This window comes from Microbacterium sp. ARD31 (genome assembly GCF_031844425.1).
The window spans coordinates 1-41,547 of record NZ_JAUZVE010000058.1 but is presented as its reverse complement, the minus strand read 5'-3'; the positions used below and the strand labels follow the sequence as shown (position 1 = coordinate 41,547).

36 protein-coding genes, 1 tRNA gene and 1 riboswitch are annotated in these 41,547 nt (G+C 72.6%); of the genes, 14 read left to right on the top strand and 23 right to left on the bottom strand.

Annotated features, from left to right (window positions below):
* Positions 1–45: 45 nt before the first annotated feature.
* The 5 genes from Q9S36_RS45510 to Q9S36_RS45490 all read right to left on the bottom strand — a co-directional run bounded on the left by Q9S36_RS45510 (position 46) and on the right by Q9S36_RS45490 (position 5,232).
* Positions 46–1,848, bottom strand: a complete 1,803-nt coding sequence (locus tag Q9S36_RS45510; RefSeq protein ID WP_311291369.1) for a pilus assembly protein TadG-related protein — start codon at positions 1,846–1,848, stop codon at positions 46–48.
* A gap of 13 nt (positions 1,849–1,861) precedes the next feature.
* Complete coding sequence (locus Q9S36_RS45505; RefSeq protein WP_311291368.1) at positions 1,862–2,512, bottom strand: TadE/TadG family type IV pilus assembly protein; 651 nt, start codon at positions 2,510–2,512, stop codon at positions 1,862–1,864.
* A 167-nt stretch (positions 2,513–2,679) separates the two neighbouring features.
* Positions 2,680–3,534 carry a hypothetical protein gene (locus tag Q9S36_RS45500; protein WP_311291366.1) on the bottom strand — a complete coding sequence of 285 codons (855 nt, stop codon included), beginning with the start codon at positions 3,532–3,534 and terminating at the stop codon, positions 2,680–2,682.
* The gene (locus Q9S36_RS45495; protein WP_311291365.1) at positions 3,531–4,379 is read right to left on the bottom strand and encodes a class I SAM-dependent methyltransferase; all 849 of its coding nucleotides are present in this window, start codon (positions 4,377–4,379) and stop codon (positions 3,531–3,533) included. Before Q9S36_RS45495 ends, Q9S36_RS45500 begins: the two co-directional genes overlap by 4 nt.
* Positions 4,380–4,389: 10 nt before the next feature.
* A complete protein-coding gene (locus Q9S36_RS45490; RefSeq protein WP_396653972.1) occupies positions 4,390–5,232 on the bottom strand; it encodes an SGNH/GDSL hydrolase family protein in 843 nt (280 codons plus the stop codon).
* 147 nt (positions 5,233–5,379) lie between these two features.
* On the opposite strand from Q9S36_RS45490, the gene Q9S36_RS45485 reads away from it, so the two are divergent.
* Both Q9S36_RS45485 and Q9S36_RS45480 read left to right on the top strand, forming a co-directional pair.
* Positions 5,380–6,603, top strand: a complete 1,224-nt coding sequence (locus tag Q9S36_RS45485; protein ID WP_311291364.1) for a DUF2157 domain-containing protein — start codon at positions 5,380–5,382, stop codon at positions 6,601–6,603.
* Entirely contained in the window at positions 6,600–7,097 is a 498-nt protein-coding gene (locus Q9S36_RS45480; protein ID WP_311291363.1) for a GDYXXLXY domain-containing protein, read from the top strand. The genes Q9S36_RS45485 and Q9S36_RS45480 overlap by 4 nt, the downstream gene beginning before the upstream one ends.
* Before the next feature lie 3 nt (positions 7,098–7,100).
* Here the strand turns inward: Q9S36_RS45480 and Q9S36_RS45475 are convergent, their stop codons facing one another.
* From Q9S36_RS45475 to Q9S36_RS45450, 6 genes are all read right to left on the bottom strand, one after another.
* On the bottom strand, positions 7,101–7,562 hold the full coding sequence (locus Q9S36_RS45475; RefSeq protein ID WP_311291362.1) for a DUF6174 domain-containing protein: 462 nt from the start codon (positions 7,560–7,562) through the stop codon (positions 7,101–7,103).
* 52 nt (positions 7,563–7,614) lie between these two features.
* The gene (locus Q9S36_RS45470) at positions 7,615–7,890 is read right to left on the bottom strand and encodes a MoaD/ThiS family protein (RefSeq protein ID WP_311291361.1); all 276 of its coding nucleotides are present in this window, start codon (positions 7,888–7,890) and stop codon (positions 7,615–7,617) included.
* Between the two features lie 16 nt (positions 7,891–7,906).
* Entirely contained in the window at positions 7,907–9,190 is a 1,284-nt protein-coding gene (gene thrC, locus Q9S36_RS45465; RefSeq protein WP_311291360.1) for a threonine synthase, read from the bottom strand.
* A gap of 10 nt (positions 9,191–9,200) precedes the next feature.
* Positions 9,201–9,339: riboswitch (SAM riboswitch) on the bottom strand.
* Positions 9,340–9,397: 58 nt separating this feature from the next.
* Positions 9,398–10,228 carry a trehalose-phosphatase gene (gene otsB, locus Q9S36_RS45460; protein WP_311291359.1) on the bottom strand — a complete coding sequence of 277 codons (831 nt, stop codon included), beginning with the start codon at positions 10,226–10,228 and terminating at the stop codon, positions 9,398–9,400.
* A 59-nt stretch (positions 10,229–10,287) separates the two neighbouring features.
* A complete protein-coding gene (locus tag Q9S36_RS45455; protein WP_311291358.1) occupies positions 10,288–10,818 on the bottom strand; it encodes a LytR C-terminal domain-containing protein in 531 nt (176 codons plus the stop codon).
* A gap of 30 nt (positions 10,819–10,848) precedes the next feature.
* A complete protein-coding gene (locus Q9S36_RS45450; protein WP_311291357.1) occupies positions 10,849–11,142 on the bottom strand; it encodes a DUF3263 domain-containing protein in 294 nt (97 codons plus the stop codon).
* Positions 11,143–11,352: 210 nt separating this feature from the next.
* Between Q9S36_RS45450 and Q9S36_RS45445 the strand changes: the two genes are divergently transcribed.
* The gene (locus Q9S36_RS45445; protein WP_311291356.1) at positions 11,353–12,792 is read left to right on the top strand and encodes a trehalose-6-phosphate synthase; all 1,440 of its coding nucleotides are present in this window, start codon (positions 11,353–11,355) and stop codon (positions 12,790–12,792) included.
* A 21-nt stretch (positions 12,793–12,813) separates the two neighbouring features.
* Here the strand turns inward: Q9S36_RS45445 and Q9S36_RS45440 are convergent, their stop codons facing one another.
* The 4 genes from Q9S36_RS45440 to Q9S36_RS45425 all read right to left on the bottom strand — a co-directional run bounded on the left by Q9S36_RS45440 (position 12,814) and on the right by Q9S36_RS45425 (position 16,484).
* Positions 12,814–14,373, bottom strand: a complete 1,560-nt coding sequence (locus Q9S36_RS45440) for an FMN-binding glutamate synthase family protein (protein ID WP_311291355.1) — start codon at positions 14,371–14,373, stop codon at positions 12,814–12,816.
* 47 nt (positions 14,374–14,420) lie between these two features.
* Positions 14,421–15,164 (bottom strand): anti-sigma factor, encoded by a 744-nt coding sequence (locus tag Q9S36_RS45435; protein WP_311291354.1) that lies wholly within the window; start codon positions 15,162–15,164, stop codon positions 14,421–14,423.
* Positions 15,151–15,741: an RNA polymerase sigma factor gene (locus tag Q9S36_RS45430; protein WP_311291353.1), complete on the bottom strand. Its 591-nt coding sequence runs from the start codon at positions 15,739–15,741 to the stop codon at positions 15,151–15,153. Before Q9S36_RS45430 ends, Q9S36_RS45435 begins: the two co-directional genes overlap by 14 nt.
* A 104-nt stretch (positions 15,742–15,845) precedes the next feature.
* A complete protein-coding gene (locus tag Q9S36_RS45425) occupies positions 15,846–16,484 on the bottom strand; it encodes a fasciclin domain-containing protein (RefSeq protein WP_311291352.1) in 639 nt (212 codons plus the stop codon).
* A gap of 97 nt (positions 16,485–16,581) precedes the next feature.
* Between Q9S36_RS45425 and Q9S36_RS45420 the strand changes: the two genes are divergently transcribed.
* From Q9S36_RS45420 to pdxY, 6 genes are all read left to right on the top strand, one after another.
* Complete coding sequence (locus Q9S36_RS45420) at positions 16,582–17,847, top strand: alpha/beta fold hydrolase (RefSeq protein WP_311291351.1); 1,266 nt, start codon at positions 16,582–16,584, stop codon at positions 17,845–17,847.
* On the top strand, positions 17,844–19,202 hold the full coding sequence (locus Q9S36_RS45415) for an MFS transporter (RefSeq protein ID WP_311291350.1): 1,359 nt from the start codon (positions 17,844–17,846) through the stop codon (positions 19,200–19,202). Before Q9S36_RS45420 ends, Q9S36_RS45415 begins: the two co-directional genes overlap by 4 nt.
* Complete coding sequence (locus Q9S36_RS45410; protein WP_311291349.1) at positions 19,199–20,647, top strand: aminotransferase class V-fold PLP-dependent enzyme; 1,449 nt, start codon at positions 19,199–19,201, stop codon at positions 20,645–20,647. Before Q9S36_RS45415 ends, Q9S36_RS45410 begins: the two co-directional genes overlap by 4 nt.
* Positions 20,644–21,366 carry a uracil-DNA glycosylase gene (locus Q9S36_RS45405; RefSeq protein ID WP_311291348.1) on the top strand — a complete coding sequence of 241 codons (723 nt, stop codon included), beginning with the start codon at positions 20,644–20,646 and terminating at the stop codon, positions 21,364–21,366. Before Q9S36_RS45410 ends, Q9S36_RS45405 begins: the two co-directional genes overlap by 4 nt.
* A 63-nt stretch (positions 21,367–21,429) precedes the next feature.
* The gene (locus tag Q9S36_RS45400; RefSeq protein ID WP_311291347.1) at positions 21,430–22,191 is read left to right on the top strand and encodes a class III extradiol ring-cleavage dioxygenase; all 762 of its coding nucleotides are present in this window, start codon (positions 21,430–21,432) and stop codon (positions 22,189–22,191) included.
* Positions 22,192–22,200: 9 nt separating this feature from the next.
* Positions 22,201–23,064, top strand: a complete 864-nt coding sequence (gene pdxY, locus Q9S36_RS45395; RefSeq protein WP_311291346.1) for a pyridoxal kinase PdxY — start codon at positions 22,201–22,203, stop codon at positions 23,062–23,064.
* Here pdxY and Q9S36_RS45390 read toward each other — a convergent pair.
* Both Q9S36_RS45390 and Q9S36_RS45385 read right to left on the bottom strand, forming a co-directional pair.
* Positions 23,061–23,462 (bottom strand): HNH endonuclease, encoded by a 402-nt coding sequence (locus Q9S36_RS45390; RefSeq protein ID WP_311291345.1) that lies wholly within the window; start codon positions 23,460–23,462, stop codon positions 23,061–23,063. The two genes, pdxY and Q9S36_RS45390, sit on opposite strands and share 4 nt — an antisense overlap.
* A gap of 31 nt (positions 23,463–23,493) precedes the next feature.
* Positions 23,494–23,565, bottom strand: a tRNA-Thr gene (locus tag Q9S36_RS45385).
* A 50-nt stretch (positions 23,566–23,615) separates the two neighbouring features.
* On the opposite strand from Q9S36_RS45385, the gene Q9S36_RS45380 reads away from it, so the two are divergent.
* Together Q9S36_RS45380 and Q9S36_RS45375 are read left to right on the top strand one after the other, a co-directional pair.
* Positions 23,616–25,457, top strand: coding sequence for a glycoside hydrolase family 13 protein (locus Q9S36_RS45380; RefSeq protein ID WP_396653971.1), 1,842 nt, complete (start codon positions 23,616–23,618; stop codon positions 25,455–25,457).
* 47 nt (positions 25,458–25,504) lie between these two features.
* Positions 25,505–26,713, top strand: coding sequence for a DUF4032 domain-containing protein (locus tag Q9S36_RS45375; RefSeq protein ID WP_311291343.1), 1,209 nt, complete (start codon positions 25,505–25,507; stop codon positions 26,711–26,713).
* On the opposite strand, the gene Q9S36_RS45370 is transcribed toward Q9S36_RS45375, so the two are convergent.
* The 4 genes from Q9S36_RS45370 to Q9S36_RS45355 form a co-directional block, all read right to left on the bottom strand.
* Entirely contained in the window at positions 26,697–28,196 is a 1,500-nt protein-coding gene (locus Q9S36_RS45370; RefSeq protein ID WP_311291342.1) for a hypothetical protein, read from the bottom strand. The two genes, Q9S36_RS45375 and Q9S36_RS45370, sit on opposite strands and share 17 nt — an antisense overlap.
* Complete coding sequence (rlmB, locus tag Q9S36_RS45365) at positions 28,193–29,158, bottom strand: 23S rRNA (guanosine(2251)-2'-O)-methyltransferase RlmB (RefSeq protein ID WP_311291341.1); 966 nt, start codon at positions 29,156–29,158, stop codon at positions 28,193–28,195. Before rlmB ends, Q9S36_RS45370 begins: the two co-directional genes overlap by 4 nt.
* Before the next feature lie 2 nt (positions 29,159–29,160).
* Positions 29,161–30,564, bottom strand: a complete 1,404-nt coding sequence (cysS, locus tag Q9S36_RS45360) for a cysteine--tRNA ligase (protein WP_311291340.1) — start codon at positions 30,562–30,564, stop codon at positions 29,161–29,163.
* 79 nt (positions 30,565–30,643) lie between these two features.
* Positions 30,644–36,841 (bottom strand): ExeM/NucH family extracellular endonuclease, encoded by a 6,198-nt coding sequence (locus Q9S36_RS45355; RefSeq protein ID WP_311291339.1) that lies wholly within the window; start codon positions 36,839–36,841, stop codon positions 30,644–30,646.
* Positions 36,842–37,032: 191 nt separating this feature from the next.
* Between Q9S36_RS45355 and Q9S36_RS45350 the strand changes: the two genes are divergently transcribed.
* On the top strand, positions 37,033–38,235 hold the full coding sequence (locus Q9S36_RS45350) for a C39 family peptidase (RefSeq protein ID WP_311291338.1): 1,203 nt from the start codon (positions 37,033–37,035) through the stop codon (positions 38,233–38,235).
* 3 nt (positions 38,236–38,238) lie between these two features.
* Here the strand turns inward: Q9S36_RS45350 and Q9S36_RS45345 are convergent, their stop codons facing one another.
* A complete protein-coding gene (locus Q9S36_RS45345) occupies positions 38,239–39,756 on the bottom strand; it encodes a molybdopterin-dependent oxidoreductase (RefSeq protein ID WP_311291337.1) in 1,518 nt (505 codons plus the stop codon).
* A 37-nt stretch (positions 39,757–39,793) separates the two neighbouring features.
* Between Q9S36_RS45345 and ispF the strand changes: the two genes are divergently transcribed.
* Together ispF and Q9S36_RS45335 are read left to right on the top strand one after the other, a co-directional pair.
* The gene (gene ispF, locus Q9S36_RS45340) at positions 39,794–40,291 is read left to right on the top strand and encodes a 2-C-methyl-D-erythritol 2,4-cyclodiphosphate synthase (protein ID WP_311291336.1); all 498 of its coding nucleotides are present in this window, start codon (positions 39,794–39,796) and stop codon (positions 40,289–40,291) included.
* On the top strand, positions 40,291–40,968 hold the full coding sequence (locus Q9S36_RS45335; protein WP_311291335.1) for a 2-C-methyl-D-erythritol 4-phosphate cytidylyltransferase: 678 nt from the start codon (positions 40,291–40,293) through the stop codon (positions 40,966–40,968). Before ispF ends, Q9S36_RS45335 begins: the two co-directional genes overlap by 1 nt.
* Here Q9S36_RS45335 and Q9S36_RS45330 read toward each other — a convergent pair.
* The coding region (locus tag Q9S36_RS45330; RefSeq protein WP_311291334.1) for a 2-C-methyl-D-erythritol 4-phosphate cytidylyltransferase at positions 40,955–41,547 on the bottom strand (593 nt) is incomplete at its 5' end. The genes Q9S36_RS45335 and Q9S36_RS45330 overlap by 14 nt on opposite strands.

Here is a 41,547-nt window from a genome sequence, read left to right as displayed (position 1 = left end):
GGTGGTCCGGGACGGCGATGCAGGGGTCGCAGGGCGGGGTGGGAACTACTCGATCAGGCGGACCGGCTCGCCGACGATGCGGGCGGTCCAGGTCGTCGCGTCGGTCACCTGGCCGGTGCCGAAGCTCACCCGGACCCGGAACCAGCAGCCGCCCTGGCTGGTGACGGTGCAGCTGTAGGTGCTGGGGATCGGGACCCGGATCTCCTGGTACTTGCCGTTGTAGCCACTCGGCGTGATGCCGGTGATCCTGCAGTCGGTCAGCGAGCCGTTGGTGACCCCGCTCGCGGTGCAGTTCTGGAGGTACGTCGGCAGGTTGACGGAGTCGGTCGGCTTGAGCACCTGCACCGACCCGCTGCTCGAGCCCTCGCCGACGTCGAAGAAGCTGATGACGAGCGACTTGTTGGCCGCGGCAGGTGGCACGCGCACCAGGTTGAACTCGGTGGTCGCCGAGTCGGAGTTGGCGAAGATGCGCATCTTCTCGTAGGCCGCCACGGAGATGCCGCCGGCGGGCGCCGAGGTCACGGCGCGCAGCCCGAAGTTGTTGGTGCCGGTGCCGCGCACGGCGGTGTTGTCGGTCATCTGCGTATAGACGGTGCCGTTGCCGGCGTACCCGCCGTTGCCGTCCGGCGTGCCGCCGAGCGCCACGTTGTTGCGGACCTGGAGGTAGTAGTCACCGGCCTGCGTCGGGGTGAACGTGCACAGGTCCACCCACTGGTGGAACACCGCGGCCAGGTTCGCGTTGTAGTCGCTGTCGTCGGACTTCAGCGCCTCGAGGGACACCTGGTTGGCGTTGTAGCCCGGGTACTGGCGCACGCAGCCCGGCTCGGGAGCGCCCTGCCACGGCACGAGGGTGTCGACCGGGCGGCGCAGGGCGAACGAGGTCACCCCCGCGTTCTCGGTGCCGGAGTACAGGCTGGAGTTCGGGTCGTCACCGGTGCAGAAGACGTTCGGCTTGCTGGTGTCGGAGTAGCCGCCCCAGGTGGTGCCGGTGCGCCAGTAGCGCTGACGGGCGTCGGTGGCCCGTGGGTTCCAGGTGCCTCCCCACCCGGTCGGCGGTGAGGTCGTGCTGCCGGGGTTGCTGGTGGGCTCGCTGGTGCAACGCGAGCCGGTGGTGACGTAGGCCGGGTCGTAGACCTGCAGCCGCACGGTCTGGCCGACGCCGCTGGCCGCGACCCGGACCAGGTAGAAGAAGCCCTTGGGGTCGAAGTCGTTGTTCGCGCCGCCCGAGCAGTTGTCCTCACCGCCACCGCAGTAGCGGGTCTCGAACTGGGCTCCCTGGTTCTTGTCCACGTCGGGGCCGGCGATGGCGCCCCAGAACTGCGGGACGGCCGGGCAGACCGCGGGGGCGGGCACCTTGATCGCGGTGCCGGTCGGGCCGTTGCTCGAGCTGCCCGGCGCCTCGTTGCCGAAGGCGTTGCACGGACTGCCCATCGGCGCCGGCCCGTTGAAGTCGGCCACCGCGGAGCGCGACATCGTCGAGGTCGGGACCCCGAACGTGCGGGCGAAGGCGTTGTTGACGCGCGAGGAGACGGTGACCTTGAGCTGGGTCGGCTTCTCGCCCACCGTCACGACCACCGAGGACGTGCCGGAGTTGGGGTAGCCGTTGTCCTCCGCGATCTCGATGGCACGGGCCTTCGCCGACGCGAAGTCGTCCGGCATGAACGTCACGCCGGCCGTCGCCGCGGCGTCGGCCGCGGCCTGCACCCGCTGCAGCTCGACGTAGAGCCGCGCCACGTCCACGCCCACCGCGCCGAGCGGCAGGGCGATGAACGAGAAGAACATCGCGACGACGACCGCCGTCGCCCCGACCTCGTCGCGGCGTCGCCTGAGCAGGTGGAGGAGCTTCACGTACGTCGTCCGATCAGTTGTGCGCGTTGGGGGTGCCGGGCTTGCAGGTGTCCTGCGTGAGGGGCTCGAACTTCATGACCGTCCGCTCGGTCATCACCTTGTCGCCGCCCATCAGCCCGCCGACGAGACCCGTCATCCAGTTGTGGTCCGCGCGCAGCGCGACCCCGACCGAGTCGGACTGGTTGACGCAGGCGTTCACCGAGGCCGAGGCCCAGGAGCCGCTCGCGAAGCGGAACTTGTTGAGGCCGGAGTCCCAGACGTACTTCACGCAGTTGGCCGGGCATGAGGTGGGGATCGAGGTGCCGGATCCGGGGAACCCGGCGGAGTTCGCCTTGTAGATCATCACCCACTGGATGTCGTCGGAGTTCATGGCCATGCCCGCGGTCTGCATGGTGTCGGCCGCCGCCTGCGCGAACTTCGGCGCCGTCGCCGGGCTGCAGGGGGGCGGGCTCGCGCTGGCCTCGCAGGTGCCGGGCCCGGCGTCCGCGGACGCGGATGCCGTCCGCGCGCCGGCGCGCACGCTGCTGCTCATCGAGACGTAGTCCTTCATGTACATCCCGAGCTCGACGGTCCCGAGGAGGAAGGTGAGCAGGAGCGGCACCACCAGCGCGAACTCGACGGCGGATGCGCCCCGCTCGCCACGTCGCCTGCGGAATGTGCTCATGGACTGCTCCCTCGTTGACCCTCCCCGGACGACCCACGCCCGAGCGGGATCCAGTGTGCGTCCGTGAGAGCACGTCGGTCCCGACGTTGACGCACGCTAGTGACAGCGGACCAAGGATGCCTCAGCCCCGCGGACGGACTTAATAGCCCGAAATGACCATGTGCGGACTAGGCCGATCGGGGCGAGCGGGCGATCTTGGACCGGACCAGGTCGGCGAACGGGGCGGCGTTCGCGGGCGAGACGTCGAGGTAGAGGCCGGGCTCGATGAGCTCGAGCTCGCTGACCACCCACCCGTCCTCCCACCACAGCAGGTCGACGCGGAGGTAGTCCACCGGCCGGCCGAAGCGCTCGCCCATCGCGGCGTGCGCGCGCATCACCAGGTCGGCGACGTCGCCGGTGGGGACGGCCCGCACGCTCCCGCCGTGCTCCTCGTTGACGCGCACGTCGCCGGGGCCGGGCCGCTTGTCGAAGCGCTGGGTGATCCGCCCGTCGAGGACGTGGACCGACACCTCGCCGACCGTGTGGACGGACTCCACGAGGGGCTGTACGACGACCGCGCCGCGTTCGACGTGCGCCGCGGCCTGGTCCTCGTCGAGACCGGCCTCGAGGATCACCAGGCCCTCGCCGCCCGCACCGACGGCGGGCTTGACCACCGCGGTGCCGAGGCCGTCGACGGCGGCGACGAGCTGGGTGGCGCTGGTGACCCACGCGGTGGGCACCGTGGGCAGCGCGTCGAGGTCGAGCAGGTAGCGCTTGTCGTGGTTCCACTGGAAGACGTCGGCGCCGTTGAGCAGACGGGCCTGGTCAAGCGACCGCGCCCAGCCGAGGAACTCGGTGTGGTGGTGGACGTAGTCCCAGGTCGACCGCACCGCGACCAGGTCGGCGCCCGCCCAGTCGACGGCCGGGTCGTCCCAGCGCGCCCAGGAGGCGTCGATGCCGCGGGCCGCGAGCTCGGCGTCGAGCGCCGCGGCGCCCGGCTCTCCCTCGGGCAGGTCCGCGCTGGTGGCGAGGAGGACCCTCATGCCGGGTCGGCGGGCGGCTCGGAGGAGCCGTAGAAGTGGCCGGAGGCCTGCTCCTTGTTGGTGCCCTCGCGGTTGTCGCCCTTCTCGATGATCACGAGGTTGTGGTAGCAGTGCACCGCCCGCACCCACTGGTCGGTGTAGGTCGGCTGGTAGCCGTCGATGAGGAACTCCTCGTGGTTGAGCCCGTCGACGAGGTCCTTCACGAGGTCCATAGACGTGCCGGGCGCACGCGGGTCGAGCTGGCCGCCCCAGGCGGGCCAGTAGGAGGTCTGGGTGTCCTCGATGCAGTAGATGCCGCCGTCGGGCATCAGCGGGAAGAGGATCCGGAAGGACTCGCGCACGTGCTCGGGGATGTGGCTGCCGTCGTCGATGACGACCAGCGGCGCCCCCTGCTCCTCGATGATGCGGTGGAGGACCTCCGGGTCGGTCTGGTCACCGAGGTAGGCGTGGATGTGGCCGCGGGTGAGCCAGGACTTGTCCTCGATGTCGAGGCCGACGATCCGCGCCTTCGGGAAGAACCAGCGCCACATCTTCATCGAGGCGCCGCTCTTGCGGCGCTTCTTGTAGCCACCGATGCCCAGCTCGAGCAGCGTGAACGACTCCGTACGGAGGTGCTGGAGGTGCCGCTCGTAGTGGGGGGTGTACTTGTGGACGCCCCACTTGTCGGTGCGGAACTCGATGGCGAGCTCGGTCAGGTTGCTGGCCAGCAGGCGGCGACGGCGCTCGGCCCTCTTCTGCTCCGGGGTGGGCTCGTCCGGGGGCTGGGGCGGAGACGCCTGCATGCGGCCGGCCTTCTTGGCCGCCTTCTTGACGACCTCGCCGGCCCGTCGAGCAGTGGTGCGCACGTGTCGAACCCTAGCCTGCGCCGTCCACCTCGGGTGCGTGGTGCCCGAACGGCACTTCCTCCACGACACCCAGCGCGGCCAGCACCGACGGGAGCATCGCCTTGGCGGTCCGCTTGTAGCCGTGCGCGCTGGGGTGGAACCGGTCGAGGCTGAACATCTCGTCCGGGTTGGTGATGAAGAACGGTCCGACGACGTGCGCCAGCGAGACGACGCGAGCACCGCGCTCCAGCGCGACCGCCCGCTGTGCGTCGGCCAGCTGCCGCGACGCCCGCGACCCCAGCGCCCGCAACGGCTGCGGCACCGGCCGCAGCGCACCCAGGTCCGGGCACGTCCCGACCACGACCTCGGCCCCGCGTGCCCGCAGCGCGTCGACCGCTGCGCCGAGGTGGCGCGCGGACTCCGCGACGGGCACCCGGTGGGTGACGTCGTTGCCGCCCACGACCACCACCGCGACGTCGGGTCGGTAGGCCGGCGGCAGGGTGTCGAGCTGGTCGGCCAGCATGCTGCTCTCCGCACCCACCACGGCGGCCGTGCGCAGTCGCACCGAGCGGCCGGCCCGCCGGGCGATGCCGCGAGCGAGGCGACCACCGAGGGTGTGCTTGGGCCGTTCCGCACCGAGTCCGGCGGCGATCGAGTCCCCCAGCACCAGCAGGTCGACGGGCCGGCCCAGCTTCTTCTTGTAGTGCCGGTCGGCGACCGGCGCCGCCTCCCCGAGCGGCTTGCCGATGGCGCGCCTCGCCTGCGCCGCCTGGCGCACGAGCAGCTCGCGGGCGCCGTACGCCGTCCCTCCCGCGAGGCCGCCGAGCACCGCGAGCGCCACGCCGGCGCGGGTCACGTGGTGGTTGCTGGGCACGCACCCCATCAACCACGCCCACCTGACGCGCACCTGACGCGCGCCTGAACGCGGGCGCAACCGGGCGCGACGAACGGGCCCAACGTCACGCCCCGGTTGGGTCCACGTACTCAGGACAGCGCCCGCCGATCGCGCCACGCTGGACGTATGGACGCTCCTGCTGTCATTCCCCGTGCCGTCGCGCCACGCCAGCTGGCGTGGCTGCGCACCGAGCTCGCCGACTGGGCCTCCGACGGCCTCATCACCGACGACCAGGCCGAACGCATCGCCGTCCGGTACCGCCCGACGGCCGACCACGCCAGGATCAGCGTCGGCCGGGTCCTGCTCTCGCTCGGGGGCGGGTTCGTCGGGATCGGCCTGATCTGGCTGGTCGCCGCGAACCTCGACCAGCTCTCCCCCGTCGCGCGCTTCGTGGCCGTCGCCTTCATCTGGCTCGCCCTGCTGGTCGGCGGCGAGGTGCTCGCGGCCCGCAAGGCCTCGGCCCCGGTCGTCGGCGCGATCCGCCTCCTGGCGTCCCTCGCGATAGGCGCCGTCGTCTTCCAGGCCGCCCAGTCCCTCCAGGTGCCGGCCTTCGAGCCGCGCCTCGTCGGCCTCTGGTCCGCCGCCGCCCTCGTGCACGCCTACGCGACCCGCGCCTACGCGCCGTTCCTGGTCGGGATTGCCACCGGCGTCGGCTGGTGGTTCAGCCAGCCGCTGTGGGACCAGCCCAGCGGCCTGGCGGTCGTCCTGCTCCTCGGGGCCGGCGCCGTCCTCGCGTCGAGCCTGGCCCTCGTGCACGACGGGCGGCTCCCGTCGTTCGCGTGGACCTGGCGCACGGTGGCCGGCGGCATGGCGCTGCTCGCGCTCTTCGTCGCCGCGATCCCCGACGTCGGCTCCGACGAGGTGACCTGGGGCCTGTGGCTCACGCTGGCCCTCGCCGCCGCCGGAGTGGCCCTGGTCGCCACCCTCGCGGTCCGTCCCGGACGCCGGCTCCTCGAGCCGGCCGGGGCCGTCCTGGTCCTCGGCGTCGCCTTCGGCCTGGCGAGCTGGCAGACCGGGACGGACACGACGTCCGTCGACGCGGCGGACTGGGCACACGCCGCCGTGTCCGTCGCGGCGTACGTCGTTCTGGCCGTCGGGCTCGTCGCCCTCGGGACGGTCCGCGAGCACCAGCCCCTCACCTGGATGGCGATGGCCGGCCTGGTGGTCTTCACGACCTTCCAGAGCTTCGCGGTGTTCGCCCCGATCGTGACCGGCGCGTGGCTCTTCGTCGTGCTGGGCACGGTCTTCCTCGGCACCGGCTTCCTCTTCGACCGGGCCCGCCGGGGCCTGGCCCAGGCGCTCGACACCGACCCCGGCACCGACAGCGGCACGACAGGAGCCCCCCGATGAACCGCACCGTGACCACGGCCGCCGTGGCGCTCACCCAGCTGCTGCTCGTGGGCGTCGCCGTCGCGCCCCAGCTCTCCGCCCGCGTCACCGGCGACACCTACCTGGTGCGGGTGTCGATGCTCGACCCCGTGGACCCGTTCCGGGGCGCCTACGTCGCGCTCGACTACCCCGACCTGCGGCACGGCTCCTCGCAGTCGTTCGGCGACCCCGGGCTCGGCTCGCTCGACGACGGTGAGGAAGGCGCCGTCTACGTCACCCTCGTCGAGCGCGAGGGCGTCTGGGTGGCCGAGGACTGGGTCCGCGAGCGTCCCGCGGACGGCCCCTACCTCGCCTGCGACGACCGCTCCTGGCAGATCCGGTGCGGGATCGAGAGCTGGTTCCTCCCGCAGGACGAGGCGGCCGCCGCCGAGGACCTGCTGCGTGACGGTGCCGTCGCGGAGGTCAGGATCGACGGACGCGGCAACGCCGCGGTGGTCGACGTACGCGCGCCGTGATCGTCAGCGGCGGGAGAGCGCGACCTCGTAGTAGGTCTCCTCGTCGGCGGCCGTCCGCTCAGGGTCGACGGCGATCGACTTCGGGACCCCGCGGGGCGTGAACGTGACGTCGACGGCGTCGGCCTCGGCCAGCGCCTCGCGCAGCATGATGAACAGCCCGTCCATCGACCAGCCGCGCCGCAGGCGCAGCCGCTGCTCGCCCCGGGTGACCTTCACGACCGCGTCGTCACGCACGACCGTGCGGACCGCCTGCCTCGGCACGCAGTAGCAGGTCGTCCGCACGGTCATGACGTAGTCGTCGATGCCGGCCGCCTGCCAGTCCTGCCACGCCGCCGCCAGCTCCGGGTCCTCGTGGATGCCCGGGACGAACGGCTCCACGGGCCTCGGGTCGGCGACGGCGTACGACGGGGTGGCACCCGCGCCCAGGGCGAGTGCGAGCAGGACGGTCGGCAGGGCACGCGTCATGGAGGTCATGCTGCTCCGACGTCCGGAACGGGGCAACGGGTTCCCCCGGGCGTCAGCCCCCGGCGACGGCGGGGATGACCGAGATCTGCACGCCGTCCGGGGTCGGCGTGGCCAGCTCGTCGAGGAAGCGCACGTCGTCGTTGCCGACGTAGACGTTGACGAATCGCCTCAGCGCCCCGGCCTCGTCGAGGATGCGGCCCTTGATGCCGGAGTAGCGCGCGTCGAGGTCGTCGAGCACGGCGGCGAGGGTGTCGCCCTCGGCGGACACCTCCGACTCACCTCCGGTGTAGGTGCGCAGGATGGTGGGGATGCGGACCGAGACACTCATCTGCTGATCTTCCCTCTCAGAGGATGTTGGACGCCACGAAGGCGTCGTAGCTGGGTGCGATGGTGGCGGCGGGACCGACCTGGTCGGCGACGGCGTCGAGGGTCTTGAGGCCCATGCCCGTGTTGATCACGACGGTCTCGAGCGAGGTGTCGAGCTGGCCGGTCTCGACGAGCTTCTTCAGCACGCCGACCGTGGTGCCGCCGGCGGTCTCGGTGAAGATCCCCTCGGTGCGGGCGAGCAGGAGGATGCCCTCGCGGACCTCGTCGTCGCTGATGTCCTCCACCGCGCCGCCGGAGCGGCGACAGATGTCGAGGACGTAGATGCCGTCGGCCGGGTTGCCGATGGCCAGGCTCTTGGCGATCGTGTCGGGCTTCACCGGGCGGATCGCGTCGGTGCCGGACTTGTAGGCGACCGAGACCGGCGAGCAGCCCGTGGCCTGGGCGCCGAAGACCTTGTAGGGCTTGTCCTCGACGAGGCCGAGGGCGATCAGCTCCTGGAAGGCCTTGTCGACCTTGGTCAGCTGGGAGCCGGACGCGACCGGGATCACGATCTGGTCGGGCAGCCGCCAGCCGAGCTGCTCGGCGATCTCGTAGCCCAGCGTCTTGGAGCCCTCGGCGTAGAAGGGGCGCACGTTGACGTTGACGAACGCCCAGCCCTCCTCCTCGCCGGCGATCTCGGAGGCGAGCTTGTTGACGTCGTCGTAGTTGCCGTCGACGGCGACGAGTCGGTCGGTGTAGACCGCCGAGTTGACCTGCTTGGGCTTCTCGAGGTTGCTCGGGATGAAGACCACCGTCGTGATGCCGGCCCGGGCGCCCGCCGCGGCGACGGCGTTGGCGAGGTTGCCGGTGGAGGGACAGGCGAAGACCTTCGCGTCGAGCTCGCGGGCCGCGCTCAGCGCGCAGGCGACCACGCGGTCCTTGAAGGAGTTGGTCGGGTTGGTCGAGTCGTCCTTGACCCACAGCTTGTCGATGCCGAGCTCACGGGCGAGGTTGCGGGCCTCGAGCAGCCGGGTGAAGCCGGGCTCGGTGTTCGGGCTCTGCTCGATGTCGGTCGGCACCGGGAGCAGCGCCTTGTAGCGCCAGATGTTGCGGGGGCCGGCCGCGATCTCCTCGCGCGTCACGGCCGGGAAGTCGTAGGCCACCTCCAAGGGGCCGAAGCACTCCGGACAGGCGTACGACGGCCCCAGCGCGACCTCGTGCCCGCACTCGCGGCAGGCGAGCGCCCGGGCGTTGCCGAAGGCGCCGTCGCGGAGCCCCTTCCCCGGTGCGGCGGTGGTGCTGTCGTCCAGCAGGGTGCTCATGAAGTCCTCCTTCTCATCTGTCCCCGCGACTCTCGCGTGGGCCGGATTTGGCACCTGCTCCCATGACTGCCGGAGATGTCCGGACAGGAGGCTCATGGGTGGTTGCCGGGACTTCAACGGGCCGTTCCCTCAGTCCCTCGTGATGAGCAGGACCAGCCTAGGCGCGCGTCTCACGATGCGCACACCGATTCCACGATGTGGATGCGGTCAGCGCTTCTCCATGAGCCGGCCCAGCACGTCGACGACGCCCGCGGGGCCGTCGACGACGACGTCGGCGAGCTCCACGAGGGCGGGCTGCTCGGTCGACGCGGAGCAGATCACCAGGCCCGGGAGGCCCTGCTCGCGCAGGTCGCGGACCGCCTCGAAGGCCTCGATGTCACCGAGGTCGTCGCCGCCGAAGACCACGCCCTTGGCCCGCTGCTCCTCGACGAAGGTCCGCACGGCCTGCCCCTTGTGCATCTCGCCCGAGCGCACCTCGACCACGTTGCGGCCCGGCTCGATCGTGAGGTGGTGGCGCTCGGCGAGCGCCCCGAGGGGGCCCACGATCCGCTCGAAGGCGCCCGCGGGGTCGTCCATGCGACGGGTGTGCACGGCCACCGCGAGGCCCTTCTCCTCGATGTAGGCGTCGGCGGCGTCGGCTCGGCGCAGCACGCCGGGCAGCTCGCGCTCGAAGCTCGCCAGGCCGGCTGGAGGGCGCGGGGAGAGGATCCGCTGCGCGGTCGAGGACCAGCGCTCGTTGCCGTACTGGCCGAAGACGAACAGCTCGGCGCCCCGGTCGAGCATGGCATTGCCGAGCGCGTCGAGGTCGCCCATCGCGATCGCCTGCCGGGCCGGCCGCCCGGTGATGACGGCCACGGCCCGCACGACCTCGGCCAGCTCGAGGAGCGCGCCGGGCGCGGCGGGGTGCAGGCGGGCGGCCTCGGGGTCGTCGACCACGGGCGAGAGGGTGCCGTCGAAGTCGAGCCCGACCACGACACCGTCGAGGACGTCGCGGACGGCGTCGTAGTGCTCACGCGCCGCCGCGGAGGTGAACTCCATGGGAGCAGCCAACCACGCGACGGCGGCGGCTGCCGCACCGTCCCGGGTGGAGCGCAGGGTCAGCGCGGCGCGTCGGCCGTGAGGATCACCGTCAGGCGGTCGCGCTTCATCACGCCCACGGCGGGCGCCGTACGCTTGATGCCGAGGTCGAGCGCCAGCTGCTTGCCGGCCGCCTTGAGCCGGGGCGGGAAGTAGACCGTGGTGGTCGGGATGACGCCGTACCAGTTGTCCTCGCCCACGACGGCCCACCCGACCTGGGTGGCCTTCGCAGCGGTGCCGGCAGCGAGGCCCTTGATGCCAGAGTTGTTGAAGACCTCGACGTAGACCTCCCCACGCTTGACGCGCGGCTCGGGCTTCGGCTTCGGGGTGGTGCTGGGCGTCGGCTCGGCGGTCGGCGACTGGTCGGCGCTGGCGATCGTGGCGGTGTCGACACGTCGTTCGGTGGGCGCCTCGTCGCGCGTGGCGAAGAACGTGATCGAGGCCATCGCGACGGCGATCACCGACAGCATCACGAGGGGGGACGGGAAGGCGACGCCCCGCTCGTCACGACGACGGAGCGAGGGGCGGCCCGGGCTGGGGAAGGAGGCCATGGGGAAGGAAGCCGATCCGTGAGGTGGTGGTCAGATCTCGAATCCGAGGCGGCGCGCCGAGCGCTGGCGCTGGCGCGAGGCGCGCAGCCGGCGCAGGCGGCGCACCAGCAGCGGGTCGGCCTCGAGGGCCTCGGGACGGTCGATGAGGGCGTTGAGGACCTGGTAGTAGCGGGTGGAGGACATGTCGAACTTCTCGCGCACGGCCTGCTCCTTGGCGCCGGCGTACTTCCACCAGTGGCGCTCGAACTCGAGGATCTCGCGGTCGCGCTGGCTCAGGCCGGCAGCAGGCTCCTGCTCGGCGGCGATGTGCTTCGCTGCGTCCATGTGACTCTCCTCGTCGACCCCACGTCCACCCGATCCGGGCGGACTGCGGCCAGTCTAGGCGACGAACGACAACGATGTCATTCGCCTCCGGCGAGTCGTCTGGACAAACCCGTCCGATCTCTCGGTCCGTCCCCGGTCGGGTCCGCCGAAGTCCTACGACAGACACCGTGGGGTGGGCTGCCACTCATCCGTCATCGCTAGGGTCGTGGCGTGACCAGCACCCCGCAGGCAGACCTCGTGATCGTGGCCAACCGGCTCCCGGTGGACCGCGTCCGCCTGTCCGACGGCGAGGTCACGTGGCGCCGCTCCCCCGGCGGGCTGGTCTCCGCCCTCGAGCCGGTGATGCGTGCCAACGACGGCGCCTGGATCGGCTGGCCCGGCTCGGCCGACGACGACTTCGAGCCGTTCGTCGAGGACGGCCTGTCGCTGGTGCCGGTCGCGATGAGCGCCCAGGAGGTGGAGGAGTTCTACGAGGGCTTCTCCAACGGCACCCTGTGGCCGCTCTACCACGACGTCGTCGCCAAGCCCGAGTTCCACCGCGAGTGGTGGGACGCCTACGTCGCGATCAACCAGCGCTTCGCCGACCGCGCGGCCGAGGTCGCCGCGCCGGAGGCGACGGTCTGGGTCCAGGACTACCAGCTCCAGCTGGTCCCCCAGATGCTGCGGGCACAGCGCCCCGACCTGCGCATCGGCTTCTACCTCCACATCCCGTTCCCGCCCGCGGAGCTGTTCTCCCAGCTGCCGTGGCGCCGCCAGATCCTCGAGGGGCTGCTCGGCGCGGACCTCATCGGCTTCCAGCTGCCGGGCGCGGCCGCCAACTTCGTACGCCTCGTCCGCAGCCGGGTGGGGCACAAGACCCACCGCGACACGATCTACCTCCCCGACGGGCGCCCGGTGAAGGCGACCGCCTTCCCGATCTCCATCGACACCGCCGGCTTCGAGGAGCTCGCCCGCTCGGAGAGCGTGGAGAAGCGGGCCGCGGAGATCCGCGAGGCGCTCGGGCACCCGAAGAAGATCTTCCTCGGCGTCGACCGGCTCGACTACACCAAGGGCATCTACTCCCGGCTGCGCGCGTTCGGCGAGCTGGTCCGCGACGGCCACCTCGACGTGGAGGACGCCGTCTTCGTGCAGGTCGCCACGCCCTCGCGCGAGCGGGTCGAGCAGTACCGCATCCTCCGCGACGACATCGAGCGGCTGGTGGGCCGGATCAACGGCGACCACGGCCTGATCGGGCGCCCGGCGATCTCCTACCTCCACAACTCCTACCCGCGCGAGGAGATGGCCGCCTTCTACCGCGCCGCCGACATCATGGTCGTCACCCCGTTCCGCGACGGCATGAACCTCGTCGCCAAGGAGTACGTCGCCTGCCGCTTCGACAACGACGGCGCCCTCGTCCTCTCGGAGTTCGCCGGCGCCGCGTCCGAGCTGCGCCAGGCATGGCTGGTCAACCCCTACGACATCGACGGGATGAAGGCCTCGCTCCTCGAGGCCTACGCCGCGGACGCCAAGGAGACCGGCCGCCGGATGCGGGCGCTGCGCAAGACCGTCGTGGCCAACGACGTGGCCAAGTGGGCCCGCGACTTCCTCGCCGAGCTGGCGTCGCTGCCGGACCACCACGACAAGACCGTGCGCCCGACCCCCTCGCGCTGAGCGTCGCGTCGGACAGGCCGCTCAGGCCGGCGTCTCGGCGGGCGTGGTCGCGTCCTGGGCGACCATGATCGCCTCGATCTCCTTCACCAGCCGCGGGGCCAGCCGGGGCCTGCCGGGGTCGTACCCGTAGGTCTCGGCGAGGCTGCGCGCGGTCCGGGTGCCGTGCAGGATGTCGATGTCGCGCGGGGCGATGAGCCCCGGGTGCACGACCCCGATGGCCTCGGAGACCTTGAGCAGGTCGCGGCGCATCGACCGGATGTAGTTGGCCGCGCGCACGCTCTTCAGGCTGACGTCGAGGCCGCGGGTGTAGCGCGGGTTCTGGGTCGCCACCCCCACCGGGCAGTGGTCGGTGTGGCACTTCTGCGCCTGGATGCAGCCGATCGACATCATCGCCTCACGACCGACGTTCACCATGTCCACCCCGAGCGCGAAGGCGACGATCGCGTTCTCCGGGATGCCGAGCTTGCCGGCCCCGACGAAGACCACGTCGTCGGTCAGCCCGGCCTCGGCGAAGCGTCGGTAGACCTCGGAGAAGCCGATGCGGAACGGGTAGGCCACCGAGTCGGCGAAGATCATCGGCGCGGCGCCGGTGCCGCCCTCGCCGCCGTCGATGTTGACGAAGTCGACCCCGCGCCCGCCCCGCGACATCTCGGCGGTGAGCTCGTCCCACATGGTCAGGTTGCCCACCGCGGACTTGATCCCGACCGGGAGGCCGGTCGCCTGCGCCACGCTCTCGACGAAGTCGAGCATCGAGTCGACGTCGTGGAAGACCGTGTGCCGGCTCGGCGAGGCGCAGTCCACGCCCTCGGGGATCCCGCGGATCTCGGCGATCTCGCGGCTCACCTTCTCACCGGGCAGCATGCCGCCCAGGCCCGGCTTGGCGCCCTGGCTGAGCTTGACCTCGATCGCGCGGACCGGCGCCGACTGGACCAGGTCGACGAGCCGGCCCATGTCGAAGCGGCCGTGCTCGTCGCGGCACCCGAAGTACGACGTACCGATCTGGAAGACGATCTCGCCCCCGTGGCGGTGGTGCGGGGACAGCGCGCCCTCGCCGGTGTTCTGCAGGCAGCCGGCCAGGGCGGCGCCCTTGTTGAGCGCCTCGATCGCCTTGCCGGACAGCGAGCCGAAGCTCATCCCGGAGATGTTGACCACCGAGCCGGGGCGGAAGGCGTGCGTCCGCCCGCGAGCCGCGCCGACCACCTTCGCGCAGGGGAGCCGGATCTCCTCCTGGGCGTGCGGCATCGTGGCCGCGCCCGGACCCGTGAAGGTGCGGTGCTTGATGATCGGGTAGCCCTCGACCTGCTCGACGTCGTTGTCGGTGCCGAAGCCGAAGTAGTTGTTCTCCAGCTTGGAGCTGGCGTAGATCCAGCGCCGCTGGTCGCGGCTGAACGGCCGCTCCTCGTCGTTGCTGGTGACGATGTACTGGCGCAGCTCGGGGCCGAACTTCTCCACGAGGAAGCGGCCGTGGCCCACGACGGGGAAGTTGCGCAGGATGGCGTGCTTGCGCTGCACCAGGTCGTGGATCGCCGTCGCGGTGCCGGCGACCGCCGTACCGCCGAGAATCGCGTACCTCCACCTCATGCATCGTTCCTAGCCCTCCCGGGCCGCGATGTCGAGGCTCGAGGCCCCTAGGTCAGCTCGCCACGCGCGAGGCTCACACCCGAGTGGGTGGGGTCGCCGTCCTCGGGCTCCACCGAGATGTCGACGATCCGGTAGCCCTCGTCGATGAGTCCCTGCGGCACGTCGAACTCGCCGGTGTCGCCCCGGGCGAGCACGCCGAGCGCGACCATGCGGGTCCCGTCGACGTTGATCAGCCACACCTCGTGGAAGCCGTCCTCGTCGCCGAGCTCGCTCGCCCGCACCTTCAACGTGACGGTGTCGTCGGAGCGTACGGCGCTCGCCTCGCCACGCGGGGCGTCGCTGTCGAGCGCGGTCAGGTCGGCGGCGGCCACCACCGTGCCGCTCGGGGTGGGCGGGTCGGTGGCCTCGGGCCGGCCGGGGTCGTCGGCCGTGAGGCGGCCGAGGCCCAGGCCCGCGACGAGGGCGACGCCGGCGGCGAGGCCGGCGGCCCAGGCCGGAACGCCGCGTCGCGGGCGTCCGGCGGTCGTGCGCTCGCCGACGGGGAGCGGGATGGGCTGGGCGAGCGCTGCCCCGTCGCCGTCGTCCTCCTGGACGTGGGCGAGCACCTGGTCGCGCAGGTGGGCCGGAGGGGCCACGAGAGGGCCCTCGCCGACGAGGGCGCGCGCCTCGGTGAACGCCGCCAGGAGCGCACTGCACTCGTCGCACGACTCGACGTGGCGGCGCACCTCCGCGTCGGTGTCGTCGAGGTCGAGGGCGAGCCCGGCGATCTCGTCGAGGTCAACGTGTGGCACGGCGCACCCCCTCGAGCTGCTGGTGGATCTGGACCAGTCCGCGACGGACGTGGCTCTTGACGGTGCCGAGCGGCAGGCCGGTGGTCTCGGCGATCTCGGCGTGGCTGCGTTCCTCCCAGAACGCGAGGAACACGATGGTGCGGCGCGGGTCGGGCAGGTCCTGGACGGCCTGGCGCACGACCAGCCGGTCGGCGATCGCGCGGTCGGCCGGCTCGGACTCGACCTGCTGGGCCTCGGGCAGCGCGGCCGCGGCGGCGACCTTGGCGGCGTCGCGGGCCCGCGCGGCGCGGACGTCGGCGACCTTGTGCCGGGCGATCCCGAGGAGCCACGCGGGGAGCGCCACCGGGCTGGGGGTCAGCGTGTGGCGGCTGCGCCACGCGCTGATGAAGACCTGCTGGGTGGCCTCCTCCGCGTCGTGCTGGTCGCCCAGCGCCCGCAAGGCGTAGGTGTGCACCAGGGCCGACCACCGGTCGTAGATCTCCTCGAGGGCGCTCTCCTCGCCCGCGACGAGGCGCGCGGCGACCGAGTGGACGTACTCGTCCTGCTCTCCCTCGGACGCCATGACTCCCGTGACCACGCGGCCACGGTACCGGCGCGTCGTGCGGGTGGGGAACGGGATGACCGTCATCGCCGCTCCCCACCCGTCAGGATCGCTGTCGTGTCGCCTGGATCAGCGGCGGGTCACAGGTCGATCGGGCGCAGCACGCGGTCGATGCCGTGCGCGACCTGCTTGTTGCCCTTGTTGAGGTCGATCGCCTTCAGCACGACCTGCGGGTCCTGGTCGTTCTTGTCCCGGTCCTTGAGCGTGATGCTCAGGCTGGGCTTCTTCTTGATGTCGACCTTGACCTTGCCGCCCTGGGCGGTGGTCAGCCTGGCACCGTCCGCCTTGAGCACCTTGTTGCTGGTCAGGGTCTTGCCCGGGACCACGTGGTAGAGCAGCACCGTCTCGATGGTGTCCACGCCGGCGAGGTCGACGAGCGCCTCGAAGATCTTCTTCTCGCTCTTGATGCTCTGGCCGGTGAGGTCCTCGGCGAGGAGGCGGAAGGCCTCGTCGGTGGGCGCGAAGACGGTCAGGCGCTTCGTGCCGTCGGCGAGCAGGGCGACCGGCGACTCCGGCTTCGCGGCGACCACGGCAAGAGCCGCCTCGGTGACGATGTCGAAGTCGCGCTTGTTCTTGTCGAACTGGTTGCCGTCGGACGTCAGCAGGCCGGCGAGGCTGTCCTCGCCGGCTGCCTTGGCGCTGGCGGCGGGTGCCGTGGCCTGTACCGCGCCGAGGGCGAGGGCCGAGGCGGCCAGGAGGGCGGGAACGCGACGCTTCATGGGGCAGTCCTTCCGTCGGGGGCGCCCGGTGGCGCCCTGTCGACCCCTTCTCCGGCCGAGACCCCGGATCGGATGCACCTGCCCGTAGATTTCTTCCATGGATCTGATCCCGAAGCCCGATCAGGTGGTGGCCGCGGCCGGGAACGTCGCGCACACCCTGCTCTACGGCGGTCTGGCCGACCTGCGCCCGATGCCTCGCACCCTGATCGACGACGGCGAGCTGCGGGAGGTCTACCACTACCGACCGGCCAAGGGGGTGGAGCCGACCGGCGACCCGGTGCTGCTGGTGACGCCCCTCGCCGCGCCCGCCCTGTGCTTCGACCTCCGCCGCGGCTGCTCGCTGGTGGAGCACCTGGTGTCGCAGGGCCGCCCGACCTACCTCGTGGAGTACGGCCAGGTCTCCTTCCGCAACCGCGCGCTCGGTGTCGAGCACTGGGTCGACGAGGTGCTGCCCGAGGCGATCCGGACGGTGCACGAGCACTCCGGGGGTCGTGGGGTGCACCTGGTCGGCTGGAGCCTGGGCGGCATCTTCGCGATGCTGGTGGCGGCCGACCGCACCGACCTGCCGATCGCCTCGCTCACTGTGGTGGGCTCCCCGGTCGACGTCACCAAGGTCCCGCTCGTCGCCCCCGTGCGGCCACTGCTCAACCTCACCCAGGGCCGCGGCGCGATCACCCGCGCCTACCGCGCGCTCGGCGGTGTGCCCACCCCGCTGGTGAACTGGGCGTTCACCGCGGCCTCGGCGCAGAAGGTCGTGACCAAGCCGCTGGCGGTGCTGACGCACCTCGACGACACCGACTACCTGGCCCAGCTCGAAGCCGTCAGCCGCTTCATGTCCAGCATGACCGCCTACCCGGGTCGCACCTTCGGCCAGCTCTACCACCGCTTCGTGAAGGGCAACGCGCTCGCGAGCGGGCGGATGGAGGTCGGCGACCGCGCCGTCGACCTCGCCGCGATCGAGGTCCCGGTGCTGGTCTTCGCCGGCAACACCGACGGCATCGCGCCGCTCCCCGCGGTGCGCGCGGTGGTGCCGCTGCTGTCCGGCTCCGAGCAGGTGCGCTTCGAGGTGGTCCCGGGCGGGCACCTCGGCATGCTCACCGGACGCGCCGCACGCGGCACCACCTGGCAGGCGATCGACGAGTGGGTGGACGCCTGGTCGGGCCGCGAGCCGGCGGCGCCCGCGACGGAGGCTCCCCCCAGGAAGAAGGCTGCTGCCAAGAAGGCGTCCGCGAAAAAGGCGTCTGCGAAGAAGGCGCCCGCCAAGAAGGCCCCGGCACGGAAGGCGGCCTCCCCGGGCGCGATCGGGTCGAACCCGACCCGGCGCTACGGCTCCGCCGGCTCCCGCGCGCTGGGCCCGCGATGACGACCACCGCGTCACGCGACGAGGCGTCGCGGTTGCCGACCGGCGTGCGGATCGGCTACGGCAGCGGGTCGGTGGCCACCGGGGCCTTCGGCACGGTCCCCGGCCTGATGCTGCTCCCCTACCTCACCGACGAGCTCGGCATCGCCGCGTTGTGGGCCGGAGTGATCGTCTTCGTGCCGAAGGGGTGGGACGTCGTGCTCAACCCGATCGCCGGCCGGGTCAGCGACCGGACCGTCGACCCGGCCGGTCCGCGCCGGCCGTGGCTGGTCCGTGCCGGGGTGATGCTCGCGGGTGCGTTCGCGCTGATCTTCGCGGCGCCCGACCTCGACAGCGCGGCGCTCGAGGCGACCTGGGTGCTGGTCTTCTTCGTGCTCGCGGCGTCGGCGTACGCGTTCTTCCAGGTGCCCTACGTCGCGATGCCGGCCGAGATCACCACGTCGTACGACGAGCGCACGCGGCTGATGACGTGGCGCGTCGCGATCCTGGCGTTCACGATCATGCTGGCGGGCGCCACCGCGCCGGTCATCCGCGACGCGGTCGGCGGCCGGGACGGCTACCGGGTGATGGGCGTCGTCATGGCCACCCTGATCGTCACCGGCGTCCTGAGCGCCTGGTGGGGCACCCGGCGGGCCCCGATCGGCGCCGTGGCCGCGGGGGCGGGCTCGCTGCGCGAGCAGCTGCGCATCGTGGCCCGGGCCCGCGACTTCCGCGTGCTGCTGACGACCTTCGTCCTGCAGGCGCTGGCCACGGGCTGCATGCTCGCCGGCGTCGACTACCTCGCCGGCGACGTGCTCGGGAGCACCGGCGCCGCGACCGTTCTGTTCGTCTGCTTCGTCGGACCCGCGCTGCTCCTGACGCCGGTGTGGACCGCCGTCGGCACCCGCATCGGCAAGCGACGCGGCTACGCGATCGCGTCCGTGGTGCTGGCGACCGGCGCGGTGCTGGCCGCCGCCGCACGGGTCGCGCCGTCCTGGGTCGTGTTCGCGGCCACCGCGCTCGTGGGCGTCGGCTACGCAGGCTGCCAGGTCTTCCCGATGGCGATGCTGCCGGACGCGGCCGCCGTGGACTCGGCGCGCACCGGCGAGAACCGCGCGGGCGTCTACACCGGCGTCTGGACGGCCGGGGAGACCCTCGGGCTCGCCCTCGGCCCGGCGGTGTTCGCCGTGGTGCTAGCCCTTGGCGGCTACCTCTCCAGCGAGGGCCGCGAGCTCACCCAGCCCGACTCCGCGCTGACCGCGATCACCCTCGGGTTCTCGGTGGTGCCGGCCGCGCTGACCCTGCTCAGCCTCTGGTGGCTGCGCCAGTACACCCTCGACGCCGCCGAGGTCGCGGCGGCGGAAGGAGCCCCGTCGTGACCGACTCCCCCGAGCGCCCGCTCGACCGGCTGCGCGCCCTGCAGCGAGCGGACCTCCCGGTCCACGGCGGGCGGACCCTGGCCTACGTCTACGACTCGGGCGACGCCGAGGTGGACCGCGTCGCGAGCGAGGCCGTCGCGGCCTACGCGGCCTCCAACGCGCTCGACCCCACGGCCTTCCCGTCCCTGCTGCAGATGGAGAACGAGCTCGTCGGCTTTGCGTGCGACCTGGTGGACGCCCCGCCGAGCGCCGTCGGCACGGTCACCTCCGGCGGCACCGAGTCGATCCTGCTGGCCGTGCAGGGTGCCCGCGACAGCCGACCGGAGGTCGCCCGGCCGCGGATGGTACTGCCGTCGACCGCTCACGCGGCCTTCCACAAGGCCGCCCACTACTTCGGCGTGGAGGCCGTCCTGGTGCCCGTGGGCCCGGACTTCAGGGCGGACGCCGAGGCGATGGCCGCGGCGATCGACGAGGACACCGTGCTGGTGGTCGCCAGCGCACCGTCGTACGCGCACGGGGTGGTGGACCCGGTCACGGAGGTCGCCGCCGCGGCGGCGGCGCGGGGCGTGCGCTGCCACGTCGACGCGTGCATCGGCGGCTGGGTGCTCCCCTACGCCGCTCGCCTGGGTCGCCACGTCACGCCCTGGACCTTCGCCGTCGAGGGCGTCACCTCGATCAGCGTCGACACCCACAAGTACGCCTACGCCCCGAAGGGCACCTCGCTGCTCCTGCACCGCGACCCCGACCTGCGCCGGCCGCAGCTCTTCGCCTCGGCCGCGTGGCCGGGCTACACGATGCTCAACGCGACGACGCAGTCGACGCGGTCCGGCGGCCCGGTCGCGGGGACGTGGGCGGTCGTGCAGCAGATCGGCGACGCAGGCTACCTCGAGCTGGCCGGGCAGGCGTTCGAGGCGGTCGACGCGATCGTGTCGTACGTCGACGCGGAGCCCGCGCTGCGCCTGGTCGCCCGGCCGGACTCCACCCTCGTCACGCTGGCCACCGACGACTCGTGCGACCCGTTCACCCTGACCGACGAGCTGGTGGCACGCGGGTGGTACGTCCAGCCGCAGCTCTCCTTCGGCGACGACGGACCGAGCGTCCACCTCTCGGTGAGCGCGGGCACGCGCGCGCACGTCGCCGACTTCGGCGAGGCGCTGCGGGAGTCCGTGGCGTCGGCCCAGGAGGCCGGACCGGTCGCGGTGGACCCGGGCGTGGTCGCGCTCATCGAGGCGCTCGACCCCGGTTCGCTGGGCGACGACGACTTCGACGGGCTGCTCGCGGCCTCGGGCCTGGTCGGCGCCTCGGCCGGGGGCGACCTCGAGCTGCCGACGCGAATGGCGGAGGTCAACGCGATGCTCGACGTGGCGTCGCCGGCCATGCGCGAGGCCCTGCTGAAGGCGTTCCTCGACCGGCTCCAGCGGCCCGTGCGGGGAGGTGGACGGTGACCGCCGCCGCGGGCTCGCTGGCCCGGCTCGTCGAGAAGGGGCGCGTCGCCTCGGACTGGGCCGAGGCGCTCGCACCGGTCGACGACCGGATCGCCGCGATGGGCCGCTTCCTGCGCGACGAGGACGCTGCCGGACGCGGCTACCAGCCCGGTGCCGATCGGGTGTTCCGTGCGTTCGAGCGGCCGCTGGCCGACGTCCGCGTCCTGGTCGTCGGGCAGGACCCCTACCCCAATCCCCGGCACCCGATCGGGCTGAGCTTCGCGGTCGAGCGGCACGTGTGGCCGTTGCCGCCGAGCCTGGTCAACATCTACGTCGAGCTGCGCGACGACCTCGGCATCGTGCCGCCGAAGCACGGCGACCTGTCGGCGTGGGCCGACCAGGGCGTGATGCTGCTGAACAGGTCGCTCACCGTGCGGCCCGGGGACTCCAACAGCCACCAGGGCAAGGGGTGGGAGGCCATCACCGAGCGCGCGATCGTCGCGCTGGCGGAGCGTGGGGGTCCGTGCGCGGCGATCCTCTGGGGCCGGCACGCCCAGTCCCTCAAGCCGCTGCTCGGACCGGTGCCGTGCGTCGAGTCGGCGCATCCCTCGCCCCTGAGCGCCCGGCGCGGCTTCTTCGGCTCCAAGCCGTTCAGCCGGGTGAACCGGCTGCTGCAGGACCAGGGCGGGCAGCCCGTCGACTGGACGCTGCCGTCGTACGACGACGTACCACCGCGGTAGCCAGGACGGGCGGTCGGGAATATAGTTGAATCCCGAACTATTGAGGATGTCATGAACGCTCGCATGCCTGCCCTGTACATCGGCCACGGTGCGCCGCCGCTGCTCGACGACCCCGTGTGGTCCGGGCAGCTGTCGGCGTGGGCCCGGGACCTGCCCCGCCCGAAGGCGATCCTCATCGTGAGCGCGCACTGGGAGTCCGCGCCGGTGAGCCTGAGTGCGAGCTCGGCCCCGCTCGTCTACGACTTCGGCGGCTTCGCACCGAAGTACTACCAGATGACCTACGAGACGCCGGACGCCTCGGCGCTGGCCCAGCGGGTGGCGGCGATGATGCCGAGCACCGAGCCGGTGCACCAGCACACCTCGCGCGGACTCGACCACGGCGCTTGGGTGCCACTGAAGATCATGTATCCGGAGGCCGACATCCCGGTGCTGCAGATGTCGCTGCCCACCGACGACCCGCAGCGCCTGATGCAGCTCGGCGAGCGGCTGCGCCCGCTGCGCGACGAGGGCGTGCTGATCATCGGCTCGGGCTTCCTGACCCACGGCCTGCCGTTCCTGACGGACTGGAGCATCGACGCGGCCGTCCCGGGCTGGAGCACGGACTTCGACCTCTGGGCGGCCGACGCCCTCACCCGCGGCGACGTCGACCTGCTCTCCGACTACCGGGCGAAGGCCCCCGGCATGCCGTACGCCCACCCGACCGTGGAGCACTACACGCCGCTCTTCGTCACCCTCGGCGCGGCCACGACCGCCGACGACCCGGGCGTCCAGGTGATCGACGGCTACTGGATGGGCCTCTCGAAGCGCTCGCTGCAGGTGGCCTAGTCTCTCGGGGTGCGCGTCCTCTCGATCCAGTCCCACGTCGCCTACGGCCACGTCGGCAACTCCGCCGCCGTCTTCCCCCTCCAGCGCCTCGGCCACGAGGTGTGGCCGGTGCTGACGGTGAACTTCTCCAACCACACCGGGTACGGCGCGTGGCGCGGGCCGCTGATCGCCGCCGACGACGTGCGCGACGTGGTCACCGGCATCGGTGAGCGGGGTGCCTTCGCGACGTGCGACGCGGTGCTCTCCGGCTACCAGGGCTCGCCCGAGATCGCGGACGTGATCGTCGACGCGGTGGCGCGGGTCAAGGCGGCCAACCCCGCCGCGACCTACACCTGCGACCCGGTGATGGGCAACGCGACGTCGGGCTGCTTCGTGAACCCGGCGATCCCGCCGAAGTACCGCTCCACCGTCATCCCGGTGGCCGACGTGCTGACCCCCAACCAGTTCGAGCTCGGCTTCATCACCGACAACGACGCGCTGAGCGGTGCCTCCCCGCTCGAGGACGTCCTGGCGGCCGCCGACGAGGTGCGCGCCCTGGGCCCGGCGACGGTGCTGGTGACGTCGGTGGTCCGCGAGGGTGCACCCGAGGACGTGATCGAGATGCTGGCCGTCACCGGCGAGGGCGCCTGGTTGGTGACCACCCCGCGCCTGCCGATGAAGGCCAACGGGTCGGGCGACATCACCGCCGCCCTGTTCACCGCGCACCTGCACGAGACGGGCTCCGCGGCCGAGGCGCTGGCCCGCACCGCCTCCTCGGTCTTCGCGGTGCTGAAGGAGACCCTCGACTCCGGCGAGCGCGAGCTCCGGCTCATCGCCGCCCAGGACGCGATCGCCTCGCCGGCACGCGAGTTCGAGGTCACCCAGGTCCGCTAGTAGGACTTGCCGTCGGCGTAGCGCTGGCGGCGCCAGGCGCGCCCCCTGCCACGGTTGCGCGCCTTGAACGTCGGCAGCTGCGAGTCGCAGTTGGGGCACACCAGCCGGAGGTTCTCGCGGCGGTTGTTGGCGGAGTCCCCGTCGACGTGGTCGAGGATGAGCCGCAGCTCGCGCCCCTGCCACGTCGTCGGACACCCGCACAGGGCGCAGGCGAACGCCTGCGCCTCCAGCAGGTGGAGCCTGATGTAGTGGCCGGCTCCGCTGCCGGGCTGGGCGATGCCCGTCTCGAGCCACTGGGCGACGTTGCGACGTCGCTCCATGGCCCGTTGGCAGCGGTTGCTGCAGAAGACCTTCTGGTGTCTCTTGGTGAGGGCGGCACCGCATCCGAGGCAGTTCATGTCGGGACCCTATGAAGGGCCACCGACACCGAGCCGCGTGAGAGATTCGAACTCTCGCAACCCAATTTACAAGATTGGTGCTCTACCCCTGAGCTAACGCGGCGTGCTGCGGACAGCCCGGCAATCCTAGTCAGCGGCCGGGCGGCTGGAAGGATGGGCCCCGTGAGCCTCCTCCACCTGCCCCACCACGACGGCTCCCCCCTCTACGTCGCGGACGAGGCCCCCGTGCTCGGCACCACGGTGCCGGTCCGGGTGCGCACGAGCGCCGAGGACCCGGTGCGCGCCGTCTGGCTGCGCACGACGTACGACGCCGAGCCGGTGTACGTCGAGATGCAGCCGGCCGCGGACGGAGCGACCACGTGGTGGGAGGGCGGACTGCTCGTCCACAACCCGGTGACCCACTACCGCTTCCTGCTCGAGCGGCCGGACGGGTCGCAGGAGTGGCTCACCGGAGCAGGCCTCGTGGGCCACGACGGGCCGGACGCCGCCGACTTCCGGCTCGCGGCCCATCCCGCCGCCCCCGACTGGGGTCGCGACGGCGTCGTCTACCAGGTGTTCCCGGACCGCTTCGCCCGGTCGGCGGCAGCCGTCGACCGGCCCAGCCCGGACTGGGCGCTGCCGGCCGCGTGGGACGAGGAGGTGGCCTTCGAGCCCGACGACCCGCGCACCCCGATGCAGCTCTTCGGCGGGGACCTCGACGGCATCACCGAGCACCTCGACCACGTCGCCGAGGTCGGCGCCGACATCCTCTACACGACGCCGGTCTTCCCTGGCGAGAGCAACCACCGCTACAACGCCACGACGTTCACCGAGGTGGACCCGCTCCTGGGTGGCGACGAGGCGTACGCCCGGCTCAGCGGGGCCGTCCACGCCCGCGGCTGGCGGATCCTGGGCGACCTCACCACCAACCACACCGGCGACACCCACGAGTGGTTCCTGGCGGCCGTCGACGACCCGGAGGACCCGCACCGCTCCTTCTACTACTTCGCGGACGACGGCACCTACGCGTGCTGGATGGGCCACGGCACGCTGCCCAAGATCAACCACGCCAACCACGACGTCCGGCACGCGATGGTCGAGGGGCCGCACTCGGTGGTCGGGCGCTGGCTCAGGCCGCCCTACGACGTCGACGGCTGGCGCATCGACGTCGCGAACATGACGGGCCGGCTGGGACCCATCGACGTCGCCCACGAGGTGGCCCGCGCCGCCCGCGCGACGGCCGCCGAGCTGCGCGAGGACCCGTGGGTCATCGGCGAGCACAACCACGACGCCACCGGTGACGTCGACGGGGACGGCTGGCACGGCACGATGAACTACTCCGGCTTCTCGTGGCCGGTGTGGTCCTGGCTGCGCGACCCGGCCTCACCGGCGCGACCGTTCGGTCGGCCGCTGCCCGTCCCGCGGCGCGACGGCGCGACCGTCGTGGAGACCTTCCGTGCGTGGCAGGGCACCCTCGGCTGGCGGGCGACCGCCAACAGCTGGAACATCCTCGGCTCCCACGACTCCGCGCGGATCCGCACGCTCGTCGGCGGCGACGGCGCCCTGCACCGCGTCGCGGCAGGGCTGCAGTTCACCCTGCCCGGCGTCCCGATGATCTTCGCGGGCGACGAGATCGGTCTCGAGGGCGTGACCGGCGAGGACGCGCGTCGCCCCATGCCGTGGGACCGCCCGGAGTCCTGGGACCGCACCACTCTGGCGACGTACGGCGACCTGGCGCGGCTGCGGCGTGCCCGACCGGCGCTGCGCCGCGGCGGCCTGCGCTGGGCGCACGCCGACGCCGACACGATCGCCTACGTCCGCGAGCACGGGTCCGGGTCGGTGCTCGTCGTCGCCCGCCGCGCCGCCGGGCCGGCCGTCGACCTGCCGCTGCCCGCCGGGGTGCACCTGTTCGGCTCGGAGCCGGGGGGCGCCGACCTCGTCGCGGGCGCCGGAGGCGTGCAGGTGCCGGTGGCCGACGGACCCCGGCTCGACGTCTGGGCGCTGGCAGCGGAGTAGCCGCGCAGGTGCTCCCGCCGTCCAGCAGGGACGGATAGTGTCAGCGCATGGCCATGCGGATCGTCGCCAGCCGGCCGGACCCGGCGATCCTCGGCCTGCCGTGGGACACCCCGCTCGAGGAGTGGCCCGACGACGTGGTCGTCCCCCTCCCGCGCGGCCTGTCGCGGCACGTCGTACGGATCGTGCGGCTGCGCGACCGCGTGTACGCCGTGAAGGAGACGCAGGACGAGATCGCCTTCCGCGAGTACCGGATGCTGCGCGACCTGCAGCGGATGGGCATGCCGGCCGTCGTCCCCCAGGGTGTCGTCACCGGCCGCGAGGACGCCGAAGGCGAGGAGCTCCCGGCGGCGCTGATCACCCAGCACCTGCAGTTCTCGCTCCCCTACCGCAGCCTGTTCAGCCGCGGCATGGACGCCGAGCACGTCCCGATCCTCATCGACGCCATCGTCGTGCTGCTGGTGCGGCTGCACCTCGCGGGCTTCTTCTGGGGCGACGTCTCGCTCTCCAACGTGCTGTTCCGCCGCAACGCGGGCGAGTTCGCCGCCTACCTCGTCGACGCCGAGACCGGTGAGCTGCACGAGGCCGTGAGCGACCGGATGCGTGAGTACGACATCACCGTCGGGTGCGAGAACATCTTCGCCGAGCTCATGGACCTCAGCGCGAGCGGCGCGGTGAAGCGACCGATCGACGGCTTCGCGATCGTCGAGCACCTGCGCAACCGCTACGAGGCGCTGTGGCGCGAGCTCACCGACCTCGAGGAGTTCGGGGCCGACGAGATGTGGCGGATCGAGCGGCGCGTGGAACGGCTCAACGACCTGGGCTTCGACGTCGACGAGCTCGACATCGTCACCGACCTCGGCGGCGACACGATCCGGATCCAGCCCAAGGTCGTCGACCTGGGCCACCACTCGCGCGAGATCCAGTCGCTCACCGGGATGACGGTCGAGGACAACCAGGCGCGACGGCTGCTCAACGACCTCGCGTCCTACACCGCGCACTTCGACCTCGGCCGCGAGGACAAGCACCTGGTCGCCAGCCGCTGGATGCACGAGATCTTCGAGCCGATCATGGCGATGATCCCGCCCGACGCGACCGGCAAGCTCGAGCCGGCCGAGATCTTCCACGAGATCCTCGAGCACCGGTGGTACCTCTCCGAGCAGGCCGGCGAGGAGGTCGGCATCCACGAGACCGCGCGCGACTACATCGACCGGTTCCTCACCCGCAAGCCCGACGAGGCGATCACGGGGCAGGAGTGATCGGCGTCCAGTCGCCGACGACCCAGCTGCCGTCCGTGCGCAGCCGGACCAGCTGCAGGCCCACCGGCCGCCCGTCGGCGTAGGTGATCAGGCTGACCTCCGCGTCGCGGCGCGGCTTGCTGCCGACCGCGATGGCGTACGCCGCCCCGCCGGTGGTGCCGTTGGTCCAGGTGTAGCCGGTGGCCCCGTTCTCGCCCTCGACGGCGTCGGGCCCCGAGTGCACGTGGGTGTGGCCGCCGACCACGAGGTCGACGCAGCCGCGGGCGAGCGCCTCGCGGCCGAGGTTGGCGTCGTGGACCAGGATCGTGCTGATCGGCTCGTCGGCGTCGCACGCCGCGTCGGCGACCCGGGACCCGACCTCGGCGAAGCTGAGCCCGGACTCGTCGCGCCAGTTGCCCAGTCCGCTGGAGCGCGGGTCGTCGACGCCCAGCACGGTGCCGCCCCACGGCGCGTCGACGACCTCGCCGTCGAGCATCGTCCACCCCTCGTCGGCCAGGTAGGTGCTCACGAACGTGCCGTGGTCGTGGTTGCCGGCCACGCCGAGCCGCTCCCAGTCCTCGAAGGTGCCGGCCAGGGAGTCGAGGCTGAACGCCTCCCACGGCTGCCCGGTCGAGGTGTCGTCCCCGGCGTCGAGGACCACCGTCGCGCCCGCGGCCTCGCCCACCGCCCGGGCGACGCGGTCCATGCCGATGTTGTCGTGGCGGTCGCTGACCAGGAGGGCCACGGTCTCGTCGTCCTCGGGTTCACGCAGGTCGAGGTCGGCGGCACCCTCGGCCGCCGTGGAGTAGAACTCCCGGCTCCTGTCGTAGGTGTCGATCGCGCTGAGCACCAGCCGCTTGGTCTGCGTCGTGACGGGCCCGGTGCGCACCTCGATGTCGCGGGTCTCCTCCGGCAGCTCGACCTCGGGCCCGGCGAGCTCCGCCAGGGTCTGCCAGGTGCCCTGCTCCTCCTGCGTCTCCTCGTCGGCCTCCCACGGCTGCCAGACCAGCACCGGCAGGCAGAGCAGGAGCGCGAACGCGAGGAGCCCCTGCCGGGTGCGGAGCCCGCGGAACAGCTGGCCGCGCCGGTGCCGGCCCAGCAGCAGGTAGACCGCCACCGGCACGAGCCCCACGCCGAGGCCGCGCAACGCCGCCGAGACAGCCATGTCCACCACGACGTCCCGCACCTTGCCGACCTGCGCCGTCGGGTCGGTGGCGATGAAGGCGTAGCGCTCGACGAGCTCCTCGATGGAGCCGACCTCGGTCTTGCCCAGGCTGAGCGTCACGCCCACCGGTCCGACGTCGCGGAAGCGGAAGTCCGGCAGCAGCGGGCCCGTCTGCACGATCGCGTCGCCACTCAGCGTCGGGCGCACGACGGTGTCGTGCCCCACGAGAACGACCGTGCGGCTGCTGGTCAGGAAGAGGGAGACCGCGACGACGAGGCCGAGCGCCGTGCTCAGGGTGACGAGCACGACGCCGGCGAGGAGCCGGTGCGGCAGGCTCATCCCTCGGCGAGGCGCGCCTGCGAGATCGCGTAGAGGGCGACCGAGGCGGCCACGCCGGCGTTGAGCGACTCGAGCTGGCCGGCCATCGGGATCGACACGATCTGGTCGCACGTCTCGGCCACGAGGCGGCCAAGGCCCTTGCCCTCCGAGCCGACCACGACGACGAGCGGCCCCTCGGCCAGCCCGCCCGGGGCGACCAGCTCGGGCAGCGAGAGGTCCCCATCGGCGGCCAGGCCCACGACCATGCACCCGGCGTCCTGGTAGGCCTTGAGCTGCCGGGTCAGGTTCACCGTCTGGGCGACGGGGAGGCGCGCCGCGGCTCCTGCGCTGGTCTTCCATGCCGAGGCGGTCATGCCCGCGGCCCGCCGCTCCGGGACGAGCACGCCGTGGGCGCCGAAGCCAGCGGCCGAGCGGATGACGGCGCCGAGGTTGCGCGGGTCGGTGACCTGGTCCAGCGCGACGATCAGCGCCGGCTCCTTGTTGTCGCGGGCCCGGTCGAGCAGGTCGTCGGCGTGGGCGTACTCGTAGGCCGGCAGCCGGGCGGCGAGCCCCTGGTGGACGGCGCCGCCGGTCATCCGGTCCATCTCGCTGCGGGTGACCTCGAGCATGGTCAGCCCCCGCTCGGCGGCGAGGCGGAACGCGTCGCGCATCCGGCCGTCGCGCTCGGCGCCCTCGGCGACGTAGATCGCCGCGACCGGCACGCCGGCCTGCAGCAGCTCGACGACGGAGTTGCGGCCCGCGGCCCACTCGGCGTCGGACGTGGTGCGCCGCTTCGGACGCGTCGCCTTCTCCTTCTCCGCACGCTTCGCGGCCTTGTGGGCCTGGTGGTAGGGCCGGTCCTTCGCCTTCGGTGTCGGGCCCCTGCCCTCCAGCCCGCGGCGCACCCGGCCCCCGGAGCCGGCGGTGGGGTTGCCCTTGCCGGACTTCTTGATGGCGCCCTTGCGCTTGGAATTGCCAGCCACGGTCACACGCTCCACTTCGGTCCGGACGGGGTGTCCTCGACCTCGACACCGGCCGCCTTGATCTGGTCACGGATGGCGTCGGCGCGCGCCCAGTCCTTGGCCTCGCGAGCAGCCGCCCGCTCGGCCAGCAGGCCCTGCACCAGGGCGTCGACCACGTCGGTGAGCCGGTCGTCGCCCCGCGTGCCACGCCCCCACGTGGGGTCGGCCGGGTTGAGCCCGAGCACGTCGAGCATCGCGATCACCTCGCCGAACCGCCGGCCCAGCTCGTCGGAGTCACCGGCGGCCAGGAGGCGGTTGCCCTCGCGCACCGCATCGTGGATCACCGCGACCGCGGCCGGGGTGCCGAGGTCGTCGTCCATCGCCTCCACGAAGGCGTCGGGCAGCGCCGCGAACCAGCTGCCGACGGCGGGGGCCGCGCGGTCGAGGAAGTCCTCGATGCGCCGGAACGCCTTGGCCGCCTCGTCCAGGGCCTCGAACGAGAACTCCACGTGCGAGCGGTAGTGGGCCGCGACCATGTAGTAGCGCAGCTCGATCCCGCGCACGCGCTCGAGGACCGACGGGATGAGCAGGGAGTTGCCGAGCGACTTGCTCATCTTCTCTCCGGCCGTGGTGATCCAGGCGTTGTGCAGCCAGTACGACGCGAACGGGCGGCCGGCGGCGCGCGACTGGGCCTGCTCGTTCTCGTGGTGAGGGAAGCGGAGGTCGACGCCGCCGCCGTGGATGTCGAACGCCGGGCCGAGGTACTTGCCCGCCATCGCCGAGCACTCGATGTGCCAGCCCGGGCGACCCGGTCCCCACGGGGAGGGCCAGGCCGCGGTCGAGGGCTCGCTCTCCTTCTTCCACCCCTTCCAGAGGGCGAAGTCGCGTGGGTCCCGCTTGCCGCGGGGGTCCGCGTCGCCGGCGGGCTCCATGTCCTCGACGCGCTGGCGGGTCAGCTCGCCGTACGACGGCCAGCTGCGCACGTCGAAGTAGACGTCGCCGCTGCCGTCATCGGCGGCGTAGGCGTGCCCGCGGGCGACGAGCTGATCGATCAGCTCGATGATCTCCGGGACGTGTCCGGTGGCGCCGGGCTCGTAGGTCGGCGGCAGCACGTTGATCGAGGCGAGGGCCGCGTCGAGCTCGCGCTTCATCGCGCTGGCGAGGGCGTACCAGTGGACGCCCTGCTCGGCCGACTTGGCCAGGATCTTGTCGTCGATGTCGGTGACGTTGCGGATGAAGTCGACGTCGTGGCCGGTCGCCGTCAGCCAGCGCCGGAGCACGTCGAAGTTCACCGCCGAACGCACGTGGCCGACGTGCGGCTCCGACTGCACGGTGAGGCCACACACGTAGATCCCCGCCTTGCCGGGTACGAGTGGGACGAAGTCGCGGGCCTCGCGCGTCGCGGTGTCGTGGAGCCTCAGAGTCACCCGGCAGAGTCTAGGGGCCCTGCGGTCCCGGGCCACCTCGACGGTGACCCGGGACCCTGGCCGGCTCAGCGGGTGGGGGTCACCTCACCCGCAGCCGCGTGGTGTCCCCACCCGGCAGCGTGCCCCGGTCGCCTCCGTAGATGACGGTCACGTCGTAGAGGCCCGCCCTGGCCATCCTGGGGCGCACGGTCGCCCGGCCGTCGTCGAGGGTGGTGAGCACCTCGGCGTGCTTGGCGCCGTCGCGGAGCAGGACGAGCACCAGACCGGTCGGGGTGTGGCCGTCAGCAGCCACCTCCACCCGGATCGTGGCCTTCTGCCCGGCCTTGATCGCCGTCGGCTCCGCGACCGTGACGGCCGGCCTGGACTTGGTCACGACCACGGTGACGGTGCCCTGGGAGGCCGCGTGGGTGGGCGACCCCAGGTAGGCCACGGTCAGCGTGTGCCGCCCGATGTCGAGCGCCTTGGACGCGATCGCGAGGCGAGCCTCGCCGTTCACGAGCGTGGCCGTGGCGAGCCGCCTCGTGCCGTCGCGGAGCTCGACCGTGCCGGTCGCACCGGGCGGCGCGACGGTGACCTGCACCGAGCCCCCCTTGGCCCACTGGATCGTGGTGTCGCGGGCCGAGACCGTGGTCGGCACCTTGGTGACCCGCACCGTCACCGGAGCCTCGCTCGCCGCGTGGCGGGCGTCTCCGAGGTACCTGACGGTCAGCGTGTGCTCACCCGGCGCGAGCGCCTCCGCCGGGACCGCCACGGTGGCGGAGCCGGAGGACAGGGTCGCCTGGCCGAGCCGCGTGGCGCCGTCGTAGAGCTCGACCGACCCCGTGGCCGCGGCGGGCGTCACCGTCACCGACACCGAGCCCTCCTCGCCCCACGTGATGTCGTCGGCCGTGCCGGACACCGTGGACGGCGCCATGACCACGGTCACGGCGACCTCGCCGCTCGAGGGCTTGACCGCGTCGGTGCCCAGGAACTCCAGGGTCAGCGTGTGGCTGCCCACCTCGAGCGCCCCAGCAGGGACCTCGATCGTCGCGGCGTCGCCCGTCAGGGTGCCTTCGCCGATCTTCGTGGTGCCGTCGTAGAGCTCGACCGTGCCACCGTCGGCGGCCGGGGCCACCGTCACCGACACCGAGCCCGCCTGGCCCCAGGTGATGTCGGCGGCCGTGCCGGTCACCGTCGAGTCCGCGCGCTCGTCGACCACCTCGACCGGGATCCGGGCGGTCGTCCCGGTGGCGGCACCGGTGACCGTGAACCAGGTCGTGCCGGCGGGCAGGCCGGCGGGCAGCGTGAAGCTGGCCGAGGCGGTGCCGGGGACGTCGTACGGCGTGGTGGGCAGCGACGTCGCCACCGGGAAGGTGCCGAGGTCGACGCCGCCGCGGGACACGACCACGGACGAGTCGGTCACGTCGGTGACCTCGGCGGACGTGCCGCCACCGGTCATCGACAGCGAGTCGAGCGCCACCGTGACGGTGTCGCCGGCGCCGAAGGGGCCGCCCGTGACGCGAGCTCCGATGCCGTGCTGGGCGTGGTCGACGGCGAGCGGCCCCTCGGCCGTGAACGCCTCGAGGTAGTCGACCGTGGCCTGCAGGTCGGTGAACCCGGTGTCCTGCCTGTCGGTCCCCTCCGTCAGCGCCCGGAAGTTGTCGCCGCCGGATGCGAGGAAGCTGTTCGCCGAGACCGTGTAGGTCCGGGCCGGGTCGATGGCGACGCCGTCGAGCCACATGCCGGTGATCCGGTCGCCCTCCGCGCGGGAGGAGTCCTCGGTCCAGGTGAAGCCCTTCGAGGTGCCCAGTCGCAGGAACGGCCGCGACGGGATGTTGCCGTCGGGGTCGCGCTGCCACTGCTGCTCGAGGAGCAGCTCGAGCTGGGCGCCCGTGAGGTCCACGGTCACCAGCGTGTTCGCGAAGGGCTGGACGTTGGCCGCCTCGCGGTAGGTGACGGGGCCGGGCCCGTCGCCGGTGCCGACGAGGTCGTCGCGCAGGCCGCCCGGGTTCATCACGCCGATGTCGGCGCCGGTCTTCCAGCGCTGGATCTCGGCCACCTGGTTGCCCAGGGTCGACTCGCCACCGCGGTTCTCCACGACCGGGTTGCCCGCGGTCTGGGTGTCGACCCGGCGCGCCCGCTTGAACGGGCCGGCGACCTGGCCGAGCACCTCGGCGCCACGCTCGTCGGCGACCGCGACTGCTGCGTCGACGATGGCCGCGGTGTCGGCGTCCTCGTCGTAGTCCTTCATCGCCAGGACGTGCTGGCGGATGCCCACCAGCTCGGCGGTGCCGGGCGCGAAGTCGAACTCGAGCTGGTTGAGGTAGGCGCCGTACTGGCCGGCGGAGACCACCGGCCGGTCGATCGAGGTCTCGTCGACGTCGACCGCGCAGTTGTACTTCAGGTGGGTGTGCCCGGAGATGATCGCGTCGACGTCGGTGCTCGCGCCGTGGACGATCTGTCCGAAGGTCGAGTCCTCGTCCTCCTTGATCGTCGCGCAGCTCGGGCTCGGTGCCCCTTCGTGCACGAGCTCGATGACCAGGTCGCAGGCCTCGCCGCCACAGCCGTCGGCCTTGAGGGCGGCCGCCGCGGTGTTGACCTCCTCGACGACGTCGGTGATCTCCAGGCCGGCGATGGCGGACGGTGCGACCAGGGAGTCGAGGTCCTCGGTCACCGCGCCGACGAAGCCGACCTTGATGCCGGCACCGCCCGCGAGGGCCGGGAACTCCTTCCACCAGGTCGCGCCGTTGGAGTGCGCGTGGTGGCCGTCGGTCCGGCCGGTGTCGAGGGCGTGCTCGCCGGTCTCCGCGTCGCGGACGTTGGCGGCGATGTAGGGCCAGTCGGCGCCGCCCTCGGGATTGGTCTCGGCGTTGTAGGGCGCCATGATGCGGTCCATCAGGTCGTCGTAGCCCTGGTCGAACTCGTGGTTGCCCGCGGCGGACACCTCGAGGCCGGCCTCGTTCATCGCGTCGATGGTCGGCTTGTCGTTCTGGATGAACGACTCGAACGTCGAGGCGCCGACGATGTCGCCGGCCATGACGAACGCGGTGTGCTCGTTCTCGGCGCGCAGGCCCTTGACCGCGCCCGCCATCGCCGCGGCACCGGCCGAGGCGCTGGACGGGTCGTCGAGGAGCCGACCGTGGAAGTCGTTGGACGCGAGCACCTGGACGGTGTCGACGTCGGCCGGTGCGGAGCTGGTCGGTGCGTCGATGCCGACGATCTCCGGGTTGTGGTCGGAGGACCGGAACGGCATCGCGCCGTCGAAGAGGTCGGCGACGTTGTAGTTGTAGCGGGAGTACTCGTAGTAGATCGGCTCGTTGGCGTTGATCTGCCAGATCGTCTCGCCGGCCACCAGGTCGTGGGCGGCCTCGTTGGCGAAGACGTGGTCGAGCGAGCCGGCGAGCCCGCCGAAGGAGTACGACGTGCTGCCGTCGGCCGGCTCCAGGTTGGTGAACCCGGCGGCCTCGAGGGTGCGGACCGGGTCCTCGGCGCCGTAGGCGTTGTAGTCACCGGTCATGAAGACCGGCGCGATGCCCTTGTCGGAGGAGACGGTGTCCGCGAACTCGGCCAGGGCGCGCGCCTGGCGGACCCGGTCGCCGTTGTAGAACCCGGCGCCGAGACCGGCGTCGGCGTTGTCCGTGCCGGCGACGGTGCTCTCGTCGTCGGGGCCGCCCTTGGACTTGAAGTGGTTGACGATGACGATGAAGCCGTCGTCGCGCGTGCCGTCGACGTGCCGGAAGGCCTGCGCGAGCGGCTCACGCGCGTTGCGCATCGCCGGGGAGTTGAGCAGGATCTGCGAGCGGCCGATGGTCTCGATGACCCGCGGGTTGTAGATGAACGCGTTGCGGATGGCGTCCTGCTCGGCGATCGTCGGCTGTGCCTCGGGGCGCGGGCTGGGAACGTAGGCCCAGCGCGGGCCGAGCGCGGGGTCCTCCGCGGGGTGGTCGGCCGCCCAGTCGGCGTTGAGCGCGGCGACGAGGCGCTTGAGCGGCAGGTCGCGGTCTGCGTAGCCGAGCTTGACCGGGTTCTCGACCTCCTCGAGGCTCATCACGTCCGCGGCCATCGTGTTGATGGCGGCGACCTCCTTGCCCTCCTGCCGCAGCAGGTTGGCCTCGGTGGCGGCACCACGCGGCCCGATGTCGGGCAGGGTCGAGGGCGGGTTGTTGCGCAGGTCGCGCCACGTGCACTCACGGGCGGTGATGCGGTTGCCCTGGCGGTCGGAGTAGTAGGAGCAGCTGCGGTTCGTGCCGATGGCGTCGTTGGGCAGGTCGTCCCAGTCCTGGGCCGGGTGCACGAAGTAGTTGAGCATGTTGAAGGTGGCGATCTTGACGTTGCCGCCCACCTCGTCCGGGGTGGCGTGCTGCGCGCGGTCCTGCTCGATCGCGACCCGGTCGGAGCCGGTGGTGCCGGGCTGGACGCGGGTCTGCGGGTAGACCTTCCACACGCCGTTGCGCCAGTCGAAGACCACCGGCTTCGGGAAGGTCACCGCGGCACCCACGCGCACGGTGTGGGCCTTGGTGAGCCACGGGTAGGCGACGCCGGTGTTGTTGCTGCCGCTGATCGACACCGTGGCGCCGTCGTCCAGGGTGATCCGCTTGGCGAAGTTGTGGTCGACCCGCGCGTCGTACTCGGCGCGCTCGGTGGCCGGGTTGGCCTCCTCGACCGGGATCAGCAGCGGCGTCGTCTCTCCCGCCGCGAGGCCGATCTCGCCGAAGTTGCTCGACGAGTTGCCGTTGAACGGCGCGCCCCAGGGGCTGCCGTCGTAGGAGTCGCTGACGGTGAACGGGGCGGTCGGCTGGAAGATCTCCGACTCGTGCTTCTCGCGCACCGCCGAGAGTGCAGCGCCGGTGAGGCAGTCCGTGGTGGCGCCCTCGCCGACCTCGATGAGGCTGCAGTCGGTGCCGGGGAGCACGGTGCCGGGCGTGACCGCCTCGTCGGCGGTGGCCGGACGCGCGTCGACGAAGGCGCCCTCGGTCACGGTCACCTGGGTGAGGCCGAAGAACTCCGTCACCCGGCCGCTGGCGATGGTGACGTGGTCGCCGATCGCGGGCGGGGAGTAGCTCGGGCTGGAGCCCTGGTAGACGAACAGGCCGTCCGAGGCGTTGGGGGTCGCGTCGTCGGCGGGGTCGTAGCCGGGGGTCTGGATGACGAAGCCGTTGAGGCCGCCGTCGGGGTAGCGGGCGGTGACGACACCCTCGGTCGAGACGTCGGCGGCGGGGCCGGAGACGGCATAGGGCGAGGCGTCGCCCTCGCCCTGGATCTCGGTGATCGTGCGGAACGGCTTCACCGGGACCTCGGACACGGCGATGGTGAACTCGGCGTTCGCGGTCGCACCGGCGGCGTCGGTCGCCGTCGCGGTCACGGCGAAGGTGCCGGTCTCGGTCGGCGTGCCGGAGACCTCGCCGGCGCTGCTCACCGAGACGCCGGCCGGGAGCCCCGTGGCGGTCCAGCTGTAGGGCGATGCGCCGCCGCTGGCCTGCAGGGTGAAGGGCGCGAGCGGCTTGCCGACGTAGCCGGACCTGTCGCCCGGGTCGGTGGCGGCGAGCGGCGCCGGCGCACCGCCGGCGGCGATGGTGATGTTGTCGATGCCGACGTGCTCGTTGCTGCCCGACGCGTTGTCCAGCGTGATCACGCGCAGGAACACGTCGGCCTTGCCGTCGACCGCGGCCGGCAGCGTCGCCGAGACGTGGGTGGAGGTCACCGTGGTGTTGGCTGCCGTGGTCGCGTCGGTGACGTAGGCGGACGGGACGTTGGTGTAGGCGCCGGAGGTGCCGACGCGGTACTGGAGGGCGACGCGCGTGGGCTGGTCGTCGGCGCTGCTGTCGAGGTCCTGGACGTCGTAGTCGACGCTGAAGCCGGCCCGGCCGGTCGTGTCGAGGTGGAACGCGAGCAGCGGGGTCGTCACGCTGCCCGTCGCGCTCAGCGCGACCGTCTTGTTCGCGATGTTGGGGTAGGCCAGGACGCCGCCGTTGGAGTCGCCGTTGGGAGCGGCCGTGCCGGTGCGGACGACGAGGTTGGACGTCAGCGTCCCCTCGGCCGTCAGGGTGCCGACGTCGGTCGTGTTCGGCAGGTTGGACGCCGCGATCGACGTGCCGGTCGTGAAGCCCTCCACCCCCGGGAAGTCGGCCCAGGTGCTGGTGGCGGTGAGCCCCGACCAGTCCTGCGTGTAGGGGAAGGACGAGATCGCGGACGAGACGCTCGCGCTCGCCGGAGCGGTGGGTCCCACCGCCAGCGGAGCGGCGACCAGGGCCGTCAGGGTCGTCAGGTGGAGCGCGGTGCGGAGGGTGCGTGCGGGCAAGGCGGGATCCCTTGGATCTGGGGCCGCAGGAGAACCCGAATTGGCGGCCGTGCGCAGACTAAGCGGCGGCACTGACAAGAGGCCACAAACCTCCCCACAGTCCGTGGGGACATTTTCGTGAACATTGGCCGTAGTGCCACCCGGTCCTGTGACTCGTGTGACGGGTGTGGCCCAGCGGGTTATCGTCGACCGTGCCCAGACGTCTTGCCAGCGCCCTCGCCCTCGCTCTCGTCGGCCTCCTGCTCGCCCACGCTCCCGCCACCGCGGGCGCCGGGGACGCCAGGAAGCGCGCGACGCCGCAGGTCCAGCTCATCTCGTGGGGCAGCTACGCCGAGCTGAAGTCCGGCACCCGCAAGGGCCTCAAGCTCGGCCGCGGCAGCGTCTCGCTGCTCGAGCCCCGGACCCGGACCCTCGCCGGGCGTGCGTACGACGCCGGCACCTGGACCTCGCCGTGGGCGACCCAGCCCTTCGCAGCGACGGCGCTCATCCCCTCCTGGGAGGCCACCACGCCCGGCAGGAGCCTGGTGCGGGTCGAGGTCCGAGGCCGGGCAGCCGACGGCACCACCGGGACGTGGGACACCGTCGCGGACTGGTCGCGCCTGAACAGGCAGCTGCCGCGCACGACGTACTCCGGCCAGCCCGACGACCTCGGCCGGGTGAGCGTCGACACGTGGTACGCCACCACGTCGGTCGCCTCCTGGCAGCTGCGGGTGACCCTCCTGCGCCCGCGGGGCAGCTCCCTCGCCGTCAGCCTCGAGCGCGTGGGCGCCGTGGCCACCGCGGACGCCTCCGCGCCTCGGCCGACGTCGCAGCCCGGCCCCGCGGCGGGCACCGTCCTGCCCGTGCCGGCCTACTCGCAGATGGTCCACTCCGGGCACTACCCGCAGTGGGGCAACGGCGGGGAGGCTTGGTGCTCGGCCGCCTCGACCGCGATGGTGCTCGCCTACCACGGCATCTCTCCGGCCCCCCGCGGGATCGCGCCCGGCCACGCGGACGCGGTCGTCGACCACACCGCGCGGATGGTCTACGACCACGGCTACGACGGCACCGGGAACTGGGCCTTCAACACCGCCTACGCCGCCACCCTCGTCGCCGGCGACTCCTACGTCACCCGGCTGCGCGACCTGCGCGAGGCCGAGGACCACATCGCCGCGGGGGTCCCGCTGGTCATCTCGATCGCCTTCGGTCGCCAGCAGCTCACCGGCGCGCCGATCTCGTCGAGCAACGGGCACCTGCTCGTGGTCGTCGGCTTCGAGGCCGACGGCGACGTCGTGGTCAACGACCCCGCCGGGGCGACCAACGCGGACGTGCGGCGCGTCTACGACCGCGCGCAGCTCGAGCGGCTCTGGATCGCGGCCTCCGGCGGGACGGCGTACGTCATCCGCAACGGCTAGGGGTCAGCTCGCGCTGATCTCGATCGTGTGCAGCCCGGTCGCGCCGTCCGGGTCGGGCGCGCGCACGACGCTGGTCTGGGTGTCTCCGTCACGGCCGATCGCACGCACCCGCACCTCGTGGTCGCCCTCGGGCACGTCGACGGTGACGGCCCACTGCACCCACGTGTCGACCGACGGGACCTCGCCGAGCTCGGCGCGCTGCCACGCGCCGCCGTCGACCTGCACCTCGACCGCGGCGATGCCGGTGTGCTGGTGCCAGGCGACGCCGCCGATCGAGACCGGCCCGGCCTCGACGTCGTCGCCCGAGCGCGGGACGTCGATGCGCGAGGCGATCTTGACCGGCCCCTCGGCCGACCAGCCCTTGGTGGTCCAGTAGCCGACGGCCTTCTCGAAGGTCGTCACCTCGAGGTCGACGACCCACTTCGTGGCCGAGACGTAGCCGTAGAGCCCCGGCACGACGGTGCGCACGGGGAAGCCGTGCTCGATCGGCAGCGGGCGGCCATTCATCGCGACCGCCAGCATCGCGTCGCGCTCGTCGGTGAGGACCTCCAGCGGCGTCGCGCAGAACCAGCCGTCGTGGGAGGTCTGCAGCACGCAGTCGGCCTCGTCGCTGATCCCGAGCCCGCTCAGGAGCGGCGCGAGGCGTACGCCGCTCCAGCGCGCGTTGCCGACCAGCCCGCCGCCCACCTCGTTGCTGACGCAGCTGAGGGTGATCCACGACTCCGTCATCGGCCGCGCGACCAGCTCCGAGAAGGTCAGCTCGATCTCGCGCTCGACCAGCCCGTGGATGCGCAGCGTCCAGTCCTCGGGCTCGATGGTGGGCTTCGCGATGGTGGTGTCGATCAGGTAGAAGTCCTCGTTGGGTGTCTGCCACGGCGACACCCCGGCCAGCCCGAGCGAGGTGGCGGCGGGCGCCTGGCGGCGGGTGACCCCCGGGATGCGGAGGAGCCGGCGGCTGACCTCGACGTGCCGGCGCCCGGCGCCGACGAACCGACCGGCGACCGCGATGCCCAGCGACGCCACCGAGACGACGCCGGCCACCACGAGGAACACCCGCCGCTCGCGCGACCCGAGGTCGGGTCGCCGCTGCTCGCGGCGCAGCGCGTCGGTCAAGGCGGAGTGGACGGTGATCCAGGTCAGCAGCCCGACGACGACCGGCAGGGCGTCGGCCGGGCCCGCGCCGCGCTGCGTCACCACGGCCACGAGCCCGACCGCGGCCAGGAGGGTCCACACCGGGACCGGCAGCCACCACGACGTGCGGGCCAGCAGCCCGGCGACGCCGAAGCACCCCGTCAGGAGCACCACGATCCCGACCACCAGCGCCGGCTTGTCGAGGTGGCCCAGGACCGAGATGGCCCGCTCGGCGACCGCACCCGGCGTCAGCCGGATCACGCCCTCGGCGACGGCGACCACCGGCGACTCGCGGATGGTGAGCACCATGGCCGTGGCGTAGCTGGTGGCGAGCCCGGCCAGGCCGGCGACGATGCCGGCCACGGCCCAGGGCAGGCGGCGAGTGGTCACGGGACCATTGTTGCGAACCCTCGGGCATGATGCCGAGGTGACCTCAGCCCCCACCGGACCGACACCGGGACCCCGCATCGGCATCGGCACCGACGTGCACCGGCTCGTGGCGGGTGTGCCCATGCACCTCGCCGGGCTGGCCTGGCCCGACGAGCCGGCCGGCCTGGAGGGACACTCCGACGCCGACGTGGCCGCGCACGCCGCCTGCGACGCGCTCCTGTCCGCCGCCGGCCTCGGCGACCTGGGCAGCAACTTCGGCACGTCCGAGCCCGAGTGGGCCGGCGCCTCGGGGGCGACCCTGCTGGCGGAGACCGCACGCCGGGTGCGGGCTGCCGGTTGGGAGATCGGCAACGTCGCGGTGCAGGTCGTCGGCAACGTGCCGCGGCTCGGGCCGCGCCGCGAGGAGGCGGTTGCGGCCCTCTCCGAGGCTGTCGGCGCCCCGGTCAGCGTGTCCGCGACGACGACCGACGGGCTCGGCCTCACCGGCCGGGGCGAGGGCGTCGCGGCGATCGCCACGGCGCTGGTCACCGGCTGATGCCGGCTGCCGTCGTCATCCTCGCGGCCGGCTCGGGCAGCCGGGTCGGGGCCGCGGTGAACAAGGTCCTGCTCCCCCTGCGCGACGTGCCGGTCCTGGTCTGGTCGGTGCGCGACGCCCTGGCCCTCGACGACGTACGACGTCTCGTGCTCGTGGTGCGGCCCGAGGACCGGACGGCCGTCGCCGAGGCCGTCGCCCCGCACCTCGGAGACCGCGAGGTGCTCGTGGTCGACGGCGGCGCGACGCGCCACGCCTCCGAGTGGGCCGCCATCCGCGTCCTCGCCGACGACATCACCAGCGGGGACGTCGACGTCGTCGTCGTCCACGACGGCGCCCGCCCGCTGGCCGGTCCGGCCTTGTGGCGGCAGGTCGTCGAGGCCGCCCGGGAGGTCGGTGGGGCGATCCCGGTCGCGCCGGTGACCCACCTGGTCCACACCGACCTGACCCCGGTGGTCGAGGAGGTGGGCGGGGTCCAGACCCCCCAGGCCTTCCGCGCCGGCGAGCTGCTGGCCGCCTACCGCGCCGCAGCCGACGACGCCTTCGAGGCCACCGACACGGCCGGGTGCGTCGCGGCCTACCGGGGGGTCGCGGTCGCCGCGGTGCCGAGCAGCGCGCTCAACCTCAAGGTGACCTTCCCCGAGGACGTCGCCCTGGCGGCGGAGCTCAGCCCGCGGTGAGTGCGTCGAGCACCCGGACGTCCTCGGTCGAGGAGACGCGGCGCCCCTCCGGCGGCGCGGCGAGGGTCGCCACCGGGTGACCGGCGGCGGCGAGCTCGGCCGCCGCCCGCACCAGGTCGACGTCGGGGCGGTCCGCCAGCTCCGCGAGCACGGCCGCGGGGACCACCAGAGGGGAGGTGACCGCGAGCAGCGCGTCGCGGTCGAGCGTCTCGCCGACCAGGGCTCCGGACACCTCCTTGACGGTGTCGGTGACCGGGCGCACGCCCACCACCGGGCGTCCCGTGGACCGGGCCCGCTCCAGGCAGGCGGCGATGAAGGCCGGGGGTGTCATCGGGCAGAGCGCGTCGTGGAGCACGAGGTCCTCGCCGGACTCGACGATCGCCTCCCAGGCGACGGTCGCGTCGACGATGCGCACGCCGGCCTCGCCCAGCGCCCAGGCCGCGCACGCCACCAGCGCCTCGCCGTGGATCAGGGCGAAGGGCAGCGAGCCGCGGCCCTCGTCCAGAACGAGACCGAGGCCCCCGGGATCGTCGTCCCAGGGGCCTCGGTCGGTGTCGTTGCTGCTCAGGAGGCGAGCAC

What these genes read in the sequence shown, in the direction of transcription:
- Q9S36_RS45505 (WP_311291368.1), bottom strand. Translation starts at nt 2,512, where the DNA reads ATGAGCACATTCCGCAGGCGACGTGGCGAGCGGGGCGCATCCGCCGTC.
- Q9S36_RS45500 (WP_311291366.1), bottom strand. Translation starts at nt 3,534, where the DNA reads ATGAGGGTCCTCCTCGCCACCAGCGCGGACCTGCCCGAGGGAGAGCCG.
- Q9S36_RS45485 (WP_311291364.1), top strand. Translation starts at nt 5,380, where the DNA reads ATGGACGCTCCTGCTGTCATTCCCCGTGCCGTCGCGCCACGCCAGCTG.
- Q9S36_RS45480 (WP_311291363.1), top strand. Translation starts at nt 6,600, where the DNA reads ATGAACCGCACCGTGACCACGGCCGCCGTGGCGCTCACCCAGCTGCTG.
- Q9S36_RS45475 (WP_311291362.1), bottom strand. Translation starts at nt 7,562, where the DNA reads ATGACGCGTGCCCTGCCGACCGTCCTGCTCGCACTCGCCCTGGGCGCG.
- Q9S36_RS45470 (WP_311291361.1), bottom strand. Translation starts at nt 7,890, where the DNA reads ATGAGTGTCTCGGTCCGCATCCCCACCATCCTGCGCACCTACACCGGA.
- thrC (WP_311291360.1), bottom strand. Translation starts at nt 9,190, where the DNA reads ATGAGCACCCTGCTGGACGACAGCACCACCGCCGCACCGGGGAAGGGG.
- otsB (WP_311291359.1), bottom strand. Translation starts at nt 10,228, where the DNA reads ATGGAGTTCACCTCCGCGGCGGCGCGTGAGCACTACGACGCCGTCCGC.
- Q9S36_RS45455 (WP_311291358.1), bottom strand. Translation starts at nt 10,818, where the DNA reads ATGGCCTCCTTCCCCAGCCCGGGCCGCCCCTCGCTCCGTCGTCGTGAC.
- Q9S36_RS45450 (WP_311291357.1), bottom strand. Translation starts at nt 11,142, where the DNA reads ATGGACGCAGCGAAGCACATCGCCGCCGAGCAGGAGCCTGCTGCCGGC.
- Q9S36_RS45440 (WP_311291355.1), bottom strand. Translation starts at nt 14,373, where the DNA reads ATGAGGTGGAGGTACGCGATTCTCGGCGGTACGGCGGTCGCCGGCACC.
- Q9S36_RS45425 (WP_311291352.1), bottom strand. Translation starts at nt 16,484, where the DNA reads ATGAAGCGTCGCGTTCCCGCCCTCCTGGCCGCCTCGGCCCTCGCCCTC.
- Q9S36_RS45420 (WP_311291351.1), top strand. Translation starts at nt 16,582, where the DNA reads ATGGATCTGATCCCGAAGCCCGATCAGGTGGTGGCCGCGGCCGGGAAC.
- Q9S36_RS45415 (WP_311291350.1), top strand. Translation starts at nt 17,844, where the DNA reads ATGACGACCACCGCGTCACGCGACGAGGCGTCGCGGTTGCCGACCGGC.
- Q9S36_RS45400 (WP_311291347.1), top strand. Translation starts at nt 21,430, where the DNA reads ATGCCTGCCCTGTACATCGGCCACGGTGCGCCGCCGCTGCTCGACGAC.
- Q9S36_RS45390 (WP_311291345.1), bottom strand. Translation starts at nt 23,462, where the DNA reads ATGAACTGCCTCGGATGCGGTGCCGCCCTCACCAAGAGACACCAGAAG.
- Q9S36_RS45380 (WP_396653971.1), top strand. Translation starts at nt 23,616, where the DNA reads ATGGGCCCCGTGAGCCTCCTCCACCTGCCCCACCACGACGGCTCCCCC.
- Q9S36_RS45375 (WP_311291343.1), top strand. Translation starts at nt 25,505, where the DNA reads ATGGCCATGCGGATCGTCGCCAGCCGGCCGGACCCGGCGATCCTCGGC.
- Q9S36_RS45370 (WP_311291342.1), bottom strand. Translation starts at nt 28,196, where the DNA reads ATGAGCCTGCCGCACCGGCTCCTCGCCGGCGTCGTGCTCGTCACCCTG.
- Q9S36_RS45335 (WP_311291335.1), top strand. Translation starts at nt 40,291, where the DNA reads ATGCCGGCTGCCGTCGTCATCCTCGCGGCCGGCTCGGGCAGCCGGGTC.